Origin of the sequence: Amycolatopsis sp. NPDC049688, from assembly GCF_040674975.1 — a bacterium.
In the GTDB taxonomy this organism is placed as follows: domain Bacteria; phylum Actinomycetota; class Actinomycetes; order Mycobacteriales; family Pseudonocardiaceae; genus Amycolatopsis.
Genome location: NZ_JBFANY010000012.1, coordinates 55764 through 112303 on the forward strand (window position 1 = coordinate 55764; position 56540 = coordinate 112303).

The 56540-nt window shown below is 70.8% G+C and carries 54 protein-coding genes and 1 tRNA gene (2 of these 55 cut by a window edge); 21 read left to right on the forward strand and 34 right to left on the reverse strand.

All coding sequences use genetic code 11. The features are described 5' to 3' along the window. Together AB0J55_RS31345 and AB0J55_RS31350 are read left to right on the forward strand one after the other, a co-directional pair. On the forward strand, positions 1-84 hold the 3' portion of the coding sequence (locus tag AB0J55_RS31345) for a response regulator transcription factor (protein WP_364257054.1). The gene continues 564 nt to the left of window position 1, outside the view; 84 of the gene's 648 nt are visible here — the last part of the coding sequence; its start codon lies off the left edge, out of view; its stop codon occupies positions 82-84. Next, the gene (locus AB0J55_RS31350; RefSeq protein WP_364256485.1) at positions 81-1274 is read left to right on the forward strand and encodes a HAMP domain-containing sensor histidine kinase; all 1194 of its coding nucleotides are present in this window, start codon (positions 81-83) and stop codon (positions 1272-1274) included. Before AB0J55_RS31345 ends, AB0J55_RS31350 begins: the two co-directional genes overlap by 4 nt. A gap of 122 nt (positions 1275-1396) precedes the next feature. On the opposite strand, the gene AB0J55_RS31355 is transcribed toward AB0J55_RS31350, so the two are convergent. From AB0J55_RS31355 to AB0J55_RS31395, 9 genes are all read right to left on the reverse strand, one after another. Continuing rightward, positions 1397-2653, reverse strand: coding sequence for a hypothetical protein (locus tag AB0J55_RS31355; protein WP_364256488.1), 1257 nt, complete (start codon positions 2651-2653; stop codon positions 1397-1399). A 56-nt stretch (positions 2654-2709) separates the two neighbouring features. Then, the gene (gene hisS / locus AB0J55_RS31360) at positions 2710-3999 is read right to left on the reverse strand and encodes a histidine--tRNA ligase (protein WP_364256491.1); all 1290 of its coding nucleotides are present in this window, start codon (positions 3997-3999) and stop codon (positions 2710-2712) included. 23 nt (positions 4000-4022) lie between these two features. Further along, complete coding sequence (locus AB0J55_RS31365; RefSeq protein WP_364256494.1) at positions 4023-4412, reverse strand: hypothetical protein; 390 nt, start codon at positions 4410-4412, stop codon at positions 4023-4025. 85 nt (positions 4413-4497) lie between these two features. Then, positions 4498-5664 (reverse strand): amidohydrolase family protein, encoded by a 1167-nt coding sequence (locus AB0J55_RS31370; protein ID WP_364256496.1) that lies wholly within the window; start codon positions 5662-5664, stop codon positions 4498-4500. 1 nt (position 5665) lies between these two features. Next, entirely contained in the window at positions 5666-6790 is a 1125-nt protein-coding gene (locus AB0J55_RS31375) for an MAB_1171c family putative transporter (RefSeq protein ID WP_364256499.1), read from the reverse strand. Next, on the reverse strand, positions 6787-7308 hold the full coding sequence (locus tag AB0J55_RS31380; protein WP_364256502.1) for a hypothetical protein: 522 nt from the start codon (positions 7306-7308) through the stop codon (positions 6787-6789). The genes AB0J55_RS31375 and AB0J55_RS31380 overlap by 4 nt, the downstream gene beginning before the upstream one ends. Then, entirely contained in the window at positions 7305-7709 is a 405-nt protein-coding gene (locus tag AB0J55_RS31385; RefSeq protein ID WP_364256504.1) for an XRE family transcriptional regulator, read from the reverse strand. The genes AB0J55_RS31380 and AB0J55_RS31385 overlap by 4 nt, the downstream gene beginning before the upstream one ends. Positions 7710-7998: 289 nt before the next feature. Continuing rightward, entirely contained in the window at positions 7999-8457 is a 459-nt protein-coding gene (locus tag AB0J55_RS31390) for a flavodoxin family protein (RefSeq protein WP_364256507.1), read from the reverse strand. Next, a complete protein-coding gene (locus AB0J55_RS31395) occupies positions 8457-10070 on the reverse strand; it encodes a phospho-sugar mutase (RefSeq protein ID WP_364256510.1) in 1614 nt (537 codons plus the stop codon). The genes AB0J55_RS31390 and AB0J55_RS31395 overlap by 1 nt, the downstream gene beginning before the upstream one ends. Before the next feature lie 30 nt (positions 10071-10100). Here AB0J55_RS31395 and AB0J55_RS31400 point away from each other — a divergent pair, with 30 nt between their 5' ends. Then, positions 10101-11261: a glycosyltransferase gene (locus AB0J55_RS31400; RefSeq protein WP_364256513.1), complete on the forward strand. Its 1161-nt coding sequence runs from the start codon at positions 10101-10103 to the stop codon at positions 11259-11261. Between the two features lie 138 nt (positions 11262-11399). Here AB0J55_RS31400 and AB0J55_RS31405 read toward each other — a convergent pair whose 3' ends face one another. From AB0J55_RS31405 to AB0J55_RS31415, 3 genes are read right to left on the reverse strand one after another with little or no spacing between them, the layout of a single operon-like run. Then, positions 11400-12179 carry a purine-nucleoside phosphorylase gene (locus tag AB0J55_RS31405; RefSeq protein ID WP_364256516.1) on the reverse strand — a complete coding sequence of 260 codons (780 nt, stop codon included), beginning with the start codon at positions 12177-12179 and terminating at the stop codon, positions 11400-11402. After that, on the reverse strand, positions 12176-12595 hold the full coding sequence (locus AB0J55_RS31410) for an ABA4-like family protein (protein WP_364256519.1): 420 nt from the start codon (positions 12593-12595) through the stop codon (positions 12176-12178). Before AB0J55_RS31410 ends, AB0J55_RS31405 begins: the two co-directional genes overlap by 4 nt. Then, positions 12592-13551 (reverse strand): hypothetical protein, encoded by a 960-nt coding sequence (locus AB0J55_RS31415; protein WP_364256522.1) that lies wholly within the window; start codon positions 13549-13551, stop codon positions 12592-12594. The genes AB0J55_RS31410 and AB0J55_RS31415 overlap by 4 nt, the downstream gene beginning before the upstream one ends. Positions 13552-13666: 115 nt before the next feature. Here AB0J55_RS31415 and AB0J55_RS31420 point away from each other — a divergent pair, with 115 nt between their 5' ends. Continuing rightward, the gene (locus tag AB0J55_RS31420) at positions 13667-14308 is read left to right on the forward strand and encodes a MerR family transcriptional regulator (RefSeq protein ID WP_364256525.1); all 642 of its coding nucleotides are present in this window, start codon (positions 13667-13669) and stop codon (positions 14306-14308) included. Here the strand turns inward: AB0J55_RS31420 and AB0J55_RS31425 are convergent. Further along, positions 14292-16025 carry a serine/threonine-protein kinase gene (locus tag AB0J55_RS31425; protein ID WP_364257057.1) on the reverse strand — a complete coding sequence of 578 codons (1734 nt, stop codon included), beginning with the start codon at positions 16023-16025 and terminating at the stop codon, positions 14292-14294. The two genes, AB0J55_RS31420 and AB0J55_RS31425, sit on opposite strands and share 17 nt — an antisense overlap. A gap of 152 nt (positions 16026-16177) precedes the next feature. Between AB0J55_RS31425 and AB0J55_RS31430 the strand changes: the two genes are divergently transcribed. From AB0J55_RS31430 to AB0J55_RS31455, 6 genes are all read left to right on the forward strand, one after another. Continuing rightward, complete coding sequence (locus tag AB0J55_RS31430; RefSeq protein ID WP_364256528.1) at positions 16178-18013, forward strand: methylmalonyl-CoA mutase family protein; 1836 nt, start codon at positions 16178-16180, stop codon at positions 18011-18013. Beyond that, on the forward strand, positions 18010-20172 hold the full coding sequence (gene scpA, locus AB0J55_RS31435) for a methylmalonyl-CoA mutase (RefSeq protein ID WP_364256531.1): 2163 nt from the start codon (positions 18010-18012) through the stop codon (positions 20170-20172). The genes AB0J55_RS31430 and scpA overlap by 4 nt, the downstream gene beginning before the upstream one ends. A gap of 3 nt (positions 20173-20175) precedes the next feature. After that, positions 20176-21159 (forward strand): methylmalonyl Co-A mutase-associated GTPase MeaB, encoded by a 984-nt coding sequence (meaB, locus tag AB0J55_RS31440; protein ID WP_364256534.1) that lies wholly within the window; start codon positions 20176-20178, stop codon positions 21157-21159. Positions 21160-21208: 49 nt separating this feature from the next. Next, the gene (locus AB0J55_RS31445; RefSeq protein WP_364256537.1) at positions 21209-21511 is read left to right on the forward strand and encodes a hypothetical protein; all 303 of its coding nucleotides are present in this window, start codon (positions 21209-21211) and stop codon (positions 21509-21511) included. Between the two features lie 197 nt (positions 21512-21708). Beyond that, positions 21709-23010 carry an amidohydrolase gene (locus AB0J55_RS31450; RefSeq protein WP_364256540.1) on the forward strand — a complete coding sequence of 434 codons (1302 nt, stop codon included), beginning with the start codon at positions 21709-21711 and terminating at the stop codon, positions 23008-23010. A 201-nt stretch (positions 23011-23211) separates the two neighbouring features. Next, on the forward strand, positions 23212-24045 hold the full coding sequence (locus tag AB0J55_RS31455; protein ID WP_364257060.1) for a DUF559 domain-containing protein: 834 nt from the start codon (positions 23212-23214) through the stop codon (positions 24043-24045). Positions 24046-24108: 63 nt separating this feature from the next. Here AB0J55_RS31455 and AB0J55_RS31460 read toward each other — a convergent pair whose 3' ends face one another. After that, entirely contained in the window at positions 24109-24561 is a 453-nt protein-coding gene (locus tag AB0J55_RS31460) for a gamma-glutamylcyclotransferase (RefSeq protein WP_217709632.1), read from the reverse strand. 127 nt (positions 24562-24688) lie between these two features. On the opposite strand from AB0J55_RS31460, the gene AB0J55_RS31465 reads away from it, so the two are divergent. From AB0J55_RS31465 to AB0J55_RS31485, 5 genes are all read left to right on the forward strand, one after another. Continuing rightward, positions 24689-26089 carry an NAD(P)H-quinone dehydrogenase gene (locus AB0J55_RS31465; RefSeq protein ID WP_364256543.1) on the forward strand — a complete coding sequence of 467 codons (1401 nt, stop codon included), beginning with the start codon at positions 24689-24691 and terminating at the stop codon, positions 26087-26089. 70 nt (positions 26090-26159) lie between these two features. Then, entirely contained in the window at positions 26160-26621 is a 462-nt protein-coding gene (locus tag AB0J55_RS31470; RefSeq protein WP_364257062.1) for a hypothetical protein, read from the forward strand. 120 nt (positions 26622-26741) lie between these two features. Beyond that, complete coding sequence (locus AB0J55_RS31475; protein ID WP_364256546.1) at positions 26742-27266, forward strand: hypothetical protein; 525 nt, start codon at positions 26742-26744, stop codon at positions 27264-27266. Between the two features lie 52 nt (positions 27267-27318). Then, positions 27319-27966 (forward strand): class F sortase, encoded by a 648-nt coding sequence (locus AB0J55_RS31480; RefSeq protein WP_364256549.1) that lies wholly within the window; start codon positions 27319-27321, stop codon positions 27964-27966. An 81-nt stretch (positions 27967-28047) separates the two neighbouring features. Beyond that, positions 28048-28851: a VOC family protein gene (locus AB0J55_RS31485; protein WP_364256552.1), complete on the forward strand. Its 804-nt coding sequence runs from the start codon at positions 28048-28050 to the stop codon at positions 28849-28851. Positions 28852-28897: 46 nt separating this feature from the next. Here the strand turns inward: AB0J55_RS31485 and glpK are convergent, their stop codons facing one another. Beyond that, entirely contained in the window at positions 28898-30412 is a 1515-nt protein-coding gene (gene glpK / locus AB0J55_RS31490; RefSeq protein WP_364256555.1) for a glycerol kinase GlpK, read from the reverse strand. A gap of 34 nt (positions 30413-30446) precedes the next feature. Further along, positions 30447-31196, reverse strand: coding sequence for an MIP/aquaporin family protein (locus AB0J55_RS31495; protein WP_364256558.1), 750 nt, complete (start codon positions 31194-31196; stop codon positions 30447-30449). 199 nt (positions 31197-31395) lie between these two features. Here AB0J55_RS31495 and AB0J55_RS31500 point away from each other — a divergent pair, with 199 nt between their 5' ends. Next, complete coding sequence (locus tag AB0J55_RS31500) at positions 31396-33165, forward strand: glycerol-3-phosphate dehydrogenase/oxidase (protein ID WP_364256561.1); 1770 nt, start codon at positions 31396-31398, stop codon at positions 33163-33165. Between the two features lie 139 nt (positions 33166-33304). Here AB0J55_RS31500 and AB0J55_RS31505 read toward each other — a convergent pair whose 3' ends face one another. The 6 genes from AB0J55_RS31505 to AB0J55_RS31530 all read right to left on the reverse strand — a co-directional run bounded on the left by AB0J55_RS31505 (position 33305) and on the right by AB0J55_RS31530 (position 38165). Beyond that, positions 33305-33835 carry a GNAT family N-acetyltransferase gene (locus AB0J55_RS31505; protein ID WP_364256564.1) on the reverse strand — a complete coding sequence of 177 codons (531 nt, stop codon included), beginning with the start codon at positions 33833-33835 and terminating at the stop codon, positions 33305-33307. 59 nt (positions 33836-33894) lie between these two features. After that, entirely contained in the window at positions 33895-34911 is a 1017-nt protein-coding gene (locus AB0J55_RS31510) for a hypothetical protein (protein ID WP_364256567.1), read from the reverse strand. A gap of 77 nt (positions 34912-34988) precedes the next feature. After that, positions 34989-35381, reverse strand: coding sequence for a DUF1707 domain-containing protein (locus AB0J55_RS31515; RefSeq protein WP_364256569.1), 393 nt, complete (start codon positions 35379-35381; stop codon positions 34989-34991). A gap of 7 nt (positions 35382-35388) precedes the next feature. After that, complete coding sequence (locus tag AB0J55_RS31520) at positions 35389-35928, reverse strand: DUF1707 domain-containing protein (protein WP_364256572.1); 540 nt, start codon at positions 35926-35928, stop codon at positions 35389-35391. A 58-nt stretch (positions 35929-35986) separates the two neighbouring features. Continuing rightward, complete coding sequence (locus tag AB0J55_RS31525) at positions 35987-37783, reverse strand: acetyl/propionyl/methylcrotonyl-CoA carboxylase subunit alpha (RefSeq protein ID WP_364256575.1); 1797 nt, start codon at positions 37781-37783, stop codon at positions 35987-35989. 106 nt (positions 37784-37889) lie between these two features. Next, positions 37890-38165: an SAV_915 family protein gene (locus AB0J55_RS31530; protein ID WP_354821848.1), complete on the reverse strand. Its 276-nt coding sequence runs from the start codon at positions 38163-38165 to the stop codon at positions 37890-37892. A gap of 114 nt (positions 38166-38279) precedes the next feature. On the opposite strand from AB0J55_RS31530, the gene AB0J55_RS31535 reads away from it, so the two are divergent. After that, positions 38280-39002: a hypothetical protein gene (locus tag AB0J55_RS31535; protein ID WP_364256578.1), complete on the forward strand. Its 723-nt coding sequence runs from the start codon at positions 38280-38282 to the stop codon at positions 39000-39002. A 54-nt stretch (positions 39003-39056) separates the two neighbouring features. On the opposite strand, the gene AB0J55_RS31540 is transcribed toward AB0J55_RS31535, so the two are convergent. Both AB0J55_RS31540 and AB0J55_RS31545 read right to left on the reverse strand, forming a co-directional pair. Then, positions 39057-40409, reverse strand: coding sequence for a dicarboxylate/amino acid:cation symporter (locus tag AB0J55_RS31540; protein WP_364256581.1), 1353 nt, complete (start codon positions 40407-40409; stop codon positions 39057-39059). A gap of 100 nt (positions 40410-40509) precedes the next feature. Further along, positions 40510-41139 carry a Maf family protein gene (locus AB0J55_RS31545; RefSeq protein WP_364256584.1) on the reverse strand — a complete coding sequence of 210 codons (630 nt, stop codon included), beginning with the start codon at positions 41137-41139 and terminating at the stop codon, positions 40510-40512. A 118-nt stretch (positions 41140-41257) separates the two neighbouring features. Here AB0J55_RS31545 and AB0J55_RS31550 point away from each other — a divergent pair, with 118 nt between their 5' ends. Next, positions 41258-43102, forward strand: a complete 1845-nt coding sequence (locus AB0J55_RS31550) for a glycoside hydrolase family 3 N-terminal domain-containing protein (RefSeq protein WP_364256586.1) — start codon at positions 41258-41260, stop codon at positions 43100-43102. A 71-nt stretch (positions 43103-43173) separates the two neighbouring features. On the opposite strand, the gene AB0J55_RS31555 is transcribed toward AB0J55_RS31550, so the two are convergent. The 4 genes from AB0J55_RS31555 to AB0J55_RS31570 all read right to left on the reverse strand — a co-directional run bounded on the left by AB0J55_RS31555 (position 43174) and on the right by AB0J55_RS31570 (position 47288). Continuing rightward, positions 43174-44787 carry a DHA2 family efflux MFS transporter permease subunit gene (locus tag AB0J55_RS31555; protein WP_364256589.1) on the reverse strand — a complete coding sequence of 538 codons (1614 nt, stop codon included), beginning with the start codon at positions 44785-44787 and terminating at the stop codon, positions 43174-43176. Further along, a complete protein-coding gene (locus tag AB0J55_RS31560) occupies positions 44768-45394 on the reverse strand; it encodes a PadR family transcriptional regulator (RefSeq protein WP_364256592.1) in 627 nt (208 codons plus the stop codon). Before AB0J55_RS31560 ends, AB0J55_RS31555 begins: the two co-directional genes overlap by 20 nt. Before the next feature lie 139 nt (positions 45395-45533). Continuing rightward, on the reverse strand, positions 45534-47108 hold the full coding sequence (locus AB0J55_RS31565; RefSeq protein ID WP_364256595.1) for a TROVE domain-containing protein: 1575 nt from the start codon (positions 47106-47108) through the stop codon (positions 45534-45536). Between the two features lie 106 nt (positions 47109-47214). Beyond that, positions 47215-47288 (reverse strand) — tRNA-OTHER (locus AB0J55_RS31570). 292 nt (positions 47289-47580) lie between these two features. On the opposite strand from AB0J55_RS31570, the gene AB0J55_RS31575 reads away from it, so the two are divergent. The 3 genes from AB0J55_RS31575 to AB0J55_RS31585 are packed head-to-tail and all read left to right on the forward strand — an operon-like array spanning position 47581 to position 51915. Beyond that, positions 47581-50505: an NACHT domain-containing protein gene (locus AB0J55_RS31575; protein WP_364256598.1), complete on the forward strand. Its 2925-nt coding sequence runs from the start codon at positions 47581-47583 to the stop codon at positions 50503-50505. A gap of 56 nt (positions 50506-50561) precedes the next feature. Further along, positions 50562-51452, forward strand: coding sequence for an LLM class flavin-dependent oxidoreductase (locus AB0J55_RS31580; RefSeq protein WP_364256601.1), 891 nt, complete (start codon positions 50562-50564; stop codon positions 51450-51452). 4 nt (positions 51453-51456) lie between these two features. After that, a complete protein-coding gene (locus tag AB0J55_RS31585; RefSeq protein WP_364256604.1) occupies positions 51457-51915 on the forward strand; it encodes a MarR family transcriptional regulator in 459 nt (152 codons plus the stop codon). Here AB0J55_RS31585 and AB0J55_RS31590 read toward each other — a convergent pair. The 6 genes from AB0J55_RS31590 to AB0J55_RS31615 form a co-directional block, all read right to left on the reverse strand. Continuing rightward, a complete protein-coding gene (locus AB0J55_RS31590) occupies positions 51906-52124 on the reverse strand; it encodes an acyl-CoA carboxylase subunit epsilon (RefSeq protein WP_364256607.1) in 219 nt (72 codons plus the stop codon). The genes AB0J55_RS31585 and AB0J55_RS31590 overlap by 10 nt on opposite strands. Continuing rightward, positions 52121-53758, reverse strand: a complete 1638-nt coding sequence (locus AB0J55_RS31595) for an acyl-CoA carboxylase subunit beta (protein ID WP_364256610.1) — start codon at positions 53756-53758, stop codon at positions 52121-52123. Before AB0J55_RS31595 ends, AB0J55_RS31590 begins: the two co-directional genes overlap by 4 nt. Before the next feature lie 75 nt (positions 53759-53833). Beyond that, the gene (locus AB0J55_RS31600) at positions 53834-54484 is read right to left on the reverse strand and encodes a response regulator transcription factor (RefSeq protein ID WP_364256613.1); all 651 of its coding nucleotides are present in this window, start codon (positions 54482-54484) and stop codon (positions 53834-53836) included. Then, a complete protein-coding gene (locus tag AB0J55_RS31605; protein WP_364256616.1) occupies positions 54481-55584 on the reverse strand; it encodes a sensor histidine kinase in 1104 nt (367 codons plus the stop codon). The genes AB0J55_RS31600 and AB0J55_RS31605 overlap by 4 nt, the downstream gene beginning before the upstream one ends. A gap of 34 nt (positions 55585-55618) precedes the next feature. Continuing rightward, positions 55619-56407, reverse strand: a complete 789-nt coding sequence (locus tag AB0J55_RS31610) for an SRPBCC family protein (RefSeq protein ID WP_364256619.1) — start codon at positions 56405-56407, stop codon at positions 55619-55621. A gap of 56 nt (positions 56408-56463) precedes the next feature. Continuing rightward, on the reverse strand, positions 56464-56540 hold the 3' end of the coding sequence (locus AB0J55_RS31615) for a MarR family transcriptional regulator (RefSeq protein WP_364256622.1). 340 nt of this gene lie beyond the right edge of the window; 77 of the gene's 417 nt are visible here — the last part of the coding sequence; its start codon lies off the right edge, out of view; it ends in the stop codon at positions 56464-56466.

Sequence of the window (56540 nt, forward strand, 5' to 3'; positions counted from 1 at the left end):
TACGTGTACTACCTGCGGCGCAAGCTCGGCCGCGACGTCGTCCGGACCGTGCACGGCCTCGGGTACCAGATCGGCGCGGTATGAGCCCCGACCCCGAGGAGCGGGCCCTGCGGCGGGCGCGGTGGGCGATCACCGCGCAGATCGCCGTCGTGGTGTCGCTGCTGGTGGCGGTCGCGGGCGCGATCGCGTACGGGATGCTGCTGACCGGGCAGCACGCCGACGCCGACCGGACGCTCGCCAGGACGATCCAGCTCGGCCCGGGCACGACCCCGCCCGGCTGCGTCTGGCTGTTCACGCCGACGGCGCACGCGCCTTCGGGACCGCCGCCGGCGGGGATGCCGCTGCCCGAGCTGAACGCGCTGGTGCCCGCGCCCGGCGACGTCCACACCGAACGGCGGTCGATCGGCTGGATGACCTACACGATCCGGGTGGAGAACCACGGCGGCGTGGTCTCGCAGGCGTTGTTCGAGGAGCGCTACCAGATCCAGGACCGCGCGTCGCTGCTGGTCGGGCTCGGGGTCGCCGAGGTGCTGGCGCTGCTGGCGGCCCTGGTGAGCGGGCGGGTGCTGGCCCGCCGGGCGATCCGGCCCCTGGAAGACGCGCTGCGGCGGCAGCGGACGTTCGTCGCGGACGCGTCCCACGAACTGCGCGCCCCGCTGACCCGGCTGCACACCCGCGCGCAGCTGCTGGCCCGGCGGGCGTCGGGCCGCGACGCGGCCGACCTCGACCAGCTGGTGCGCGGCACGCGCGAACTCGGCGAAGTCGTCGAGGACCTGCTGTTGTCGGCGCAGGCGTGCGGCGAACGGCCATCGCTGGAACCGGTGGAGCTGGGGGTGCTCGCGGAGGAGGCGGTCGCGGCGGAGGCGGTGCGCGCGGGGGAGGGCCGGGTCCGGCTGGCGGTGACGCGCGAGCGGCGGCCGTACCTCGTCCAGGGCGTGCCGACGGCGTTGCGGCGCGTGCTGTCGGCGTTGCTGGACAACGCGCTCGGCCACACCCCGCCGGGCGGCTCGATCGAAGTCTGGCTCGGCGTCCCCGACGAGCGGCACGTGGAGTTGCGCGTCCGCGACACGGGAGTCGGCTTCCCCCAGGCCGACGCGGACCGCATCTTCGAGCGGTTCGCCCGCGGCTCCGACGGCGACGGCCGCCGCTTCGGCCTCGGCCTCGCCCTGGTCCGCGAGGTCGTGACGGGCCACGGCGGCACGATCGCCGCGGCGGCCCGCCCCGGAACAGGAGCAACATTCACCCTCCGCCTCCTCCGCGCCGACCCCACGTGACCCAAGAGCCGACACGCGTGATCGGAGAGTCGACACGCGTGATCGGAGGGTCGACACGTGTGATCGGAGGGTCGACACGGCAGTTTCGTCGTGTCGACCCTTCAATCACGTGTGTCGACTGCTCAATCACGCGAGTTGACCCTTCCCGCACGCCGGTTCGGCAGGGCGAAGCGGAGCTGGCGGGCTGTTTCGGGCGGGAGGCGGTCCAGGTGGGCCTCGATTTCCGCCGCCAGGGTGGGGGACGGGGTGGTGTAGGTCGCGGCCGTGTGCTGGAGCCAGGTGTGGATGTCGCTGTGGGCCGCGGGGGCGAGGTCCGGGTCGCGAAGGAGGGTGAGGTTCGTGTGGAGGCGGTGCCAGGGGTCGTGGTCGCGGAGGAGGGCTGCGGCCGCGCGGCGTGTGTGGGGCGGGTGGGCCGGGGACAGGAGGGGGCGGAGCGTGGCCGGGGCGGCGGACCGGCCGCGGAGGAACGCCACCACCTCGCGGGTCACCGCGGGCGACGGGTCCGTCAGCAGGGGCTGAACCGCCGCCGACTCCGGGGCGATCCGGCGCAGGCCGCGGACCGCCGCCCGGCGGATGCGGGGACGTTCGTCGGCGAGGTGACGTTCCAAGAGCGGGGCGTCGGCGGCCGTGCCGGTTTCGCCGAGCCCGGCGAGCGCGCCGAACGAGACCGGCAGCGTGCGGTAGTGCGCCGCCGGGTCCGGGACGAGCACCTGCGCCATCGCGCGCACCGCCGACGACCGGTCCGCCAAGTGGGCCACGGCGACGTCGGGGCCGAGCAGCGTCAACGCCCGCATCCGCACCTTCGGCGCCCCGGCCGCCAGGAGCTCCTCGACGCACTCGCCGCGGTCGAGCAGCGCGTCGCCGCAGATCATGCGCACCACGAAGTCGGGGTGCGTGGAAGCGATCTTCAGCAGCCGCTCGCGGGACAGCAGCCCGAGCGCCTCCCGGTGGGCCCAGCGACGGGTCTCCCGGTCGTCCAGGGCCAGGGCATCGTCGAGCACGCTCGGCAATGCGTCGCGCAGCAGCGTGGTCATCCAGTCGTCGAGCAGGCGCCGCCGCAGGATGCCGATCAACGGCAGCATCGCCCGGACCGTGGTTGCGTCCAGATTGGACAGCACGGCCGACCGGGCGCGTTCCCGGACCGGCCGGACCCAGTCGACGCACCGGATCAGCAGCAGCGGCAACGCTTCGGGATCGGTGCTGACCGCGAGCCGCTCGACGGCCGCCTCGCGCAGGTACCCGTCACCGTCGCACGCGGCTTCGGCCAGCTCTTCGCGCGAAGGCCGGCGGCTCAGCCGTCGCCCACGGCGGTACCCCGACTCCCGCCGCACGGCGAGGTCGTACTCGACCCACTGCCGCACGTCTTCGAACTCGATCATCGGCCTCCCCTTCCGGCGCCCAGGATGCCCGGCCGCCGGAAGGGAGTCGAACCGGTTTACGCCAGCAGCGCCTGCACTGCCGCGGGCGCGTCGGCGACCGCGACCGGGCTCTGTTCCCGCGTCGCCAGGCTGCGGACCGTCACGTTGCCCGCCGCCCAGTCCTCCTGGCCGACGATCACCACCGCGGCCGCGCCCGCCTTGTCCGCGCGGGTCAGTTCCTTGCCCAGCTTGCGGTGCTCGATCGGCGTCGACGTCCGCAGCCCCGCGGCGCGCAGGGACGCCGCCACCGAGCGAGCCGCGTCGAAGAGGTCCTCGGTCACCGGGATCACCATCACGTCGACCTCGTTGCGCGGGGCCGGGGTCAGGCCGTGCGTGTCGAGGAAGTCGATCAGCGTCACGTCGCCCATGCCGAACCCGATGCCCGGGATCTGCTGCGGCGTGAACATCGACGCCAGGTCGGCGTAGCGGCCGCCGCCGAACAGGGCGCGGCGGTTCTCCGGGGAGGTGTCGAAGACCTCGAACACGGTCGACGTGTAGTACGCCAGCCCGCGCACGATCATCGGCTCGTACTTCACCAGCGAGCCCGCGCTGCTGTTCAGGACGTGGACCAGGTTCGACCGCTCCCGCACGTCGGCCGGCAGCTCGTCGAGCAGCGCCTCGCCCGCGCCGAGCGTCTCCGCGAGCTTCTCGAACTGCTTGTCGGAAAGCCCGATCTCGGCCGCGCTCTCGGCCAGCTTCTCGCGCGGGTACTTCTCCCAGCGGTCGACCAGCGCGAACACCTGGCTCAGGTGGTCCTGCGACACCCCGGCGACGTCGGTGAGCGCCGACGTCAGCAGGTTCCGGTCGTTGACGCGCAGCACGAACATGTCCGGCGTCGCGCCCAGCGCGGCCATCAGGTCGTGCACCAGCTCGAAGATCTCGATCTCGCAGTTGGCGCTGTCCGAGCCGAAGATGTCCGCGTTGATCTGCCAGTGCTCGCGGACGCGGCCGCGCTGCGGCGCCTCGTACCGGTGGCAGTTCGGGTGGCTGTACCAGCGGACCGGGAACGACAGCGACTTCGCGCTCCCGGCGATCATCCGCGCCACCGACGGCGTCATCTCCGGCCGCAGCGCCAGCCGCCGCCCGCCTTTGTCGGTGAGCGTGTACAGCTGCTTGTCCGCGATCTCCTGACCGGACTTCCGCTCGTAGATCTCGGCCGACTCGAGGATCGGCCCGTCGTAGCGGAGGAAGCCGCGGCGTTCGAGGACGTCGTAGAGATGACCGAACACCTGGGTACGCACGGACATTTCGGCGGGCAGGAAGTCCCGGGTCCCCTTGTAGGGCGCGGTCGGCAGGTATTCAGGCACGTCACCAGCTTAACGACCACCACTCAGGCGAAAGCGACCCCGTACGCGGTGAGCAGCACGGCCGCGGCCAGCAGCAACGCGCCGACGGACGTCACGCGCCCGCCGAGCCTGCCCCGGTCCGGCAGCAGGTGGAGGAAGAATCCACCCGATTGGGCAAGGATTCCGAACAGCAGCAGGAAGCACGTGATCCACAACGTCGTGTCCGACAACGTCGAGCGGCTGAGGATCTGCAGTGCGACCAGGGCGAGCACCAGCAGGACGCCGGCGTGGGCGTGGCCGGCGCGGAACATCGCGCGCTGGTGCTCGGTGAGCTTGCGGTCGCGCAGGACACCCATCAGCGCGTAGCCGCCGTACATCACGGTCGGCAGCGAGACCAGGGCGATCACCGTGAACAGCTGGGTGGGTCCGTGCATCGGGGACTCCTTCGAGAGCGGGTGGCGTAACAGTAACACTGTTTTAAAACGCTGTCACCAAAGCGGGCATTCCCCGATCGGGGACCTAGGCGGGACGGCCCTGGGCGAGTACCAGCAGGGGGTTGCGCAGCGCGGCCAGAGACGCGAGGGGGTCGCCTTCGACGACCAGGACGTCCGCCGCGAGCCCGGCTTCGAGCCGCCCGGTGACGGCACCCAGCCCGAGCCCGGCCGCGCTGTCCTCGGTCGCGATCTCCAGGATCCGGCGCCGCGGGAAGCCGAGCCATTCGTACAGCTCCAGCGCGCCCACGGGGTCGTCGAACACCGAACCGGGCAGGCCCGCGTCGGTCCCGGACAGCAGCCGGACGCCGTGCTCCTCCAGCCACGGAAGCCGCCCGTACATCGCCTGGGCGACGTCGTCGCCGAGCTTCTCGACGATCACCCGCCAGTTGCGGCTGCTCGTCGAGCACGCCGAAATCCCGTCGGCCGCCATCCGCTTGGCCACGTGCTCCCGGCGGTCGAACGACTTCGGTCCGGTCAGGAAGCTGCAGTGCTCGACCGTCGACACCCCGGCGTCGACCGCGGCTTCGATCGCGTCGGCGCCGTGCGCGTGCGCGGCGACCGGCAGCCCGTGCGACGCCGCGTGCGCAACGATCAGCGACAGCTGCCGGGTGTCGAACTGCGACTCCCACATGTCGGCGCCGCCCTCGGTGATCTGGCCGCCGCTGGCCATCACCTTGATCACGTCGGCGCCCGCGGCCGCGTTCGCGTCGATCAGGGCGCGGATTTCGCCGTCCGAAGCCGTTTCACCGCCGAAAAAGTGGCAATGCCCGCCCGGCAAGGTGATCGGCGGCCCGGACACGAGCAGCCGCGGTGCCGCGGAACCTTCGAACGAACGCCGGACGGCCGCGCCGAGGTGCCCGCGGTCGCCGAGGTCCCGGACGGTCGTGACGCCGCTGCGCAGCATGGCCGTGAGCCGCGCGCGGGCGCCGTCCAGCAGGTCTTCGCTTTCGGTGAAGTGGGCCAGCATCTCGCGCGAAGCGTCGAACGCCAGGTGCACGTGGACGTTGCACAGGCCGGCCAGCGCGGTCCCGGTGGGGAAGTCGTGCCGGGTCGCGTCCGGCGCGGCCTGCGCGACGACGTCCGCGCGCGGGCCGGCCGCGACGATCACGCCGTCGCGCACCAGCACGGCACCGTCCTCGACGGGGATCGAAGGCCGGGGCAGCACCCGGCCGGCGGTGATCAAGGTGTCCACGTCACGTCCCGTGTTCCATCGCGGCCGACAGCGCGAGCAGCGGCCGGACGTCGGATTCGAGGTCGTCCGCCCCGGCGGGGAGGACCTGTTTCGCGCGGCCGTCGCTGGCCTCGCCCGCCGCGTGCCGCGCGAGCGCCGCCTTCAACGCGGCCGCCGCGGCCGCGGGATCGGTGGCGACGACCTCGCCGAAGTCCGCGTCCAGGTACGGCGACAGCTGCACCAGCCCGTCCCGGATCTCGATCACCCGGCGGTAGTGCCCGCGGTGGACGCCGCGCGGGGACAGCCGGTCGCCGCGCCGCGGCGGCGTCCGCAGCACGATGCTGGGGAACGCCCGGACCAGGACCGTCCACAAGGGAGCGAGCGCCCGGTGTTCCCGCCGGTGCTGGCGGCGGCGCCGCAACGCCGAAACCCGCGCCCGCAGCCCGGGGTAGGTGACGCCGGCGAGGAACAGCATCCCGCCGACGATGACGAACGGCACCCCCAGCAGCAGCAGGATCTTGACGACCGGCCCGAACGCCCACGCGACCACGATGTACAGCGCGCGGAAGATGCTGCCGGCGGCCGCGCTGGCCATGCCGATCGCGCTCAGCCGCAGCCCGATCCGCAGATTCCGGTCGGCAACCCGCTGATACCGCACGATCCAGGCCGTGCAGGCGATGAGACCGTAGATCAGGTAGAGCCCGGCGCCGAGGTAGAACACCGCGACCCCGCTGTCGTGGATCGTCGACGGCCCCAGCGGCAGGCCGCGCAGCTCCGGCGGGGTCACGCTCATCGTGACGATCATCAGCGCGATCGCCGCGGCCAGCGGCACCAGCTCCAGGGTCACCCGGCGGATGCGCCGCGGGCCCAGCGCCGAGCCGAGGAAGAAGATCAGCAGCGCGCAGATGCCGCACGCCAGCAGGGCGTTGTTCGCCACCCGTGCCGCACCGCGGCCGAGCAGCGCGTCCACCTCGTCGGAGATCACGGTCTGCTGCAGCAGGAACGCCGCCGCGAAGCCGGCCACGCACGCGGTGACGGCCCAGTTCGGCACGGTCGGTGCGCGCGTCACCTGGTAGATCCGCCACGCCAAAGCAGCGGCGAACAGCACCAGTGCAACAAGGTTCACAGGGCTGAAAAGTGTGCTCACAACCACCCTTGGTGATCGCCGAGCGCCCCCTGGATCCGGCGGAGATCCCGGTCCGCAGCGCGCCGCGGGATCGTGTAGTTCAGGACCGACGCCCACTCGAGGATGATGGTCGCGACGGTCTCGGCTTCCCACTCGTGCGCGTCATCGTAGGACGAACGGCGCAGGGCGCGGTGTACGGCATCCGGGTCAAGATCCGTCGCCGGCCCGCGCAGGAAGTCCGCCGGCTCGGCGTCGCCGTGCGGGTGGTGGTCGGCCAGCATGTGGCCGAGCTCGTGCAGGATGATGTGGTCCTGGTGCGGTTTCGTCGTTTCGGCCTGGTAGAAGATGTAGTCCGCGGACGTCGTCGCGATCCAGCAGCCGAACGGGCCGGGCACCTCCAGCGGGTACGCCAGCAGCCGGATCGGCTTCCCGCGCCGCTCGCCGAGCCGCGCGCACAGCACCTCGACGTCCAGTGGCGGCCCGATGTCGAGGTCCTTGAGCAGTTTCCGGCAGCGGCGGCGCAGCTCGCGCTCCTTCATCGCGCCGGTTCTTCCGGGTTCCGGCCTTCGCGCTCGGCCCGCTCGTAGCGTTCGACGAGCTCCAGCAGGTCCATCACCTGCCGCCGGCCCTGCGGGGACAGTTCCTGCGCCCGCATCGCCATCAGCTGGGCCTCGCCCGCGGGAACCGCGGCCGCCTCTTCGTCGAAGAAGTACGTCACCGGCACGCCGAACAGCTTCGCCAGCGCTTCGACGTAGTGGATCTTCGGGTTGACCCGCTTGCCCGTGGCGAGCTGCTGCAGGTACGCGGGCGACATCGCCGGGCCGCCCGCGCGCTCGACGGCGGCGGAGATCTCCCGGTAGCTGTGCGGCGCACGGCCGTCCACGCGGGCGGCCTCGATCAGGGCGCTCAGGCGCTCCGCGAAGGTGCGTTCCCGTGCCATCTCCACCCCCTGGGAATTCAGCCGCGAAAATTCTAACCGCAAACCACTGTACGCACTTGTTGACAGCCATCGTATGCAGTGGTTTACAGTTGGCTCGCCTCTCGCCTTGCGGGTCCGTGCCCTGGGGGTGCACGGAACGGTCAAGGCGAGAGGTCGTCGCGCCTTCGACTCGTCATGATCGGCCGTCTGTAGTACGCTTTGGGGGCCAAGGTTGATCGCCCTCGTGCGAACCCTTGGCCACGGCCTGTCGCCGGAGGTCGACCCCCAGGGCTTCCGGTGACAGGCCCCTTTAATTTCCGGACATCAGGGAGGCGGCCAGCGTCGCCCCCAGGTCCGTGCACGCTTCCAGCGTCGCTTTGTCCGGTTCCCCTGTTGTGATGACAGGGGGCGCCGCTTTGGTCCAGGACAAGCCGGTGGTGATGGCGAGCAGCTGGCGTTCTGTGCCCGAAGTGTCACTGTTGCCGTGAATCCAGTACCCGAACGAGCGACCGCGCGTCGCGTCCAGACACGGGTAGTAGATCGTGTCGAAGAAGTGTTTCACCGCGCCGCTCATGCTGCCCAGGTTCGCCGGCGTGCCCAGCAGGTAACCGTCCGCCTCCAGGACGTCGGGGACGGTGGCCGCCAACGCCGCGCGACGGACCACCTCCACCCCTTCGATGTCCGGGTGCGTCGCGCCCGCCACCACCGCCTCGAACAACGCCTGCGTCGACGGCGACGGCGTGTGGTGCACGATCAACAACCTTGGCATCAGGCGAGCAGCTCCTCGACGTCCGCCCGCAACGCCGTGAGCCGCTCCTGCGCCGCGTCGCGCGCGCCGGCCACCACCTGCAGGTACGCCTTCAGCTTCGGCTCGGTCCCGGACGGCCGCACGACCACGCGCACGCCGTCGCCGGTCAGGCGCACGACATCGGCGTCCGGCAGCAGGTCTTCGAGGGTGACCTCGACGCCGCCGAGGCGTGCCGGCGGCGTCGCCCGCACCTTCGCCATCAGCTGCCCGCGGACGGCGAGATCGGTGACCCGCAGCGAAACCTGGTCGGTCAGGTGGACGCCGTGGCGCTCCGCCAGCTCGTCGAGCACGTCCAGCGGCGTGCGGCCCTGCGCCTTCAGCTGCGCGGCCAGCCCCGCGGCCAGCGTCGCGGCGGCGATGCCGTCCTTGTCACGCACGAAACCCGGGTTCACGCAGAGCCCGAGCGCTTCTTCGTAGGCGAACACGAGCCCCTCACCGGCGCGGACCAGCCACTTGAAGCCGGTCAGCGTCTCGGCGTAGCGGGCGCCTTCGGCCTTGGCGATTTCGCCGAGCATCGACGACGACACGATCGTGGTCGCCACCAGCGGGTCCGGCAGCACCGTGCGGTCCACTGTGGACAGGACGTACGAGCCGAGCAGCACGCCGGTCTCGTCGCCGCGCAGCATCCGCCATTCGCCGTTCCGCTCGCGGACGCCCAGCGCGCACCGGTCGGCGTCCGGGTCGAGGGCGATCGCCAGGTCGGCGTCCACTTCGGACGCCAGTTCGAGCAGCAGATCCGTCGCGCCCGGCTCTTCCGGGTTCGGGAACGACACCGTCGGGAAGTCGGGGTCCGGCGTTTCCTGCGCGTCCACCAGGTGCAGGTCGGTGAACCCGGCCCGCTCGAACGCCGCGCGCAGCGTGCCGGCGCCGACACCGTGCAACGCCGTCGCGGCCACCCGCACCGCGCGTTCGGGGCCCAGCGGCAGCGTCGCGACCTCGTCGAGGTAGCGGTCCAGCAGGTCGACGACCTCGGCGCCGGGCGCGCGCGGCACGCTCACCGCGTCGGGCGCGGCCTGGATGGCGCGCTCGATCTCGCCGTCGGACGGCGGCACGATCTGCCCGCCCGTGGCGTCGTAAAGCTTGTAACCGTTGTCCGCCGGCGGGTTGTGCGATGCGGTGATCTGGATGCCGGCGACCGCACCGAGCCGCCCGACGGCGAAGGCGAGCACCGGCGTCGGCAGCGGCCGGGGGAACACCTTGACGTCGAACCCGGCCGCCGTCAGGACCTCCGCGGCCGCGGTCGCGAAGGCTTCCGAACCGTGTCGCGCGTCACGCCCGACGACGACCAGCGCGCCCGCGTGCCCGTGCGTCGTCAGCCAGTCCGCCACCCCGGCGGTGGTGCGGGTGACGACGGCGACGTTCATCCCGTTCGGCCCGGCGCGCACCGGGCCGCGCAGCCCGGCGGTGCCGAACTCCAGTGGCCCGGCCATCCGGTCGGCGAGGTCTTCGGCGGCTCCGGGTTCGCCGCCCAGCGCCTTCGCCAGCACGGCCTGCAGTTCGGCGCGGGTGCGTTCGTCCGGGTCGTCGGCGATCCAGCGGAAAGCGGTGTCGCGCAGGGTGGAATCGGTCGTCACCGGGCCAGCCTACGGGCTATGGTCGGGTAGGTGCGCTTACTCTTCACCTCACTGGGGTCCTTCGGCCACACCTTCCCGCTCGTCCCGCTGGCGGTCGCCGCGCGCGAGGCGGGCCACGACGTCACCTTCGCCACCTCGGAAGACTTCCTGCCGCAGCTGACCAAAGCCGGGCTCGAGACGGCGGCCGCCGGGCTCGCCATCAAGGACGCGTTCGGCCAGGCGTTCGCCGAATCGGGGCCGCCCGGCCCGCGGCGTCCGCCCGGCGAAGTCCCGCGGGAGGTGTTGTTCCCGATCGTCGCGAAGGTGTTCGGCGAGCTGATGCCCAAGCGGTTCCTCGCCGACCTGCTGCCGCTGTTCGAGCACGTCCGGCCCGACCTGGTGGTCAGCGAGGCGGGTAACTCGGGCGGCGCGTTCGCCGCGATGAAGGCGGGCATCCCGGTGGTGGCGCACGGCTTCGGCCGCGTGTCGACCGGCGACCCGATGACCACGAAGATCCGGGACGCGATCCGCTCGCACGGCGCCGAGCTGGGCATCGAGATCGGCGAGGACCTGGCGTTCGGCGGCCCGTTCGTCGACATCTGCCCGGAATCGGTGCAGGACCCGGATTTCCTCGCGCGCACCCGCCGGGTGCCGCTGCGCCCGGTCGGCTGGAGCGAGCCGGGCGAGCTGCCGCCGGGCGTGCTGGACAAGCGGCGTCCGCTGGTCTACCTGACGCTGGGCACGGCGATGGGGCACGCGGGCGTGCTCACCGAGGCGATCACCGGTCTGTCCGGTTTGGACGTCGACGTCCTGGTCGCCACCGGCCCGTCGCTGCCGGAAGACGCGCTGGGCGAGGTCCCGGAGAACGTCCGGCTCGAGGCGTGGGTCCCGCAGGCGGCCCTGCTCCCGCACGTCGACCTGGTGGTCCACCACGGCGGCAGCGGCACGACGCTCGGCGCGTTCGGCGCGGGCCTGCCCCAGCTGCTGATGCCGCAGGGCGCGGACCAGTTCACCAACGCGGACGCGGTGGTGGCTGCCGGCGTCGGCGACCGCCTGCTCGGCACCGAGGTCACGGCCGAGTCCGTCGCCACCAAGGCGCGTCACCTGCTCACGGACACCTCGGTCCGCGACGCGGCCCACGCCCTGGCCGCAGAAGTCGCGGCCATGCCCTCCCCGGCCGAGGTGGCGGCCGAACTCCCCACCCTGGTCTGAGATCGTGTCGACCCTCTGATCACGCGTGTCGACCTCCTGATCACGCGTGTCGACGTTTTCCGCACCCCGCCCGGGGCGCGAAAGGTCGACACGCGTGATTGAAGGGTCGACACGCGTGATTGAGGGGACGACACGGGGTCAGGCGCGGGTGACGAGTTCGCGCAGCAGGGAACCCATCTGGGTGGCGGCCGCGCGGCCTGCTTCCAGGACTTCCTGGTGGTTCAGCGGTTCGCCGGTCATGCCGGCGGCCAGGTTCGTCACCAGGGACAGGCCGAAGACCTCGACGCCGGCCGCGCGGGCGGCGATCGCCTCCAGGACCGTCGACATGCCGACCAGGTCCGCGCCCAGCGTGCGCAGCATCCGGATCTCCGCCGGCGTCTCGAAGTGCGGCCCGGTCAGGCCCGCGTAGACGCCCTCTTCGAGCGACGGGTCGATTTCGCGGGCGATGTCCCGCAGCCGCTTCGAGTACAGGTCCGTCAGGTCGACGAAGTTCGCGCCGACGATCGGGGAGCGCGCGGTCAGGTTCAGGTGGTCCGCGATCAGCACCGGCTGGCCGACGCGGAAGCCCTCGCGCAGCCCGCCCGCCGCGTTCGTCAGCAGCACCGTCCGGACGCCGGCCGCCGCCGCGGTGCGCACGTTGTGCACCACCGGGTCGATGCCCTTGCCCTCGTAGAAGTGCGTCCGCCCGAGCATGACCAGGACGTTCTTGTCGCCGATCTTCAGCGAGCGGATGGTGCCGCCGTGGCCCACCGCGCCGGGCGTGGTGAAGCCGGGCAGTTCGGCGAACGGGATCTCCGTCTCGCACTCCCCGATGACGTCCGCCGCCGGGCGCCAGCCCGAGCCCAGGACCACCGCGATGTCGTGCGCGTCGACGCCGGTGCGCTTGGCGATGGCGCTCGCGGCTTCTTGTTCACTCATGCGAGCGAGCGTATCCGGACGGCTCTCACCACGAGGAACGCGACCAGCCCGAACGGCGAGAGGAAGATCGTCACCAGCAGGATCGGGCTGACGATCCACGGCGAGATCCCGCGCGCCCGGCCTTCGAAGTACATCCACCGCGCGATGAACAGGTCGAACGCGATCAGGTGCGCCCAGACGAGCCCGGCGCCCCACGGCGTGGCCAGCAGCGTCTGCAGGACGCCGAGGTCTGGCTGCAGCATCGCCCGTTCCCACTCGCCGAAGTGCGGCATCACCAGCGCGAAGTAGCACACCAGCGGCAACAGCGGCACCCACGGCGAGTTCATGATCCGCTCGGTCCACCGCCACTTCGGAGCCAGGATCATCAGCGCCCAGAATGGGGCGGCCAGCGGAAACGCCAGGGAGAACAGCGTCATCGGACCGCCGTCCGCTCCGGCGCGCGGACGACGGCCAGCGCGCCCAGCCCGACGGCCGCGACGAGCAGCGCGAACGCCCCCAGCGTCGCCGCGTCCGGGTGCACGATCGACTGCGCCCGCAGCGCCTGCCACGTCACCAGCGCGGTCAGGCCCGTGTACCCGGCCGCACCGACCAGGACGAGCCGCGCGCGGACGACGTCGTCCCGCAGCCGCGGGAAGCGCGAGGCCAGCGCCGCCAGCGCGATGGCGAGCAGCGGCAGGGCCTGCAGCGCGTGCATCCCGACGAAGTGCGGGATCCGCAGGTCGCCGGCCACCGTGCTCCAGCCGAGCAGGGGCAGGCCCGGGCCGCCGTCCTCGAGGCCGACGGTGTGCGCGCCGACCATGGCAGGCGCGTGGCCGGTCTTCCACTGCGCGAGCTGCCGGGCGGTCGGCGACGTCATCAGGATGCCCAGCGAGATCCCCGCCAGCGACAGCACGGCGCCGGCGCGCACGGCCCAGAAGCTCGCCCGGTCGGGCACCTTCGTGAACATCACCAGCACCGTCAGCACCAGCGTCGCCACCCACAAGGCCATGATCATCTTGCCCATGACGTCGTAGATCAGGGCGTCCTGCGGGGTCGCGTTGTTGAAGTGGCTGGCGTGGCCACGGGCGGCCTGGAACACCAGGAGAACGTACTCGGCGGCGAAGATCAGGACGAGGAAGTTCGTCAGCAGGCCCGCCGTGCGCCGGAACCGCGGCAGCAGCGAGACGAGCCAGCTCCAGGTGGCGAAGTAGAGCGCGCCGGACACGGCGAACTTGACCGGCTTGGCCCAGATCGGCGCGCCCGCCAGGGTCCGCTGGTCGACGAGCATGGCGGCGAGCCCCAGCAGGGCCACCACCCCCAGTGCGGCGGCCGCGACCGCGGACGGCCGGTGCCACCCGTGCGTTCTGCTCCGGAGATCGGCGAGGATGGTCATGGTTCCCTCCCAGAATGGATAGTCAAGCTCTCCGTTATGGGAAGTTAAGCTATCCATTCTGAGATGTCTTCAGGGTTGACCCGGAGACCGACCCCGGGATCAGGAGCGGATGCGCATGCGGATGGCCGAACTGAGCGCCGAGTCGGGGGTGCCGGTCGCGACCGTCAAGTACTACCTGCGCGAGGGCCTGCTCCCGCCCGGCGAGCGCACCAGCCCGAACCAGGCGCGGTACTCCCCGGCGCACGTCCAGCGCCTGCGGCTGATCAGGGCGCTCACCGACGTCGGCGGGCTGCCACTGGCCTCGGTCGGCGCCGTGCTGACCGCGATCGACGGCGACGAGACCCCGCACCGGACGATGGGGGTCGTCCAGGAGGAGCTGGCCGGACCGCCGCCGAAGGTGTCCGAGGAGGCCGCGGAATGGGCGTCCGCGCTGCTCCAGGACGTCGTCCGGGAGAACGGCTGGAAGTGGCACGAACCCCGGGGCGCCACGATCGACAACCTCGTCGCCGCGCTGGCCACGGCGAAGGAGCTCGGGCAGGACAAGCTGACCGAACGGCTCGGCGAGTACGCCCGGCTGGCGGTGCGCGTCGCCGAAGTCGACGTCGGGGTGGTGGCCGGCCTGACGTCGGTGGACAACATCATCGAGGCGGGCGTGGTCGCCACGGTGCTCGGCGACCGGATCTTCGCCGGGCTGCGCCACCTCGCCCAGGAGCAGGTGTCCCGCGAGGTCCTCGGCGGCGCTAGTCCGAAACGCTGAGCGTCTTGGCGACGCGGTCGAAGACCTCCTGGCCCGAGCTCTCCTGTTCGGCGGGCACGGTCACCGAGAGGAGCCACAGGCTCGTGCCCGCCTGGATCAGGTTCATGAACGTCACCCGGGTGCCGCCGCGTCCGTCACCGGCGGGCAGCGCGCCGCCCTCGGCGAGGCGGTAGGTCAGCGTCGAGCCCTTCCCGTCCGGCAGGGGCGACGGCCCGAAGAGGGCGAACGCGTTGGGCGGGTAGGACTGCTTCAGCCAGGTGATGTACTCGCCGTCGTCGGGGAACTGGGCGAAGTACTTCACCAGCCGTTCCACCCGCAGCGACCGGCGGCCGTCCGGCGAGACGTACTGGACGGCCGTGCTCGCCCCGAACTTCGTGGTCGTGTGCGGGGCGACGAACTTCTGCCACCCCTGCGGCACGCCGAGCCCGAACTGGCCGCCGTTGCCGGTCACGTAGCTCGCGTCGCCGGACTGCTGCACCAGCGACGGCGGCGGTACGTCGGTGGGGCCGTTCGGCGTGCTCCGCGGCACGGCGGCCGGCGGGAACAGTGACTGGCCGCCGACCGTCCTGGCCAGCGCGAACCCGCCGCCGGCGGCGAGCAGGAAGAGCAGGATCGCCACCGCGACGAGCACCGCGGTGGCCGTGGCGCTGCGGCGCCCCACCCGCGGCGGCGGGACGAACAGCGTCGGCGGGTCCGTGGCCGGGGGCGGCGCGGGAGCCGGCCCCGGCGGGCGGAGGAACGGCAGCGGGCCGGGGTCGGTGGCGAGCTCGCTGCTCGACGCCTCGGCCTGCTTCTCCGCCTTCGCCTTGTCGGGCAGGACGGTCTTGATCACCTGCGTGTCGGTCGCGTCCGGCTGCGCGGACGTCTTCTTCCCGTCCGGGGTGTGGAACAGCTCGGGGCCGAACAGGTCGAGCGGGGTCTTCGTCTGCAGCGGGTACAGCCGGTGCCGGACGTCGCGCAGCGTGATCCGGCGGCCCGGCTCCTTCGTCATCAGGGCGCTGATGACGTCGGCGAGCGGGCCGGCCTTCGGCTTGGGCACCTTCCCGTTGACGACCTTGCCGACCGTTTCCAGCGGGTCGCCGTCGGCGTCGTACGGCGGCGCGCCCTCGACCGCGGCGAACAGCGTCGCGCCGAGGCCCCACAGGTCCGCGGCCGGCGTGACCGGGCCGCCGGAGGCCACCTCCGGCGCGATGTAGGCGGGGGAGCCGAGCATGATCCCGGTGCGGGTCATGGTCGCCTCGGAGACGTTGCGGGCGATGCCGAAGTCGGTCAGCTTGATCCGGCCGTCGCTGGCCACCAGGACGTTGCCCGGCTTGACGTCACGGTGGGTGATGCCGGCGGCGTGCGCGGCCTCCAGCGCCGAGGCCACCGCGATGCCGACCGCGGCGGCCTGCCCGACGGTCAGCGGCCCGTGGTCGCGCAGGATGTGCGCCAGGCTGCGCGAGGGCAGCAGCTCCATCACCACGAACGGCTGGTCGTCCTCGCGGGCGACGTCGTGCAGGATGATCACGTTGGGGTGGGAGAGGACGGCGATCGCGCGGGCCTCGCGCAGCGTGCGCTCCCGCAGCTCGTCCGCCTGCGACGCCGGGATCCCCGGCGGCACCTTCATCTCCTTGACGGCCACCTGCCGGTGGAGGAACTCGTCGTAGGCCGACCAGACGGTGCCCATCGACCCGGAGCCGAGCACCGAACGCAGCCGGTAGCGACCGGCGACCACTCGTGTCTCTTCGCTGGAGGGGGGCACGCGCCAATTGTGGCGTACGGGACCGACAGTCTCGACGCAGCGTGCGCGTTCGCGCCCCTAACCCTGCCCCTAGCGCGACCAGACTCACAGGTCGGGCGCGGCGAGTGCCTCTACCATCACAGGTTATGACTGAAGTGGCCGGTCCGGAGTCAGTGCCGATCTCCGAACTCGACCTCGCGGCCGAGTTCCCCCAGGCGACGCGCGAGCAGTGGCAAGAGCTGGTCGCGGGCGTGCTGCGCAAGAGCGGGAAGCTGCCGGAGGACTTCGCGGGCGCCCCGGAGAGCAAGCTCGTCACGCGGACCTACGACGGGATCGAAATCCAGCCGCTGTACACGGCGGAGGACGTCCCCGGGGACATCGGCTTCCCCGGGCTGCCGCCGTACGTGCGCGGCGCCCGGCCGGACGGCCGGGTCGGCACCGGCTGGGACGTCCGGGCCCGGTTCGCCGGCCCGGATGCGCGAGAGGTCAACAAGGCGATCCTGGCCGACCTCGAGGGCGGCGTGACGTCCCTCTGGCTGTCGGTGCCGCCCGCGGCCCTGGCCGACGCGCTGAACGAGGTCTACCTCGACCTGGCGCCCGTCGTGCTGGACGCCGGCGCTCAGTACGAGGCTGCGGCCGACGCGTTGTTCGAGCTGTTCGGCGAGCGCGAGATCCCGGCGAGCGAAGCCACCGCCGTGCTGGGCGCCGACCCGATCGGGCTGGCGGCCCGGTCCGGCTCCGCCGTGGCGCTGGAACCGGCGGCCGCGCTTGCCGCGCGTGTCGCCGGGAAGTACCCGAAAGTGCGGACGATCGTCGCCGACGGCCTCCCGTTCCACGAAGCCGGCGGGTCGGACGCGCAGGAGCTGGGGGCGCTGGTCGCCGCCGGCGTCACCTACCTGCGTGCGCTGACGGACGCGGGGCTCGACGTCGAGGCCGCGGCCGGGCAGCTGGAGTTCCGGCTGGCCGCGACCGCCGACCAGTTCTCCACCATCGCGAAGCTGCGTGCGGCGCGTCGCCTCTGGGCCCGCGTCGCCGAAGTGTGCGGCTTCACCTCGCCGATGCGCCAGCACGCCGTGACGTCGCCGGCCATGCTGACCCGGCGCGATCCCTGGGTGAACATGCTGCGCACGACCGTGGCCTGCTTCGGCGCGGGGGTCGGCGGCGCGGACGCGGTCACCGTGCTGCCCTTTGACGCGGCCATCGGCAAGCCCGACGCCTTCTCCGCGCGGATCGCCCGCAACACCCACGCCGTGCTGCTGGAGGAGTCCAAGCTGGCCGGCGTGGCCGACCCGGCGGGCGGCTCCTGGTACGTCGAGAAGCTCACCGACGACCTCGCGCACGCGGCCTGGGCCGAGTTCACCGCCATCGAAGGCGAAGGTGGACTGGTGGCTTCGCTGGCCTCCGGTGAGCTGGCGGCCCGGCTGGCGGCGACGTGGGAGAAGCGGTCGTCGCGGATCGCAACCCGGCGTGACCCGCTCACCGGCGTCAGCGAGTTCCCGAACCTGGCCGAAAAGCCGGTGGTCCGGGAACCGGTTCCGTCCACTGTGGAAGGCGGACTGCCGCGGCACCGGTACGCCGAAGGCTTCGAAGCCCTTCGTGACGCTTCGGACGCGTACCTCGCTTCGCACGGTTCGCGGCCGAAGATCTTCCTCGCGACCCTCGGGCCGGTCGCCGCGCACACCGCGCGGGCCGGGTTCGCCGCCAACCTGTTCCAGGCGGGCGGGATCGAAGCCGTCAACCCGGGCGCGACCGACGACCTGCCCGGCGCGTTCCGCGCGTCCGGCGCCCGCATCGCCTGCCTCTGCGGCACCGACTCGGCGTACGAGGAACAGGCGGCCGACGTCGCCGCGTCCCTCGGGGCCGAACACGTCCTGCTGGCCGGCAAGGGCACCTACGACGGCGTCGACGCGAACGTCTTCGCCGGTTGCGACGCCCTGGACGTCCTCAACGGCCTGCACGCCAAGCTGGGAGTTGCGCGATGACCATCCCGAACTTCGCCGGTCTCGACCTCGGCACGCCGTCGCCGGGTGACCGCGACGCCTGGGCGCGCGCGGTGGAGGACGCCACCGGCAAGGGCCCGGACGCCCTGGCCTGGGAAACGCCCGAGGGCATCGGCGTCAAGCCCGTCTACACGGCCGACGACCTGTCCGATGTGGACTTCCTGCACACGTACCCCGGCATCGCGCCGTTCCTGCGCGGGCCGTACCCGACGATGTACGTCAACCAGCCGTGGACCATCCGCCAGTACGCCGGGTTCTCCACCGCCGAGGAGTCCAACGCCTTCTACCGGCGCAACCTCGCCGCCGGGCAGAAGGGCCTCTCGGTCGCCTTCGACCTGGCCACCCACCGCGGCTACGACTCCGACCACCCGCGCGTGTCGGGTGACGTCGGCATGGCGGGCGTGGCCATCGACTCGATCTACGACATGCGGCAGCTCTTCGACGGCATCCCGCTCGACAAGATGTCGGTGTCGATGACGATGAACGGCGCGGTGCTGCCGGTCCTGGCGCTGTATGTCGTCGCGGCCGAGGAGCAGGGGGTGAAGCCGGAGCAGCTCGCGGGGACCATCCAGAACGACATCCTCAAGGAGTTCATGGTCCGCAACACCTACATCTACCCGCCGCAGCCGTCGATGCGGATCATCTCCGACATCTTCGCGTTCACTTCGCAGCACATGCCGAAGTACAACTCGATCTCCATCTCCGGCTACCACATGCAGGAAGCCGGGGCGACCGCCGACCTGGAACTGGCGTACACGCTGGCGGACGGCGTCGAGTACATCCGATCGGGTGTCGCCGCGGGGCTGAGCGTCGACAAGTTCGCGCCGCGGCTGTCCTTCTTCTGGGCGATCGGGATGAACTTCTTCATGGAGGTCGCGAAGCTGCGCGCGGCGCGTCTCCTGTGGGCGAAGCTCGTGAAGGGCTTCAACCCTTCGTCGTCGAAGTCGCTTTCGCTGCGTACGCACTCTCAGACGTCGGGCTGGTCGCTGACCGCGCAGGACGTCTACAACAACGTGGTCCGCACGTGCGTCGAGGCGATGGCCGCGACCCAGGGGCACACGCAGTCGCTGCACACCAACGCGCTGGACGAGGCCCTGGCGCTGCCGACGGACTTCTCCGCGCGGATCGCCCGCAACACCCAGCTGCTGCTGCAGCAGGAGTCCGGCACCACGCGCGTGATCGACCCGTGGGGCGGGTCTGCGTTCGTCGAGAAGCTGACCTACGACCTCGCGCGCAAGGCGTGGGGGCACATCAGCGAGGTCGAGCAGGCCGGCGGCATGGCTCGCGCGATCGACGCCGGTATCCCCAAGCTGCGCATCGAGGAGGCCGCCGCGCGCACCCAGGCGCGCATCGACTCCGGGCGGCAGCCGGTGATCGGCGTCAACAAGTACCAGGTCACGGACGACATCGACATCGAAGTGCTGAAGGTCGACAACGCCGGCGTCCGCGCCCAACAGCTGGAGAAGCTTCGGCGGCTGCGGTCCGAACGCGACTCTTCGGCGACGGAAGACGCGCTGCGGCGGCTCACCGAGGGCGCTCAGCAGGGCGGCAACCTGCTGGAGCTGGCCATCGACGCGGCCCGCGCGAAGGCGACCGTCGGCGAGATCTCCGACGCGCTCGAGAAGATCTGGGGCCGGCACTCCGGCCAGATCCGGACCATCTCGGGTGTCTACCGCGAGGAGGTGGGGAAGACGCAGAACGTCGAGAAGGCCCGTCAGCTGGTCGAGGAGTTCGCCGCGGAGGAGGGCCGCCGTCCCCGGATCCTCGTCGCGAAGATGGGCCAGGACGGCCACGACCGCGGCCAGAAGGTGATCGCCACCGGCTTCGCCGACCTGGGCTTCGACGTCGACGTCGGCCCGCTGTTCTCCACCCCGGCCGAGGTGGCGCGGCAGGCGATCGAGGCGGACGTGCACGTCGTCGGCGTCTCGTCGCTGGCCGCCGGGCACCTGTCGCTGGTGCCCGCGCTGCGCCACGAGCTCGCCGAGCTGGGCCGCGAGGACATCATGGTGGTCGTCGGCGGGGTCATCCCGCCGCAGGACTACCCGGCGCTGCGGGAAGCCGGGGCGGCGGCGATCTTCGGGCCCGGCACGGTGCTCGCGGACGCGGCGATCGACCTGCTCGGCCAGCTCTCGGAGTCCTGAGCGTTGCGGCGCAAGATCGACGTCACCGCCTACGCCAAGGGCGTCCTGGCGGGGGACCGCGGGACGCTGTCGAAGGCGATCACGCTGGTCGAGTCGCAGCGGGAGGACCACCGGGCGCTGGCGCAGGAGCTGCTGGTGGAGCTGCTGCCCTCGGCGGGTGGCGCGCAGCGCGTCGGCATCACCGGCGTTCCGGGTGTCGGCAAGTCGACATTCATCGACCAGCTGGGCAGCGACCTGACCGCGGCCGGGCACCGCGTCGCCGTGCTGGCGGTCGACCCGTCGTCGACGCGGACCGGCGGGTCGATCCTCGGCGACAAGACCCGGATGGCGCGGCTGGCGGTCGACGAACGGGCGTTCATCCGGCCGTCGCCGACGTCCGGGACGCTGGGCGGGGTCGCGCGGGCCACCCGCGAGACGATCGTGCTGATGGAGGCGGCCGGCTACGACGTCGTGCTGGTCGAGACCGTCGGGGTGGGACAGTCCGAAGTGACCGTGGCGAACATGGTCGACTGCTTCCTGTTTCTGACCTTGGCCCGGACGGGTGACCAGCTCCAGGGCATCAAGAAGGGCGTGCTGGAGCTCGCCGACGTCATCGCCGTCAACAAGGCCGACGGCGACCACGAGCGGGATGCGCGGCGGGCGGCGCGGGAGCTGGCGGGCGCGCTGCGGATGATCTACGGGCCCGAAGCGTCGTGGACGCCGCCGGTGCTGACCTGCAGCGGCCTGCACAACCTGCGCCTCGACGAGGTCTGGGGCGCGATCGAGAAGCACCGCGAGACGCTCACGGCGTCCGGCGAACTCGACGCGCGGCGGCGGCAGCAGCAGGTCGACTGGACGTGGGCGATGGTGCGCGAGCAGCTGCTCGGTCGGCTGGCGGTGCATCCGGACGTGCGAACGGTCGTTCCCGACGTCGAACGGGCGGTGCGCGACGGTGAACTGACGGCTACCCTCGGTGCACAGCGGATCCTCGACGCGTTCGGTGGCTGACGGGCGGGGAGTCCGCGGGCAGAATGCCTGGTCGTGGCGAAAGGATGACATGGCGAAACTGCGGGGTCTGGTCCTGGTCGGGCTGCTGGGTGCGGTGCTGTTCACCGCGTCGCCCGCCTATGCCGCGCCGGTGCGCCCGGTGGCCGTGACGGTGGGCGTGGCGCACGCCTCCCCCGCGCTGGTCCCGGCGCAGACCCAGCCACCGGGCCCGGTCCTCGACCCGGCCCAGACGGACAAGGCGAACAGCGAAAAGACCAGGAACAAGCTGGTTGCGGGCCTGATCGCGGTCGTCCTGCTCGGCATCGTGATCTGGGGGCGCAAGATCCGTTCGAAGCGGGCCAAGGGGTCCTGAGGTTTTCGGCTTTGCCGAAGTGGTGCACGCCGTTCAACGCAGATCCGGTACCGGCCGTCTAGGACGGCCGTTTTCGAGGCGCGGCTTGCCGCCTGCATGGTGCACGATCGTCTGCAAATGCGTACGACAGATCGATCGGCACGACGCGTGACCCCAGCCGCTGCGCGGGTTACCCGTGTTGCGGGAGGAGGTGCGGCGTGACGGTGTTGGATTCACGACCGGACGTTCCAGGCGACCCCCAAGGGCGCATCATCAACCCCATGGAGGGGTCCGAAGCGCTGATTTCCGACGCCGGCGTAAGCATGGCTCCCGTGGAGGACCTTGGTGCGGGCCGCGGCCCGTTCTGGCTGGACGACTGGCTGCGTGCGAACGCGACCGACGTGCTCGCCTGGCGGCGGCACATCCATGCGCACCCGGAGCTGTCGCGGCACGAGTTCGCGACCACGGAACTGGTCGTCACGCTGCTGCGGACGGTCGGGCTCAAGCCGTGGGTGCTGCCGGGCGGCACCGGCGTGGTGTGCGACATCGGCAGCGGCGAGCGGTGCGTGGCGCTGCGCGCGGACATGGACGCGCTGCCGCTGACGGAGGCGACGGGCCTGCCGTACGCGTCGACGACCGAGGGCGCGGCCCACATGTGCGGCCACGACGCCCACACGGCGATCCTCCTGGGCGCGGCCCGCGCCCTGGCCGGCGCGCCGGAGCTGCCGGGCCGGGTCCGGCTGATCTTCCAGCCGGCCGAGGAGGTCATGCCCGGGGGAGCACTGGACATGATCGCGGCGGGCGCGCTGGACGGCGTCGAGCGCATCTACGGCCTGCACGTCGACCCGCGTCTCGAAGTCGGTTCGGTGGGGATGCGCGTCGGCGCGCTGACGTCGGCGGCGGACCTGATCGAGCTGCGCCTGACGTCCCCGGGCGGCCACACGTCCCGCCCGCACCTGACGGCGGACCTGGTCCACGCTTTGGGCACGGTGATCACCTCGCTGCCGGCGCTGCTCTCACGGCGCGTCGACCCGCGGTCCGGGACGGTGCTGGTCTGGGGAGCGGTCCACGCGGGTCAGGCGGCCAACGCCGTCCCGCAGGACGGCGTCCTGCGCGGTACCTTGCGGACCGCGGACCACGAGGTCTGGACGGCCCTGGAGCCCTTGGTCGCCTCCTCCGTCGAGTCCCTGCTGGCCCCCACCGGCGTCGGCTTCTCGCTGGACTACCGCCGCGGCGTCCCCCCGGTGGTCTCGGACCCGGAGTCGACGGCCCTGATGCGCGCCGGCGTCGAAGCCGCCCTCGGCGAGGGCGCGGTCGCGCCCACCGAGCAGTCCTCCGGCGGCGAGGACTTCGGCTGGTACCTGGAGCACGTCCAGGGAGCCTTCGCCCGCCTCGGCGTCTGGCCCGGCCCGCCGGCCCCCCAATCGGACATCCACCGCCCGACCTTCCTCCTCGACGAGCGTTCCCTCCTCTGCGGAGTCCGAACCCTCGTCCACACCGCCCTAACCACCCTCGCCTAACCGACCCTCCAGGTACGCAAGCCGACTCTCCAGGTACGCGAACTGACCCTCTGGGTACGGAGTTGTCCACAGGTAAGGCGAGTTGTCCACAGGTCGTGCATGAGGGTCTTCCGTCGGCGTCGGAAGACCCTCATGCTCGATCCTGTGATCAATTGGGGAGGACGACACGGCGCGGCTTTGCGAACCGAGGCCGTGCGGATTTTGGGGCAGAGAGCGGTCCGCCATGCGCTCGCTGGCGGGTTGCTCGCGCAGCCTTGGCGAGGCGTGGTGGTTCCGTCCTCGGATTCGCTCAAGATGACAACACGGGCCGAAGCCGCGCTGCTTCTGACCGGCCCGCCGGCCGTGCTTTCGGGCGCGACTTCTCTTGCGCTGCATGGGATTTCCGTAGTCGACGAGGCGGATATCCACCTGACCGTGCCCTATGCGCGGCGGGTCAGATCGAAGCCGGGTTTGGTCGTGCACCAGAGCGACTACGAGCCGCACGACGTGATCGAAATCGATGGGCTGCCGACGTTCAGCCTGGACCTTGCCCTGGCCGATTTCCTCTGCCGTGGTGACAAGCCGACCGCGTTCGCGGCGGTCGAAGAGGCCATGCGTGGGCTGCCGCCGGACCACCTCCGGAAGCTCCGTGAGAACGTCCGGGACCGCATTGTGGATCGCGCGAGCCGCCAAGGTATCCACAGGGCCCTGTCGTTGCTGGCTCTCGCCGACGGCAAGGCCGAATCGCCGCCCGAGAGCATGCTCCGGCTGATCGTGGTCGAGGCCGGCTTGCCGGCTCCGGAGGTGCAGTACCCGATCACCGACATCGAGGGCAAACTGCTGTACGTGCTCGACATGGCCTGGCCCGCCCGGCGCGTCGCGCTCGAGTACGACGGGTTCGCCGCCCACGAGGACCGGCAGGCTGCCGATGCCGAGCGGGATCGGCGGATGGCCGGTCGTGGGTGGATCACCGTCCGCGCTGCCGCGACGGATTTGCGTGATCCGGCTCGGGTGCTCCGCGCGTTGCGTGAGGCGCTCCGTGCCCGCTCTGCGTAGTTCGCGTGCCTGGAGGGTCGGTTCGCGTACCTGGGAGGTCGGCTTGCGTACCTGGAGGGTCGGTTAGCCGGTTATGCCGGAGCAGGGGCGGGTTCGGAGGTCGTCGACGTAGTCGGCGGGGGCGCCGGCCGCCTCGGCGGCGTCCGCCAGGACGCCGAGGTAGCGGGCCGACGGGAGGCCGCCTTCGTAGGCGTCCAGGACGTACAGCCAGGCCAGGACCGAGCCGTCCATCGTCTGGACGCGGAGGCGGATCTTCGAGTGGATGCCCAGCTCGCCGCCTTCCCAGCGGTCCAGGCCGTCCTCGTCCAGGGGGGTCACGTCGTAGAGGACGACGAACACCCGTGACCCGGGGTCCTCGACGATCGTGGCCAGGGCACCTTCCCAGCCGAGGTCCTCGCCGCCGAAGGTCAGGCGCCATCCCTCCAGCCAGCCGGTGCCGGCCATCGGCGAGTGCGGCGCGCGCTCCAGCATCTGGGCGGGCTCCATGTTCGATCCGTACGCGGCATACAACGGCACGCCGACAGCGTAGCGATACCTCCCTCACCCGAGTGGACGCACTCGCCGTGTTCGCCCACTTCAGTGTCCGGACAACTTCGCCGCGTACGGTGAGAGCACCGCACGGACAGCCATGAGGAGGACCCAGGTGACCAGGATCGTGATCATGGGCGGGGGCCCGGCCGGCTACGAGGCCGCGCTGGTCGCGGCTCAGCACGGAGCCGACGTCACGATCGTCGAGCGGGACGGCCTGGGTGGCGCCTGCGTCCTCTACGACTGCGTCCCCTCGAAGACGTTCATCGCCAGCTCGGGCGCCCTGGCCAAGATGCACGACCTCGGCGAGCTCGGCATCAACACCGACATGGCCGACACCAGCATCGACCTGCCGACCGTCCACGGCCGGGTGAAGGGCCTCGCGCTCGCCCAGTCCGCCGACATCCGCGCCCGTGTCCAGCGCGAAGGCGTCCGCGTCATCGCCGGCGAGGCCCGCTTCTGCGACGAAGAGCCCGGCCTGGCGACGCACAAGGTCGCCGTCACGACGAAGGACGGCACCGAGAAGCTGCCCGCCGACGTCGTCCTCATCGCCACCGGCGCCACCCCGCGCGTGCTGCCCGGCGCGGTGCCGGACGGCGAGCGCATCCTCGACTGGCGCCAGCTCTACGAGCTCCAGGAGCTCCCCGAACACCTCGCCGTGATCGGCTCGGGCGTCACCGGCGCCGAGTTCGCCTCCGCCTACACCGAGATGGGCGTCAAGGTCACCGTCGTCTCCAGCCGCGACCGCGTCCTCCCGCACGAAGACGCCGACGCCGCCGCGGTGCTCGAAGAGGTCTTCTCGCAGCGCGGCACGACCGTCGCGAAGCAGGCGCGCGCCGACCGCGTCGAGCGCACCGAGAAGGGCGTCGAGATCCACCTCGCCGACGGCCGCGTGATCGAAGCCAGCCACGCCCTGATGACCGTCGGGTCGGTCCCCAACACCCAGGACATCGGCCTGGACAAGGTCGGCATCGAGCCCGGCCCCGGCGGGTTCATCACCGTCGACCGCGTTTCGCGCACCTCCGTTCCCGGGATCTACGCCGCCGGCGACTGCACCGGCGTGCTGATGCTGGCCTCGGTGGCGAGCATGCAGGGCCGCATCGCGATGTGGCACGCGCTGGGCGAGGGCGTCGCGCCGATCAAGCTCAAGACCGTCGCCGCCAACGTGTTCACCCACCCGGAGATCGCCACCGTCGGCATCAGCCAGCAGGCGATCGACTCCGGCGAGGTGCCCGCGCGCACCATCATGCTGCCCCTGGCCACCAACGCGCGCGCGAAGATGGAGGGCCTCCGCCGAGGCTTCGTGAAGCTGTTCTGCCGCCCCGCCACCGGCGTGGTCGTCGGTGGTGTCGTCGTGGCGCCGACGGCGAGCGAGCTCATCCTTCCCATCGCGCTCGCCGTCCAGAACCAGCTCACAGTGGACCACCTGGCACTGACATTTTCGGTGTACCCGTCGCTGTCGGGCTCGATCACCGAGGCCGGCCGCCAGCTGATGCGCCACGACGATCTCGACTGATTCCGTACGCAACCCGTCGCGCCCCGTCGCGTCTTGTCGGTTGTAAGGCTGAAGGACGAAGGGTGTGAAGGTGCGCAAGACGGTGTTTTTCGTTGCGGCAGCGGTGATCGGGGCGACGGCGCTGGCGGGACCGGCGATGGCGCAGAACACCGGCACCAGCACCGCCGCCGCGCCGGCCCCCGCCACCGGCATGGTCCAGCTCAACGTCAACACCGCGGTCAACCAGACGCTGGTGAACAAGTACGTCCGCGACGCGCCGAACGTCGCGCTGGCGAAGTGCGAAGGCGCGTCGCCGAAGTTCGCCTCGCCGGTGCTGACCTTCTCCAACTACACCCCTGGCCCGTTCATGGGGGCGGACGCGAACATCAGCGCCGACGTCGAGCTGAAGCCCGGCACCGCGGCGGGCACGTACCCGCTGACGGTGACCTGCGGCAGCCAGACCTACAGCGCGCAGTTCTCGGTGCCCGCCGCCCAGGTTTCGAAAGTGCCGTCGGGCGCCGCGAAAGCGGGCGACGGCAGCATGGCCGGCTGAAATTCCCGAAACGGCGAACCGCCCCGGAGTCACGCTCCGGGGCGGTTTTTCTTACCCTGACGCAACCTCCGCCGCAGGTAGAGCGTCTTCAGAAGCAAAACTCCCGGGGGAGGGAAAACGATGGAAACGAAAAAGCTCTTGGCCGTCGCCGCCGTTTCGGGTGGATTGCTGCTTTCGGCTCCGGCGGCTTTCGCCGCCACTCCGGCCGAGCACGCGGGTAACCCGAAGGCCTACCTCCGCGTCATGCCGACCGCGGCCCGGCCGGGCGCGAAGGTGGTGATCCGGCTCGGCTGCGAAGCCGCGAGCACCCGCGACCTCGCGTCCCCCGTCCTCAAGATCGGCGCGCTGCGGCGCGTCGGCCCGCAGAGCGACCCGGCCAAGGCACCGGCCGCCGCCGCATCGGCGATCGTGCAGCCCGCGAAACCCGGCGTCTACCGGGTGTCGTTCTCGTGCGGCGGCGTGGACCTGACCGCGAAGTTCACCGTCCTGGGTGAACGCCCGCAGGTGGCGAAGGTACCGTCGGGGGCGCCGCAGACCGGCGGTGGCCCGGCGGAGCACGGGCCGCTCGCCGCTGCGGGCGCCATGGGTGTGCTGGCGGTCGGCGGTGGCGGCCTCGTGCTGGCCCGGCGGTCCTGGCGGCGCTGACCACGGCCGTCCACCCGGACGTGTGAACTTCCCGGTGCCGGTGAGGGGGAACATGACGACGAGGTTCACGAGCCGCCGGGGTGTGCTGATCACCCTCGTCATCGCGTTGCTGGCGGCCCTGGCCGCGCTGGCGCTGACGCTCGGCGGCGGGCCGGAGCCGTCCTCCGCGCAGCCGCCGCCCGCCCGGCCGGTCGCTGTGGTCCCGCAGCCGCGGAGCGAGACCCGGGACGCCGTCGCGGCGCTGCCCAGGTCCGAGCCCGTTTCGATCGACATCCCGAAGATCGGCGCCCGCTCGTCGCTGGTCCCGCTCGGGCTCAATCCGGACAACACCATCCAGGTGCCGCCGGTGACCACGCCGCTGCAGGCCGGCTGGTACACCTACGCGCCGACGCCGGGCGAGGTCGGGCCGGCCGTCGTCCTCGGGCACGTCGACGGCAACCACCAGAAGGGGATTTTCTTCCGGCTCAAGGAGCTCGCCGCCGGCGACCGCGTCTCGATCGCCCGCCAGGACGGCACGACGGCGGTGTTCGAGGTGACGAAGGTGCACCAGGTCCCGAAGAAGGACTTCGAGGCCGAAGGCGTGTACGACGACACGGCCGGTCCCGAGCTCCGGCTGATCACCTGCGGCGGGGTCTTCGACCGCAGCGCGCGCAACTACGTCGACAACATCGTCGTCTACGCCCGCCTGGTCCAGGCCTGATTTTCGGTTTTTGTCGGTGCCCGGTGCCAGACTGTGGCGGTCGTCACCGATGGCGGCACGGACGAGGGTAGGGGAGTCGAGATGGTGTTCCGGGAAGAAAGATGGCCCGACGGCACACCCAGCTGGGTGGACCTGATGGTGCCCGACCAGGCGAAGGCGATCGCCTTCTACAGCGGCCTGTTCGGCTGGGACGTGCAGCGCGGCGGTGAGGAGACCGGCTTCTACGGCATGGCGGAGCTGCGGGGACGCCCGGTCGCCGGGATCGGCCAGACCCCACCGGGCCAGGACATCCCGCCGGTCTGGACGACCTACCTCGCGGTATCCGATGTGGACCGGACGGTCACCGCGATCACCGAGGCCGGCGGGCAGGTCGTGATGCCGGTGATGGAGGTGACGAAGGAGGGCCGGATGGCCGTCGTGGCCGATCCGGCGGGCGCGGTCTTCGGCCTCTGGGAGGCCGGCCACCACCTCGGCACGCAGGTCACCGCGGCGCCGGGCACGCCGGCCTGGAACGAGTGCATGAGCCGGGACTTCCCGGCGGCGAAGGCGTTCTACGAGGAGGTCTTCGGGTACGGCTTCCAGGACATTTCCAGCGACCAGTTCACGTACACGGTGCTGCTCATCGACGGGCGGCCGGTCGGCGGCCTCGGTGGGCTGCCCGACTCGGTGCCGGCGGACGTGCCGTCGCACTGGCTGGCCTACTTCTGGGTACCGGACGCCGACGCGGCCGCGGCCAAGGTCACCGAGCTGGGCGGCACGGTGCAGGGGAAGGCGTTCGACTCGCCGTACGGGCGGCAGGTGCGGGTCACGGACGACCAGGGCGTGCCGTTCCTGGTCATCGCGCCCAACGAGCAGTCCGGCGAGCCGGAGGGCTGGGAAGTGTGAGCGGGCGGGCCGGAGGCGCCGTGGCGGCACCCCCGGCCCTCGCCGGTCAGTCCTCTTCGGAGACCCAGTCGAAGGTCTTCGTGACGGCCTTCTTCCAGTTGCGGTACTCGCGCTCGCGGCGGGCGTCGTCCATCGACGGGTCCCACTGCTTGTCCTGAGCCCAGTTGGTGCGGATGTCGTCCTCGGACTTCCAGAACCCGACGGCGAGGCCGGCGGCGTACGCGGCACCCAGCGCGGTGGTCTCGTTGACCACCGGGCGGATCACCGGCACGCCGAGGATGTCGGCCTGGAACTGCATCAGCAGCTCGTTGACGACCATGCCGCCGTCGACCTTGAGCGACTTCAGCGGGACCCCGGAGTCGGCGTTCATCGCGTCGATGACCTCGCGGGACTGGAAGGCGGTCGCCTCCAGCACCGCGCGGGCGAGGTGTCCCTTGTTGACGAACCGGGTGAGCCCGACGATCGCGCCGCGAGCGTCGGATCGCCAGTAAGGAGCGAACAGACCCGAGAACGCCGGGACGAAGTACGCGCCGCCGTTGTCCTCGACGCTGCGCGCGTGCTCCTCGATCTCGGCCGCGGTCGTGATCATGCCGAGGTTGTCGCGCAGCCACTGCACCAGCGAACCGGTGACGGCGATGGAGCCTTCCAGCGCGTAGACCGTGTCGTTCGAGGCGATCTTGTAGCACACCGTGGTGAGCAGCCCGTTCTGCGACATCACCTTCTCGGTGCCGGTGTTGAGCAGCATGAAGTTGCCGGTGCCGTAGGTGTTCTTGGCCTCGCCGGGCGAAAGGCAGGCCTGGCCGAACGTCGCGGCCTGCTGGTCGCCCAGGATGCCGGCGATCGGGACGCCGGCCAGCGCGCCCTTTTCGCGGACCTTGCCGTACTCCTCGGAGGAGGAGCGGATCTCCGGCAGCATCGAAAGGGGGATGCCCATCTCGCCGGCGATCTCGGCGTCCCACTGCAGGGTGTCGAGGTCCATCAGCATGGTGCGGGAGGCGTTGGTCGGGTCGGTGACGTGCACGCCGCCGTCGGCCCCGCCGGTCATGTTCCACAGCACCCAGGTGTCCATGTTGCCGAAGATCAGGTCACCGGCTTCGGCCTTCTCGCGCGCGCCTTCGACGTTGTCCAGGATCCACTTGATCTTGGGCCCGGAGAAGTAGGTCGCGAGCGGGAGGCCGACCTTGTCGCGGTAGCGCTCCTGGCCGCCGCCGAGGTTGCCGAGCTCGGTGACGATCTTGTCGGTGCGGGTGTCCTGCCAGACGATGGCGTTGTACACCGGCTTGCCGGTCGTCTTGTCCCAGACGAGCGCGGTTTCGCGCTGGTTGGTGATGCCGACCGCGGCGATGTCCTTCGCGGTCAGGTCGGCCTTGGCGAGCGCACCGGCGGCGACCCGGCGCGTGTTCTCCCAGATCTCTTCGGCGTTGTGCTCGACCCAGCCGGCGCGGGGAAAGATCTGCTCGTGCTCGCGCTGGTCGACCGAGACGACGCGGCCTTCGTGGTTGAAGATCATGCACCGGGTGGAGGTGGTGCCCTGGTCGATCGCTGCTACGTACGAAGTCATTTGTGCTCCCGGAAATCGGCGTCGGAGGAGGCGATCAGGTCAGGTTGTGGACGACGAGGTAGAGCAGGGCGGCGATGGCGCCACCGACCAGCGGGCCGACGACGGGGATCCACGAGTAGCCCCAGTTGGCGTTCGCCTTGTTGCGGATCGGCAGCAGGAAGGCGTACGCGATGCGCGGCCCGAGGTCGCGGGCCGGGTTGATGGCGTAGCCCGTCGGCCCGCCGAGCGAGGCACCGATCACGAGCACCACGAACGACACGCCCGCGTAGCCCAGTGCGGAGTTGCCGAAGTTCGGGGTACCGCCGTCGCCCGCGGCGTAGACCGGGCTGAGCAGGATCCACGCGACCAGGACGAAGGTGCCGATGATCTCGGTGACGAGGTTCCACGCGGTGTTCGGGATCTGCGGTCCGGTGGAGAAGATGCCGAGGGTGTTCTCGGGCTCGGGGTGGTCGTCGAACTGCAGCTTGTAGGTGGCCCAGCAGAGCACCGCGCCGATGATGGCGCCGGCCATCTGCCCGATGAAGTAGAAGGGCACGTCGGCCCACGGCGTCTTGTCGGCGATGGCGAGCCCGAGGGTCACCGCCGGGTTGAGGTGCGCGCCGCTGGGCGCGGCGATGCTGGCCCCGGTGAAGACCGCGAAGGCCCAGCCGAGGTTGATGAAGAGGAATCCTGCGTTGTGACCGTTGTTCTTGCGCAGCACGTGGTTGGCCACCACGCCGTTGCCGAGCAGGATCAGTGTCGCCGTTCCCAGTAGTTCCCAGACGATTATTGCCCCAGCACTCACCGCTGCACCTCCACACTGGACACTCTGCGCAGGGTCGATCACGGCGTGCCACGGCGCCGTTGCCGACCCACGTCCGGGCGACGTTACCGGGGCGTAGAAGCTACTTCCAAGCACCGGGCAGTCGAATCTTTTTCAAGATCGCGGAGGGTTACGCCACAAGTGTCATCCGTGGGCGGGCGGAGGATCACCGGGTCGTGCGATGCTGGAAGCCTCGCCAGCACGAGGAGGATGTCACGTGGCGCAGCACGCAGCGGAGACGAACCCGGCTCGACTGGGCCCGGCCAAGCGGGAGGAGACCTGGCAGCGGCTCGGCAACGAGACCTTCGACCTCGTCGTGATCGGCGGTGGTGTGGTCGGCGCCGGCACGGCTCTGGACGCGGCGACGCGCGGGCTGCGGGTCGCGCTCGTCGAAGCCCGCGACCTCGCTTCGGGGACGTCGAGCCGGTCGAGCAAGCTTTTCCACGGCGGCCTGCGGTACCTGGAACAGCTCGAGTTCGGCTTGGTGCGGGAAGCCCTGCGCGAACGCGAGCTGATGCTGACGACCATCGCGCCGCACCTGGTGAAGCCGGTCAGCTTCCTCTACCCGCTGACGCACCGCGTGTGGGAGCGGCCGTACACCGCGGCGGGCCTGCTGATGTACGACACGATGGGCGGCGCCCGCAGCGTCCCCGGCCAGAAGCACCTGACCCGCGCGGGCGCGCTGCGGATGGTGCCGGCGCTCAAGCGGTCCGCGCTGATCGGCGGTATCCGCTACTACGACGCGCAGTCCGACGACGCCCGCCACACGATGACGGTGGCGCGGACGGCCGCGCACTACGGCGCGGTGGTGCGGACGTCGACCCAGGTCGTCGGATTCCTCCGCGAGGCTGACCGGGTGTCGGGCGTGCGCGTGCGAGACGTCGAGGACGGCCGCGAGACGGAGATCTCGGCGGCTGCGGTGATCAACTGCACCGGCGTGTGGACCGACGAGCTGCAGCGGCTGTCGGGCGGCCGCGGCCGGTTCCGGGTCCGGGCGAGCAAGGGCGTGCACATCGTCGTCCCGCGCGACCGGATCGTCTCGGAGTCGGGGATGATCCTGCGCACCGAGAAGTCGGTGCTGTTCGTGATCCCCTGGCGCAACCACTGGATCGTCGGCACGACGGACACGGACTGGAACCTCGACCTGGCCCACCCGGCGGCGACTAAGCACGACATCGACTACATCCTCGAGCACGTCAACACGGTCCTCGCGACGCCGCTGACGCACGCCGACATCGAAGGCGTGTACGCGGGCCTTCGCCCGTTGCTGGCGGGGGAGAGCGAAGAGACGTCGAAGCTCTCGCGCGAGCACGCGGTGGCTCGCGTAGCGCCGGGTTTGGTGGCGATCGCGGGCGGAAAGTACACGACCTATCGGGTGATGGCGGCGGACGCGGTCAACGCGGCGGCGGTGGACCTGCCGGGCCGGTCCCAGCCGTCGATCACGGACAAGGTCCCCCTGCTCGGCGCGGACGGCTACCACGCACTGGTCAACCAGGCCGACCACCTGGCGGCGGAGCACGGGCTGCACCCCTATCGGGTGAGGCACCTCCTGGACCGCTACGGCTCACTGGTCCACGAAGTCCTGGCCTCGGCGGAGGGCCGTCCGGAGCTCCTCAAGCCGATCGAGCACGCCCCGGATTACCTGGGCGTCGAAGTGGTTTACGCGGCTTCGCACGAGGGGGCGCTGCACTTGGAGGACGTGCTGGCCCGCCGGACGCGCATCTCGATCGAGTACGCCCACCGCGGAGTCGACTGCGCCACCCAGGTCGCCACGCTGGTCGGCGAGGTCCTCGGCTGGTCACCCGAAACGGTGAAGCGGGAGATCGAGGTGTACCGGGCGAGGGTGGAGGCGGAGCGCGAATCCCAGTCCCAGCCGAGCGACGAAGCAGCGGATGCCCTGAGGTCGGCGGCCCCGGAGGCCCGGGCGGGCATCGTGGAGCCGGTCAGCTGAGGCGGTTGTCCACAGCCCTGCCGGGTTGTGGGTAACTGGTGCGGTTGGGCGCCTTCGGACCGGGTTTTGTCCGGGGGCGCCGATAGACTGGCCTCGGGGCCGCCCCCCCTGGGAGTGGCGGGGGATGCTCAGCGGCGGGTCAGGACGTCCGGTGCCAGCGGATCAGCCGTTCCCCCGTCGCGGCCCGCTCCGGCTCCGGTCCGATCAATGTGAACCCGCACCGCTCGGCCACCACCGCCGACGCCGTGTTGCTCTCCTCGTACCGGTAGCTCACCTCAGTCAGCCCGAGCCCTCCGAAACCGAACCGCAGCGCCGCGTTCAACGCCGTTGTCGCGATGCCCTTGCCCCGCTCTGCCGGGTGGACCCAGATCGTCGCCTCCGCGTACGCCGCGTCCAGGTTCAGCTCGCGCAGGCCCACCTCGCCCAGCAACCTGCCCGAAGTCGGCTCTGCGATCGCCCAGGAACAGCGCTCGTCGCCCGCCCACTGGGCCGCTCGGAGGGCCACGTACTCCGTTGCCTCGTCCAGCGTTCGCAGCCGGTAGTTCAGCACGTACTTGCGGTGCGTCGGGTCCGCGAACGCCTCCATCAGCAGTCTGCGGTCGTCGATGTGCCGGTCGGCGCGCAGCTGGCGCAGGTAGTACGTGCCCGCGTTGATCTCCACCGGTTCCACTCCGCCCAGCCTAGCCAGGCCGGGAGCGCGCCGCCCCCGGCCCGGCGATCAAGGCAGGCTCACGGGGTGAAACGCCAGATCACCGGCACTCCGCCCTCGTCGAGCGGGCCGTTCGAGGCCCAGCCCGCGAACACGCCGTCGTCGCTGACGTGGCCCGAGGCGTAGCCCTTGTACGTCCCCGGCTGCTTCAGCTCGCCGCCCGGAGTTGTTCCGCGCCACACGATCGGCTGGTATCCGGGTCCGCTCGTCTGGCCGACCGTCAGGCCGCCCACGTTCAGGTCGCCCGCGTAGCCGCCGCCCGCCAGCGCGACCGGTGTCTCCGGCGTCGTCCAGCGGATCGCCTGCTCCGCGTTGGCGTTCGACGCGAAGCCGACCACGACGCCGTTGCGGATCGCCGAACCGTGCGGGTTCGAGAAGCCCGGGATGTCGGCCAGCGGGCGGCTCACCCCGTTCTTCCAGACGATGTCACGCGCGAACCCGCTGAACAGGATCGAGCCGTCGTCGTCGATGTCGACCACGTTGTCCGCGCCGGACGGCAGGGGGAACACCGTGGCCGCGGCCGCGCCCGCGGGCCAGACGGCCGCCGCGTTGTCCGCCGGGTTGTCGGTGAAGACCATGCCGACCGCGTCACCCCGCCGGTTGACCGCGCGCATCTGGAACGCCCGGTAGCCGGGCGGGTTGTCGCGGAGGTGGAAGCCCGTGGCGTCGGCCACGAACGTGCGGTCGGCTCCCGTGTCGTAGTCGAGCGCCTCGCCGTAGATCCGCCCCGCGCTGTCCTCCCCTTCGGCCATCGCCCACTCGAAACCGGCCGGCACGCCGCGCAGCGTCGGCTGGCCCCCACGCCAGCTGATCACCTGCAGTTTGTCCCCGACGATGAACGACCCGCTGTACTCGCCGTGGCCGTCCGAACCCGTCAGGTACCCGTGCCCCGCCGGGTCGGCTCCGGCCGGCAGCGGCAGCAGCGTCGGCTGCCAGCCCAGCCGGCCGGTCGCGGCCTGTGCCGGTGCAGCCGCCAGCGCCGTGGCCGCGATCGCCACCACCGCCAGCACCCCCGGCCGCAGAAACATTCTGTTCATGGCTTTCTCCCTTTTCCCCCGACCTGCGTGATCACCACGCCGGAACGCGGCGGCAGGTTGTCCGGCAAAGGGAGCAATCAGGAACGGCGGCGGCGCGCCCCCGCGATCATCGCGACGACCAGCGGCAGCGCCACCGAGATGATCAGCAGCCGGCCGCGGGACAGGATCAGCACCGCGATCGCGAGGACGATCGCGATCGGGACCGCGCCCGCGGTCAGGAAGCGCACCAGCGCGTTGTCGCCCGCAGCCACGGGCACCTGAGGCGCCGAAACGCCGTTGAGCAACGCGCTCGGGCGGGGCGAGGGGAGGTCGTCGAACAGCGGGACGAGCTCGCTGACCCGCTTGGCCGCGGTGACCTTCGCGGACCGGGCGCCGTACTCGTCGATGTCGAGCCGCCCGGTGCGGACGTGCTCTTCGAGGACGTCCAGGGCGTCCTGGCGTTCGGCGTCGCTCAACCGCATGTCGCCCACGGCGGGATCAGCGGCCCATCTCGCGCCGGTAGGAGTCACGCAGCTCGCGACGGCGCTCCCGGTCGCGCAGGTGCCGGTCCCGGCGGTCGCGGTGGCGCTGGTCGTGGTTCCAGTCGTGGCCCCACATCGACTTGCCGAACACGGTCAGCCCGATCGGGACGAAGATGATCGGCCAGGCCAGCGTGTGCGTGGCGATCAGCACGATCGCGGCGATGAAGGCCAGCGGCACGATCGCGGCGAGGAACCGCTGCGGCGGCGACCAGTTCTCGGGTGTCCCCGACGGCCGGGGCGCGGGCGCGGCCGCCGGCTCGGGTGGCGGTGCGACGGCGGCCTGCGGCACGTCCTCGTACCGCGGGTGCGGCGCCGGCAGGTCCGCGAAGATCTCGCCCAGCTCGCCGCGGGTCTTCGCCGCGGTGATCCGGGCCGAGCGCTCGCCGTACTCTTCGATGTCGATCCGCCCCGCGGTCATGTGCTCACCGAGCGCGGACAGTGCGGTCTCGCGGTTCTGGTCGCTGATCCGCAGCTGCGGAGACGGGACTTCGGTCACGTGGTCGATGGTAGGCCGCCCCGGGGGCGGCCCACCACGACATCGGTCACGAACCTCGCTACTTGATCTCCAGCAGCTGTGTGCCCTGCGTCACGGCGGCGCCGACCTCGACCGAAAGACCGGTGACGGTGCCCGCTTTGTGTGCGGTGACCGGGTTCTCCATCTTCATCGCCTCGAGGACGACGATCAGCTCACCGGCTTCGACCGTCTGGCCCTCTTCGACGGCCACCTTGACGATCGTGCCCTGCATCGGCGCCGTGACGGCGTCACCGCTCACGGCCGCCTTGGTGCCGCCGGCCCGCTTGCGCGGCTTCGCCTTGACGGCGGTGCCGCCGCCCCCGCCGCCGCCTTCGAACGCGAACCCGCCCGGCAGCGACACTTCCAGCCGGCGGCCGCCCACCTCGACCACGACGTTCTGCCGCGGTTCCTCTTCGGGCGTCTCGACGTCCGGCGCCACGAACGGCTCGATCTTGTTGTCGAACTCCGTCTCGATCCAGCGCGTGTGCACGCTGAAGCCGTTCTCGTCACCGATGAACGCCGGGTCGTCGACGATCACGCGGTCGAACGGCAGCACCGTCGCCATGCCCTCGACGACCATCTCGTCGAGCGCGCGGCGGCTGCGCTCCAGGGCGTTGTTCCGGTCCGAGCCGGTGACGATCAGCTTGGCCAGCATCGAGTCGAACTGCCCGCCGATCACGCTGCCGGACTCGACGCCGGAGTCGACGCGCACGCCGGGACCGCTCGGCGCGACGAACTTCGTCACCGTGCCCGGCGCGGGCAGGAAGCCGCGGCCGGCGTCCTCGCCGTTGATGCGGAACTCGATCGAGTGGCCGCGCGGCTCGGGGTCGGAGGTGATCCGCAGCTTCTCGCCCCGCGCGATGCGGAACATCTCGCGCACCAGGTCGAGCCCGGTGGTTTCCTCCGACACCGGGTGCTCGACCTGCAGCCGCGTGTTGACCTCGAGGAACGAGATCGTGCCGTCGGTCGCGACGAGGTATTCGACCGTGCCGGCGCCGTAGTAGCCGGCTTCCTTGCAGATCGCCTTCGCCGAGGAGTGGATGCGCTGGCGCTGCTCGTCGCTCAGGAACGGCGCCGGCGCCTCCTCGACGAGCTTCTGGTGGCGGCGCTGCAGCGAGCAGTCGCGGGTGCCGACGACGATCGCGTTGCCGTGCATGTCGGCCAGCACCTGCGCCTCGACGTGCCGCGGCTTGTCCAGGTACCGCTCGACGAAGCACTCGCCGCGGCCGAACGCGGCCACCGCTTCGCGCGTGGCCGACTCGAACAGCTCCGGGATCTCTTCGCGGGTGCGCGCGACCTTCAGGCCACGGCCACCGCCGCCGAACGCGGCCTTGATGGCCACCGGCAGGCCGTGCTCGTCGGCGAACGCGACGATCTCGGCGGCGTCCTTGACCGGCTCCTTCGTGCCCGGCACCAGCGGCGCGCCCGCGCGCATCGCGATGTGGCGGGCGGTGACCTTGTCACCGAGGTCGCGGATGGCCTGCGGGCTCGGCCCGATCCAGGTCAGCCCGGCGTCGAGGACGGCCTGGGCGAAGTCCGCGTTTTCGGAGAGGAAGCCGTAACCGGGGTGCACCGAGTCGGCGCCCGAGCGCTTGGCGGCGTCCAGGATCTTTTCGATGTTCAGGTAGCTCTCGGCCGCCGTGGTGCCGCCCAGCGCGAAGGCTTCGTCGGCCAGGCGGACGTGGGGCGCGTCGCGATCCGGATCCGCGTACACCGCGACGCTGGCCAGCCCGGCGTCCTTGGCGGCTCTGATCACGCGTACCGCGATTTCGCCACGGTTGGCGACCAGGATCCTGGTCACCGGACCACCCGTGGATTCGCCGACCTGCTCGGCCACCCCGCACCTCCTGCGTCCGACAGCTGCATTGCTGACCGCCCACGCGGCATCAGGGAAGTCTACGGATATGACGTCGGGAGTCTCTTGAGTGAGAGGTGAACCACGCTCAGACGTGGTGCCGCAGCTCCTCGGGCAGGGGCGAGTCGAGGACGATCACGTCGTACGGGTTCGCGGCGTGGACCTTCGCCAGGTGCTCGGTGTTCACCAGCGCCCACGGCTGGTGCTCGCCGCAGCAGTCGATCAGCCGGTCCAGCGCGGTGAACGCGACCAGCGCGGTGCGGCCGTCCGGCGTGCGGCGCAGTTCGATCGACGCGCCTTCGGCCTCGGGGTCGACCGGGCCGGTCGGCAGGTACAGGGCGGGCGGCAGGTTCGGGTTCGTCACCCGGACAACATAGACGGACACGGTCCGCTACGCCCGACCCCGTCAGGTTGAACCCGCCACATCGCAACGGGGCGCTGCCGACACGCACGCGCGAAGCGGCTTACGCTCTGTCTTATGCGGACTACGGCAGCGCGGACGCCCCGGTCGGCGCTGCTCACCGCGGTGCTGGCCGCGGTGGTGACCGTCGGTGCGATCGGCGCGGTGTTCCTGCTGCGGCCGCGGCCCGAAGCGGCGTCGGACATGGCCGAACCCGCCGCCGCGCCGGTGACACCCGCGGTGACCTGCGGCGGCGGCCCCTGCCGGCAGCTCGCGGCGGTGACGGTCGGGGGGACGCCGGTGGTACTGCTGACCGGCACTTCGGGCGACTCGGCCCGCCTGCGCGTCGGGCCCGAGCCGGGCACCGTGTTCGAGCTGTCGATCGCCCAGCTGGGCGTGCGGCTGGACCAGAACTCCCTGCGCTGCATCGACGGCCCGGCCCCGGCGTGCCTGGTCCGCGGCGACGTCGGCGACGACGGCACGGCCGCGTACGGCGAACTGCTCGTCGCCAGCGGGGGCGTGTGGCGCGACCCGGGCAAGCCGTTCTACGCGGACGCCGGGACGCTGTCGCTCTACGACGTCACGGCCGACGCCAGCCCCGACGTGATCGTGGTCCGCCACGACTGCCCGGACTCCGCGTCCGGCACCCCCAAGTGCGCCGCGGCGCCGGTGCTCGGCGAGGTGTACGACCTGTCGGGCCGGTCGGTGGGCTGCACCCGCCGCGTCACCGCGCCGTCGGACCTGCGCGGCTGGCCGGACATCCGCCTGACCCGCGCCGACCTCCGCACCTGCCCGTCCTGACATGCGTGAAGGCCGCCTCGATCACTCGAGACGGCCTTCACGCCGGTTGCGGGGTCAGGCGGGGGCGGGTTCGGTGTGGCGGGCCGAGGTGCCGTCGTCGCTGTGCTCGGGGCGGTCGGTCGGGGCGTCGAGGACCTCGTCGTCGAGGAGGCCTTCGCTGCGCGCCACGATCGTCGGGACCACGATCTGGCCGGCCACGTTCGTCGCCGTGCGCATCATGTCCATGATCGGGTTGACCGAGTAGATCAGCGCCAGGCCCAGCGCGACCTGCTTGGCGTCGAGGCCGATGAACGACGTCGTCAGCGTGAACGCCGTCAGCCAGCCGGTGGTCCCGGCCGTCGCCAGTGCGCCGACCACGGCCACCACGACGATGCCGGCGTACTGCCAGAAGTTCAGCGACACCCCGGCCAGGTTGGCGACGAAGATCGCCGCGATCGCCGGGAAGACCGCCGCGCAGCCGTCCATCTTGGTCGCGCTGCCGAGCGGGGTCGCGAAGGCCGCGTACGCCGGCTGGACGCCGAGGTTGACCGCGGACTGGCGGGTCAGCGGCAGCGTCGCGGCCGAGGACTGCGAGGCGAACGCGAACTGGATCGCCGTGCCCGCCTTCGCGAAGAACTTCAGCGGGCTGACCTTCGCCACGAACTGCAGCAGGATCGGGTAGACGACGAACAGCACCAGCAGGCAGCCCACGTACACCGCGAGCGTCGTCGAGAACAGCGGGCGGAACAGCGCGTCGCCGTAGTTGGACACCGCCGCGCCGATCAGGCCGATGATGCCGATCGGGGCCAGCCGGACGATCCAGCCGAGGTAGCGCTGGATGATTTCGAACACGCTCGTCGTGAAGTCCACGAACGGCTTCGCCTTCTCGCCCAGGCTGTAGGCGGCCGCGCCGATGACCAGGGCGAGGAACAGCACCTGCAGCGTCTCGCCGTCGGAGAACGCTTTCACGAAGTTCTCCGGCAGCAGCCCGTTGACGAAGGCGTCCCACGAGCCCCAGTGGTCGACGCTCTTCGCTGCCTTGTCGGCGTTCTTGGCGGTCGCCTCGACGCCGCCGAGCCCGCCGGAGCCCGGGTTGAAGATCCGGCCGACCGCGATGCCGATCAGCGACGCGATGAACGACGTGATGGCGAACCACAGCACCGTCTTGCCGCCGAGGCGCGCGGCGGTGCGGCCGCCGCCGAGCTTCCGGAGGCTGTTGATGCCGACCACGATCGCCGTGAAGACCAGCGGGATCACCGCGATCTGCAGCAGCGTGGTGAAGATGGTGCCGATCTGGTCGAGGAGATCGGTCAGCCAGCCGGCCTCGGTCTGCCGCGCGACGACGCCCAGGAGGGCGCCGACGACGAGCGAGCCGAGAACCGCGGCCGCGAACACCCGCGGTTTGGTGTATGTCCGGACGAAAGACACGGGGCGACTCCGGTGCTCGAAAGTTTCCACTCTTGCCTGGTTAGGCGAACGCCAGGCCGGGGAGGACTCTTCCGGAACACCCGATGGTGTGGTGTCTTTCTCAGGATGCGGGAGGCTGCCAGAGATCCACGACACTCACGCCGACCTCGCCCAGCAGCCGGCGCGTGAGCGGCAGGCTGATGCCGATGACGCTGGTGTGGCCGCCGTCGAGCCCGTCGACGAACCAGCCGCCCCGGCCGTCGATCGTGAAGCCGCCGGCGACGTTGAGCGGCTCGCCGCTGGCGACGTAGGCGTCGATCTCGTGGGCGCTCGGCGTGCCGAACCGGACGGTGGTCGCTTCCCAGCCGGACGCCTCCTTCGCACGCGTCCCGCCGTCGAGCCGGACGACGGCGTGGCCGGTGAGGAGTTCACCGGATGCCCCCGCCATCGCGGCCCAGCGGGACCGGGCGACCTCCGGCGAACCGGGCTTTCCGACCATCCGGCCGTGGATCGAAAGCATCGAATCGCAGGCGACGACGACGGCGTCCGGGTGCGCCGCGGCGACCTGGTCGATGACCGCCTCGGCCTTGGCCGTGGCGAGCGCGGTGACCAGCTCGGACGGCGAGGGGTCGGTCAGCGCGGCGGCGACGGCGTCCTCGTCGACGCCGGAGACGAACACGGCCGGATCGAGGCCCGCGGAGCGCAGGAGGGCGAGGCGGGCGGGGGACTGGGAGGCGAGGACGAACTGCACGCCTGAAACTTACTTGACCAGGCGGTCGTGACCGAATTGTGACCGGCGTCACCTCACGGGCGAGTTAATTTGTTTTGGCTCGCAACTTATGGATCGACGGACTGTCACGGAGAGACCGATGCCGCTCCTCCGCACCAAGAGATCATTGCGAACCGCTGTTTTGGCCGGTCTGCTCCTCTCGGGCACGACCCTCGTGCCGATGGCGTCGGCGTCCGCCACTCCGCTCTACAAAGACTCCCGCGCCTCGGTGGCCGACCGCGTCACGGACCTGATGGCGCGGATGACGCTCGACGACAAGGTCGGGCAGATGACCGAAGGCGAGCGCGGGGCCGCGACGCCCGCGCAGTCCGCCGCCGCCCGGCTCGGGTCCATCCTCTCCGGCGGCGGTTCGACGCCCTCGCCGAACACCCCCGCGGCCTGGGCGGACATGATCGACGCCTACCAGCGGGCGGCGACGTCGACCGGCCTCGGCATCCCGATCGTCTACGGCTCCGACACCGTGCACGGCCACAACAACGCCTACGGCGCCACGATCTTCCCGCACAACATCGGCCTCGGCGCCGCGAACGACCCGGCGCTGGTCCGGCAGATCGGCGTGATCACCGCCCGGGAATCCGCCGCCACCGGCGTCAAGTGGGGCTTCGCGCCCTGCCTGTGCGTCGCCCGCGACGACCGCTGGGGCCGCACGTACGAGTCCTTCGGCGAGGTCCCCGCCAACGCCGTCGCGAACTCCGTCGTCATCGAGGGCCTGCAGGGCTCTTCGCTCGGCAACACGACGTCGATCATGGCCACGGCCAAGCACTTCATCGGCGACGGCGGCACCACCGGCGGCGTCGACCAGGGCAACACCCAGATCGGCCTGGACGAGCTGCGCCGGATCCACCTGCCGCCGTTCCAGGCCGCGGTGGCCCACGGCGTCGGCTCGGTGATGATCAGCTTCAACAGCTGGAACGGCGTCAAGGACCACGGCAACAAGTTCCTGATCACCGACCTGCTCAAGGGCGAGCTGGGTTTCTCCGGCTACGTGATTTCCGACTGGAACGGCATCGACCAGATCGACGGCCAGTCCGGCTTCACCGCGGCCGAGGTCAGCCAGGCCGTCAACGCCGGCATCGACATGGTCATGGTCCCGAACGACTACCTGAAGTTCATCAGCACGCTGAAGGCCGAAGTCGGCAACGGGCACGTCCCGATGTCCCGCATCGACGACGCCAACCGGCGGATCCTCACGAAGAAGTTCGAACTCGGCCTGTTCGACCACCCGTACACCGACCGCTCGCTGCAGCAGGACTTCGGCAGCGCGGCGCACCACGCGCTGGCGCGGCAGGCGGTGCGCGAGTCGCAGGTGCTGCTCAAGAACGACGGCGTGCTACCGCTGGCGAAGGACAACAACAAGATCTTCGTGGCCGGGAAGAACGCGAACGACATGGGCAACCAGGCGGGCGGCTGGACGCTCACCTGGCAGGGCCAGAGCGGTGCCCGGGTCATTCCCGGCACCACGATCCTCGACGGCATCAAGGCCGGTGCCGGGAAAGGCACGGTGGTGACCTATGACCGTGCGGGTAACGGAATCGGCGCCGGCTACCAGGTCGCCGTCGCCGTGGTGGGCGAAACGCCGTACGCCGAAGGGCAGGGAGACCGGCCGAACGGACTCGGCCTCGACGCCGAAGACCTCGCCCTCATCGGCAAGCTGAAGGCCTCGGGCGTACCCCTGGTCGTCGTGACCGTCTCCGGACGGCCGCTGGACATCGCGGCGCAGCTGCCGTCGATGCGGGGTCTGGTGGCGGCCTGGCTGCCGGGCTCGGAAGGCGCCGGCGTCGCCGACGTCCTCTACGGCGACTACAACCCGACCGGGAAGCTGAGCTTCACCTGGCCGAACAGCTCTTCGCAGGAACCGATCAACGACGGCGACGGCAAGCAGGGCCTGTTCCCGTACGGGGCCGGCCTGTCGTACCGCCGCTAGCCACCGCTCCCGCGGTCCGTGCAGGCCCCCGCTCCGGTACCCGACACCCGGAGCGGGGGCCTGCGCGGTTTTCAGGCCGCGGCGGCTTCGGCGGCGGGCGCGGGCGTCTCCCAGCGCGGCTTGACCCGCTGCAGCACGGCCGCCGAGAGCACCCCGAGCAGCAGCACGCCCATCGGCAGCAGCATCGTCACCCGGGCCGCGTCGGTCAGTCCACTGTGGACCGCCTCGGTGGCCAGCTTCCCGGCCTGCGCGGCGATGTCCGCGGGCAGGCCCGGCATCGGCGACGGGCCGCCGGCCGAGCCGAACTCGCCGGTGCTCGCCGCCGCGTGGGCGATCCCTTCGGCGAACGGCGCCCGGTACTGCTCGGGCAGCTGCGAAGCCGCCTTCGTCGCTTCGTCCGCGATGGACGCGCTGATCCGGGCCTGCAGCAGCACGCCGATCGCCGCGCTGCCGAGCACGCCGCCGACCTGGCGCGCGGTGTTGAAGATGCCGGACGCGGTCCCGGCCAGCCGCGGCTCGACCGAACCCATCGTCAGGTTGCTCATCGGCGAGAAGATGCAGCCGATGCCGAGCCCGCACACCAGCAGCGCCGGGACGAACGTCCACGCGTTGCTGTCCGGCGTCGCCTGCAGCGCGATGATCCCCAGCCCGGCCGCGAGCGCCGCCAGGCCGAACATCACCAGGTACTTGCCGTTCACCTTGTCCGACGCGCGCCCGACGAACGGCGCGATGATCCCGGACAGCAGCGACATCGGCGCGGTGAGCAGGCCGCCCATGGTCGGGCTCAGCCCGAGCACCGACTGGATGTAGATGACCAGCGGCAGGAACATGCCGGTCATCGCGAAGCCGACGGTGGCCGCGGTGAGCGTCCCGGCCGAGAAGTTCCGGTTCGAGAACACCTGCAGCGGCAGCAGCGGCTCACGCTTGTTGAAGCGCTGCCAGACCAGGAAGGCGATCATCAGCACCACGCCGGCGCCGATGATCTCGAACACCGTGATGCCGCCGAAGACCGTGCCCCAGTCGTACTGCTGGCCGTTCTGGACGCCGAACACGATGCACAGCAGCGCCGCGCTGGAGAGCAGGATCCCCAGCAGGTCGAACGCGTGCGCGTGCTTCGGCTGCCAGTCCGGGACCAGCATCACGGTCAGCACGATGGCGATCACGCCGATCGGGACGTTGACGAAGAAGATCCACTCCCAGCCGAGGTGGTCGACCAGCACGCCGCCGAGCAGCGGGCCGGCGATCGTCGCCAGCCCGGCGACCCCGCCCCACATGCCCATCGCCGGGCCGCGTTTGGCCGGCGGGAACAGGTGCGTGATGAACGCCAGCGTCTGCGGCGTCATCAGCGCGGCGCCGAGCCCCTGCACGGCCCGCGCGGCGATCAGCATTTCGACGTTGCCGGACAGGCCGCACCACAGCGACGCGCCGGTGAAGACGACGAGCCCGGCGAGGAACACCCGCTTCGGGCCGAAGCGGTCGCCGAGCCGGCTGGTGAACAGCATCGGCACGGCGTAGGTGAGCAGGTAGACGCTGATCACCCAGACGACCGAGTTCAGCCCGGCGTTCAGCTTGTTCAGCATGGTCGGGATCGCGATCGACACGATGGTCGTGTCGAGCAGGATCATGAAGAAGCCCAGGCACAGCGCGCCCAGCGCGGCCCACGGGTTAGCTTGTCTTGCGTTCATCGTCGTCTTCCCTGGTGATGAGCGTGAGCTTGGGTTGTTCCTTGTCCTGGAACGGGATCCGCCCGGACCGCAGGTCCTCGTGGAGCCGCTCGGTCCACTGGAGCTCGAACTTCCGGTGGTCGCACTGGTAACGCCAGTCCAGCCAGTAGATCGCCGGGGTCTCGTCCTCGGCCAGGCGCTGCAGCACCGCCTCGTCGGCGGCCACCGCGGCGCGCAGCCGGGTGATCCGGTGCTCGAGTTCGACCAACGCGGTTTCGCGCCCCAGTTCGTCGATCACCCCGAGCCCGGACAGGAAGGCGGGGAACTCGGTGGCGAGGTCCCCGAGCAGTTCGCGACCGCGCTGGGTGAACTCGTCCAGCCCGGTCTGGGTCATGCCGTAGACGGTCCGTTCGGGCCGCCGTCCGTCACGTTGCGTGTCGACGACCTCGATCAATCCGTCACGGCACAGGCGCTCGACCGTGTGGTAGAGCGAGCCCGCTTTGACGTTGACCCGCATGTGGACGTACCGCTCGCGCATGAGCTGGGCCATCTCGTACGGGTGCATCGGCCCCTCGTGGAGCAGCTCCAGCACGGCGATGCCGAGTGGCGTCAGCTTGGGCGAGGCCATGAAGTGATCCCTCCAGGTCGGTTATTCCACGTGGACTATACGGCCCGGGCTAGTGGTGGGTCCACGGTCATTCCTGTGACGGTCCGTACACAGCGTGCAGGCCCCCATGATCTCGTCACGGGGGCCTGCACGGCGTCTCTCAGAACGGCCAGTCGGCGCTGCGGCCTCGCTCGAGCAGCGGGATCATCCGGAAGGCCTGGTCGCTCAGGCCGCCGAACGTGTGCCGCTGCGGCCCGCCGGACGGCGCGTGCCCGGCCTGGTACCCGGCCAGGTTCCAGGTGTACAGCGGCACGTGCGCGGGCAGCGCCTGCCCGACGTCGCCGAACGCGGCCTGCTCGTCGGTGAGGATCACGACGCGGTCGTGCTTCGCGAAGTGCTTCTTCACCGCGCCGGCCGTGTCGGTGCCGCCGCCGATGAAGAACCCGCCGGACTTCCAGCGCTCGACGTCGCTCAGCAGCGAGCCGCCCCGGCGCAGCTTGAACACCTTGGTGCCCTTGCCGCCACCCCAGTAGCCGTCCGAGAACGACACGACGTCGGCCTTCGCGCAGCGCCGGCCGAGCGCCAGGCCGAACACCGCGGCCGCGTCCCAGCGCATCAGGCTGCCGTCCCGGCTGAAGCGGTCGTTCATCGACGCCGACGTGTCGACGAGGACCAGCGTCCGCCCGGCCAGCGACGGCACGTTGTCCAGCGCGTGCGCGATCGCCTGCTCCAGCGCCCACGCCCACCGCAGCGACGGCGCGGCGCGGTACGCCGAAAGGAACCGCATCGGCAGCTGCCGCGACTTCGCGACCTGCGCCGGATCGGCGAGCCGCTCGGCGACCCGCTGCGCGACCGCGTCCGAGACGCCGGCCTCGTCGAAGTTGCGGACGTTCCGCAACTGGGCCATGTACCCCATCGACGGGATCAGCGCCTCCCAGACGCGCGCGTCCAGCGGGCCCTGCAGCCAGCCGGCGACCGACTCCCACGTCATGCCCGCGGCGCGGAGCACGTTCGCCGCGTCCGGCCGCTCGAACAGCTTGCGGCGGTCGTCGACGTCCCAGCTCATCAGCTCCGCGCGGGCGCGGAGGGTCTTGAGAGAGGCCGGGATCGCGTTGCCGCGGTCGTGCCGCTCGTCGAGGATGTGCCGGAACAGCTCGCCCCCGCCTGCCGGGTGGGTCAGCTCGAGAACGTCGGCGAAGCGGAACGCGCGCGCGGCGGAGTCCCACTTGACGAAGGACCGCTCGTCGTAGAGCTTCGCCGCGGCGTCGGCGACACCGCGCTTGACCGGCTTCGGCACGGCCCGGCTGTGCACGGAAGTCCAGTACGCGAGCAGCTCGCCGGGCTCGTCGGCCCGCTGCAGCACGTCCGCGACGACCTGGCGGCTCAGCCCGTCGAGACCGGCGTCCCGCCGGGCCTTGGCGAACTCGGCCGCGCCGACGAGCGACGCCGTGCGCAGGTTCGCGTCCGTGCGCAGCCAGCGCAGGAACCGGGCGGTCCACTCCGGATCGTCCAGTGTGGCCTGGCGAACGAGCTCGGCGTAGCGCGTGTCGCGCGTACCGGCGGACTCGTAGAAGGTGTGCTCGCCCACCATGTTCGTGACGGCGAGCAGGAAGAGCGCGGACTTCGTGTCGCGCGCGTAGCCGGCGCCGCCCTCGTGGGTGACGGTGGACGGCATGGCCTCGCTGCGGACCGGAGAGGTCGCGGCGGGTGCTCGTGCGGTGTTGAACTTGCTCATTTCTCCCCCTTTTTTTCAGGTGGGAGCCACGGCCACAGCGATGCCCGAGATCGAAGTCGGTGAAGGTACATAGCTGCTCTAGGCCACTGAGCTACCGGACCGGGTGTGGTCCGGGAGGGATTCGAACCCCCGACCTGCCCGTTGGAAGCGGAAGTAACCCTCGCCTGCGCACCGGGCACCGGTGTGGCCGTGGCTCCCGAGATCTTCGTTGCCCGCGGGGTCTCGTTTACAGCAAGAAGTAACCGCGGGCTTCGCACCGGGAGTGCGTGTGAAGTTGGGTGCCCGAGGTCTCGGCTGGAGAAGGTGTCGACCCGGCCGCGGTGAGGCGGCCGGTTTTGGATTCGAACCAATGGGATACCGGAAGTAACCTTCCCCGTCGCACCGGGCGGAACCCAAGGTAGCAAGTGATCACCGGCGGCTCGAACGAATTAACGGTGTAACACCGCGTCGCGTCCGGTCGACTCTGTGTTCTGTGACGATCGGTGGTGTCGATCTTTCTCCGTACCTGCTGCCCTTCGGCCTCGTCGTGCTCGTCGTCGCGGTCGTGGTGGTGTGGGCGTCGAAGCAGTTCTTCGGCGAGTACTTCAAGAAGTCGGGCGCGAAGGCGTTCGACTGGTCGGCGGCGGCCTTTTCCCGGAAGACGAAGCTGCGGAAGCGGCTGATCCGCCGGTACGCCGAAGTCGTGTCGCGGGACTACTCGCGCCACGCGCTCGGGTTCGTGACCGACCGGGTGATCGACATCGACAGCGTTTACGTCCCCCTGCAGTACGAGCGGGAGGGGTGCCGGGAGGACATCTACGAAAAGATCCGCGAGCAGCCCCGGTCGGTCATCATCGGCCCGGCCGGCGCGGGCAAGTCGCTGCTGCTGAAGAACTCGATGCTGATGTGGGTGCGCCGGGTCCGGGCGGGCGCGGCGGAGCGGATGCCCGTCCTGATCGAGCTGCACCGCTGCAACGACGGGTCCGCCTCGCTGGTCGACCTCGTGGTGTCCGAGCTGGCGCGGGCCTACCCGGCCCGGTCCCGGCACCGTGACGCGGTGAAGGAGCTGGCGGAGCAGGCGTTGCGGGACGGCCGGCTGACGTTGCTCTTCGACGGTCTCGACGAAGTCGGCCGCGCCCAGCAGAACCGTGTGTTCGGGACGCTGCGCGACTTCGCGCGGGACTACCCGGAGTGCCAGGTGATCGTGACCTGCCGGGACGTCGTCTACCAAGGCCAGCCGCTGGGCGATCAGTTCACCCATGTCGTCCGGGTGGCGGAGTTCGACGACGCGGCCGTCATCCGGTTCCTGGGCAAGTGGGAGGGCCTGGCCGGGACTTCGGCCGCGGAGGTGTTCGCCGGCCTGCAGAAGAACCCCGCGCTGATGCGTCTCGCGCGCAGCCCGCTGCTGCTGACGATGATCGCGTACCTGCAGACCGAGGTCTTCGCCAAGACCGGCCGCCGGCTCCCGACGTCGCGTCCGGCGTTCTACCAGGAGGCGATCACGCACCTGCTGGGCCGTGACACCGACCTCGGCCGCGCCGACTCGCTCACGGTGTACGAGGTGGGCGAGAAGCTGGCGGTGCTGCAGCGCGTCGCCCTGGTGACGATGCAGACCACGACCGAGGTCGACGACCGCCTGACGATCACGAAGAAACTCCTCGAGAACACGACCCGCCAGCTGCTGCCCGACCTCAACCTCGACCAGACGCACATCAAGCCGCTGCTCGACGAGATCATCGACCGCAGCCAGCTCCTGGTGTCGATCACGAAGAACCGGACGGACTTCGTCTTCCGCCACTTGACGCTGCAGGAGTACCTGGCGGCAACCGAGCTGGCCGACGACCCGGAGGGGTTGCTGCTGCGGTATCGCGCGGACCCGCTGGCGTGGCGGGAGACGGTGAAGCTGTGGTGCGGGGCGAGCAACCGGGACAGCACGAGGGTGATCTCCCGGATTTTCGAGTCGGCGGAGATGCACCACAAGATCCTGGCTTTGGAGTGCCTGGCCGAGGCGAAACGGGTGGACAGCGCGTTTGCCCGGACGGTCGTCGAATACTTCTTGAATCGGCTCGGCAAGCCGGGGCCGGATCGGCCGGCGATCGTCGCCGCGGTCGGGACGGTGGCTGCCGACGGCCGGCCGCGAGGGCAGGAAGTGCTGCAGCGGTTGATCGCCATCGTCGAAGCCGGCGGAGATGCCAAGGTGGATGCGATGCAGGCGCTCTCGGCATCCGGGCGGGTGGAGGCGGCGGAAGCCCTGGCGCCGCGGAGTGCTGCCGACGAAGATCGCCGGGCGGCCTTGCGTGGCATGGGCGAGCTGGCGTTGCCGGTCCTCATCGCGCGCTCGGCTGAGGGATATCTATGGGCGGTGGACGATCTGGCCGTCGTGGGGACTCCTGCCGCAGCGGCCGCACTCACCCAGCTCATCTGGGTCGAGACCGCGGTGGCACGCCGGGCCGCGTGGTGGCTCGCGTCTCTGCTGGCTGATCCGAACGTCGAGGAGGACCTGAAGCGGCAACCGATCCCGGATGACCGCCCCGAATCGGATCGGTGGTTCTGGCAGCCCTTCAGCGAGGGGCCGGACGATTCCCTTGCACTCCTGGTCGGTCGCATCGGAAAGCTGCTCGACGATTCGGGCCTCCCCGACATTCCCGGAAATCTCGATGTCATCGATTCCCGGCTGGGGATCCCGTTGGCCTTGAGGAGAATCGATCGGTTGCAGCCTCGCCCCTTTCTGGGTGAAGTCTGGGGAGATACGGCGCTGGAGCACGAATATTCCCTTCGAGAGGCGGCCAAGCGGCCGGGGCCGACCAAGGCTGACGAAGAAAGGATCGACTCGATCTCGAACCAGGTGGCGATGGACGGGTTCGATCGTCGGCTGGCAGGCCTCATGAGGTGGCCGGTGCGCGCGGTGATCTTCGCCAGCGCCCTTCGAGGGCAGATCCGTGTCGGAGACTGGCCGACGGTGCTGCAGCCGCGGCGGAGCACGGACGCGCTGTGGGCCACGTTCGGGGTGGTCGTGGTGCTGGCCGGTGGGGGTTCCCTGCTGGCGGGAATGGTCCGATCGATCCTGGTGCTGACCGGGTCCTGGCCGTTGGGGCCGACCTGGCTGAGCTGGGTACTTCAACTCTGGATCCCGCTGGTATTCCTCTTACTTCGCTTCGGCGATCTCGACTTCGTGCTCGTGGCTCTGGGGCTGGTGCTGGCCGCGATCGCGGTGACTCTGCTGGTCTTCGGCGTCATCACCATCGGCTTGTGGCTGACGTGGTACACCGTGACCGGGTTGGCGGCCGCCCTGTTGGTGGCCGGAGCCTGCTTCCTCATCGCGGACCGGCTTGACCGGATCAACGACAACCCCTTCCGCCGCTGCCTCGAAGCCGACGCCGTCCGGCTCGATGACCGGACCTCCGTGATCGCCAGTTAGTTCGTACTAAGAACTACCTGTGCTATGTTCGTACTACGAACTAACTGGGAGGAATCATGGTGCACTTCGGCATCGGCGTGTCCACAGCAGTCACCGCCGTCCCCGACACCCTCGAACTCGCCGTCCAAGCCGACCAGAGCGGCCTCGACCTCATCACCGTCTCCGATCACCCGTACCACGCCGACCGGCTCGACGCGTACGCCGAGCTCGGGGTCCTTCTCGGCAAGACCGAACGGATCTCCGGCCTGGTCAGCGTCACCAATCTGCCCACGCGGCCCGCGTCGATGCTGGCGCGCACGGTCACGAGCCTGTCCGCGCTCACCGGCGGCCGGATCGTGCTCGGCATGGGGGTCGGCGGGCTCTGGGACGACATCGCGCGGCTCGGCTTCGCCAAGCTCACCCCGGCGCAGGCCGTCCGGGCCTTCGAAGAAGGCATCCGGCTCGTGAAGATGCTCGGCGGGGGCGGCGACCCGGTCACCTTCGACGGCGAGTTCTACCAGGTCACCGACCTGGAACCCGCGAAAGAGAAGATGCCTCCCGTGTGGACCGGGTCCGTCGGGCCGAAGTCCCTCGCCGTCACCGGGCGGGTGGCCGACGGGTGGATGCCCGGGCACGCCGCCGACTGGCTCAGCGAGCGGTACCGCTCCTCGCGCCCGGTGATCGACAAGGCCGCCGTCGATGCCGGGCGGGATCCCGGCGACATCGTCACCGTCTACAACTTCCCCGGGCGGATCACCGCCGAGCCGCTGGCCAGGACCCGCGCCGACGACGGGCGCTGGATGGGCGGGTCGCCCGCGCAGTGGGTCGAGGAACTCACCGGTGCCGTGCTGGAGCACGACGCCGCCGGGTTCGTGCTCTTCGGGCCCGGTGGCAGCACGCCCGACCGGACGGCGGCCGCGCGGTGGGCCGGGGAAATCGTGCCCGCCGTGCGGGAAGCCGTAGGCTGACCGGATGGGGAAGAGCGGGGCGGACCTCGGGGTGGTGGCCGGGCTCGTGCGGGCGTCGTTCCTGGTGAACGCCGTCTACGCCGAGTCGGCCCGCGAGTACGGGCTCACCGTGCAGCAGGGACAGCTGCTGTGCGTGCTGATGGGCCGGCCGTACGGCATGGGCGACCTCGGCGCGACGCTCGGCCTCGAGAAATCGAGCCTCACCGGCCTGGTCGACCGCGCGGTCCGGCGCGGGCTCGTCCGCCGCGCGCCGGACCCGGACGACCGGCGGGCCGTGCACGTCCTGCTCACCCCGGAAGGCCGCGAACTCGCGGAGGACTTCTACGCGGCGACCTGCCGCCGGGTCGACGACCTGGCCGCCCGGCTGAGCCCGCCCGAGCGCGACCGGCTCGGGGCGCTGCTCGGCACGATCGTGCACGAGAACGAAGCCCCGACGGTCTTCCTCGACACCCTTCAGCCCTGAGGCAAACCCGAAGCGCGCCAAGCGTCTTCGCCGGGGTGAAGCGGCTTGTGCAGCGCAGTGGCGTGATCGCCCCACCACGACGTACGCGGCTTCGGCTTCTCCGGCGCCTTCGCGGCCGAAGCCGCGGCGACGACCGCCGTCAGCGCCGCCAGCTCGGCGTCGCTCGGGTTTCCTCGGACCACCCTCAGCAGGGGACGCTGCTCGCTCACAGCGGGATGTTCCCGTGCTTCTTGGGCGGAAGCGATTCCCGCTTGTTGCGCAGCAGCGACAGCGCCCGCGCGACGTGCCCGCGGGTGTGCGCCGGCACGATCACCGAGTCGACGTACCCGCGCTCGGCCGCCGCGTACGGGTTCAGGAGCGTGTCCTCGTACTCCTGGATCAGCTCGGCCCGCAAACTGTCGACGTCCTGGCCCTCGGCCGCCGCCTTCGCCAGCGTCTTGCGGTGGACGATGTTCGCCGCGCCCTGCGCGCCCATCACCGCGACCTGCGCGGTCGGCCAAGCGAGGTTGAGGTCGGCGCCGAGGTGCTTCGAGCCCATGACGTCGTACGCGCCGCCGTACGCCTTGCGCGTGATCACCGTCACCAGCGGGACGGTCGCCTCGGCGTAGGCGTAGATCAGCTTCGCGCCGCGGCGGATGATGCCGTTCCACTCCTGGTCGGTGCCCGGGAGGAAGCCCGGGACGTCGACGAAGGTGAGCACCGGGATGTTGAACGCGTCGCAGGTGCGGACGAACCGCGCGGCCTTCTCGGACGCGTCGATGTCGAGGCAGCCGGCGAACTGCGTCGGCTGGTTGGCGACCACGCCGACGCTGTGGCCGTCGACGCGGCCGAAGCCGACGATGATGTTCGGCGCGAACAGCTCGTGGACCTCGAGGAAGTCGCCGTCGTCGAGGACCCGGGTGATCACCTCGTGCATGTCGTACGGGGTGTTCGGCGAGTCCGGGATGATCGTGTCGAGCTCGCGGTCGGCGTCGGTGACGTCTTCGAAGAACCCGGGCGGGTTGTCCGACGCCTCGAACACCGGCGCGTCCGACAGGTTGTTCTGCGGCAGGTAGGAGAGCAGTTCCTTGACGTAGGCGATGGCGTCCTCGTCGTCGGAGCCCAGGTAGTGCGCGACACCCGACTTCGTGTTGTGGGTGCGGCCGCCGCCGAGCTCTTCGAAGGTGACGTCCTCGCCGGTGACCGTCTTCACGACGTCCGGGCCGGTGATGAACATCTGCGAGGTCTCGTCGACCATCACGACGAAGTCGGTCAGCGCGGGGGAGTAGACGTGCCCGCCCGCGTTCGCGCCCATGATCAGCGAGATCTGCGGGATGACACCGGACGCCTTGACGTTCCGGTTGAAGATCTCGCCGTAGAGGCCGAGTGAGACGACACCCTCCTGGATGCGCGCGCCGCCGCCCTCGTTGATGCCGATGATCGGCCGGCCGGTCTTGATCGCCAGGTCCATCACCTTGACGATCTTCTCGCCGTAGACCTCGCCGAGGCTGCCGCCGAAGACCGTCACGTCCTGGCTGAACACGCACACGGGACGGCCGTCGACGGTGCCGTAGCCGGTGACGACGCCGTCGCCGTACGGGCGGTTCTTCTCCTGGCCGAAGTTGGTCGAGCGGTGTCTCGCCAGCTCGTCGAGTTCGACGAAGGAGTTCTCGTCGAGCAGGAGCTCGATGCGTTCGCGGGCGGTTTTCTTGCCCTTGGCGTGCTGCTTCTCCACCGCCCGGGCCGAGCCCGCGTGGACCGCCTCGTCGTAACGGCGATACAGGTCGGCCAGCTTGCCGGCCGTGGTGTGAATGTCCGGTTCGTCCTCGGGCGGCGTCCCGAGCGGCTCCGTCGCACTGCTCATTCCCGGGAGCTTAACTACTTGTCGGTCACTTCGCGTGTGGCGTAGGCAACGTCGCGGGCCGGCCGAACCCCCGCTTCAGTCTGCTGCCGTGGCTCGTACCAGGCCTGACTCGTATGCGGCTATCACCAGTTGGGCTCGGTCTCTGGCCGCCAGTTTGTGCAGGAGCCTGCCGATGTGGGTTTTCACCGTTGCTATGCCCACGTGGAGCCTGGCCGCTATCTCGTCGTTCGACAGGCCTCGGGCGATCAGGGTCAGGACCTCCTGCTCTCTGGCCGTCACTCCGTCCAATCTGGTCACCGGGCCTGATGGGAGTCTGGCGAACTCCGCCACCAGGCGTCTGGTCACCGAGGGGGCCAGTAGTGCGTCGCCCGAGGCCACGATCTCGATCGCTGCCAGGAGGTCTGCCGGTCTGGTGTCCTTCAGGAGGAAGCCGCTCGCTCCTGCCCTCAGGGCCGAATACACGTACTCGTCCAGGTCGAACGTGGTCAGCATCAAGACCCGGACCGTCGTCTCCGCGCAGATTCTCCGGGTTGCTTCGATGCCGTCCATCTCCGGCATGCGGACGTCCATCAGCACCACGTCCGGGTGCTCGCGGCGGGTCAGGGCCACCGCCTCCACCCCGTCGGATGCCTCGGCCACCACCTCCAGGCCCGGTGCGCTGTCCACCAGGACCCGGAAGCTTCCGCGCAACAAGGCCTGGTCGTCGGCTATCAGGACGCGGGTCATCGGCGTACCACCGTTTCGTACGGCAGGCGCGCGTACACGCGGAAGCCGGTCTCCGCCGGGGCTGCCGAGAACTCGCCGTCGTAGACCGCTACTCGCTCGCGCATTCCGATCAGGCCGTGGCCCGGTACCGCCTCGCCTCCTCGGCCGTCGTCGCGCACTTCGATGGTCACTTCGCCGTCGCCACCCTTGACGTGTATCCGGCATGTTGTGGCGTTTGCGTGCTTCACCACGTTGGTCAGGGCCTCCTGTGCTATCCGGTACACCGACTGGCCGACGCCGCCCGGGAGCTCTTTGAGGTCGTCGATGATCAGGTCGACCGTCGGGCCCGCCTGTTGCGCGCGCTCGGCCAGTGCCCGCAGGTCGTCGAGCGTCGGCGCGGGGGCCAGTGCCGGGACGCCCGTTCCGTCGCGGAGCACCCCCAGCATGCGTCGCAGCTCCGCCAGCGTTTCGCGGCTCGTGTCTTCGATGACGCGCAGGGCGTCGCGGGCCTGGTCCGGTTGTTCCAGGGCCACGTGGTTGCCGACCGCTGCCTTCACCGCGATCAAGCTCATGCTGTGCGCGACGACGTCGTGCATCTCGCGGGCTATGCGCAGGCGCTCGGCCGAAACCGCTTGCTGGGCGTGGTTTTCGCGCTCGATCGCCGCGTGTTCGCGGCGGCCGTGGACGGCGATGCCCAGTGCGAACCCGACGATCAGGGCCGAGGCCCCGAAGTTCACCGTTGTCGCCGTGCTCGGGTTCGGGACCGCTATTCCGATCAGGCCGATGCCGAGCAGGCCCGCCACGAAGCCGACCCGGGAGGCACGGCTGCCGCGCTGCACTACGAACGTGTACAGCGCGCAGCCCGCCGACACGACGGCGACCGCCAGCACCGGGCCGCCGATCGGGACCGCCGCTGCGGTCGTCACCAGGGACAGGATGTACGCCGGGCGTGGTGACCAGCGGCGCAGCACGATCGGGACGACGCTCACCGCGAGGATCGTCCAGCCGAGCCAGCCCGGTAACCACGGCGGCAGGGTCCACGCGCCGGCGGCGAGGTTGCCGCCCGCGCCGAAAGTCAGCACCAGGACGGCCAGCACGTCCAAGACCACGCGAAAGCGCATGAACCGAACGTAATGCCGACCCTGGCCGCGCGCGTCAACCTTGGGTCGGATGCTCCGCGTAATGCTTCTTCACGGCTTCGACGCGCTCGGGCGGCCAGGCCGGCAGGTCGACGCCGTGGGTGGCGGCGAACAGGCGGTCGGCCTGCTCGTGCCGCCGGGCCAGCTGTGCCGGGACGTCGTCGCCCGCCGGTTCGGTGAACTCGACGCGGGTGCCTTCGCCCGGGTCGTGGACCAGGTGCCAGCCTGGTTCGTCCGGGAGCAGCGGGCGAAGCTCTTCCACCGGCTTCCAGCCCAGGTCGCGGCGGAAGCGGATCGTTCCGTCGGCGAGGACCTCGCCGTGGTCGAGGCCGAATTCCGCCACGTAGGACGCCATCCGGTCGTGCCACTGCTCCGGCTGCTCGGCGGCGCGGCCGGCGAGCCTCGCGTCGAGGGCGTCGAGGCAGACGTCCCAGCCCGCGGCGGTGCGGCCCGCGGCCAGCTTCGCGATCGCCGGGTCGCCGCGGCCGAAGGTGTGGGTGAACTCCAGCAGGCTGCCGTCGCCGTCGGGGGAGATCAGCCAGCGCAGGGTGTCGTCGTTCCAGATGAACGTGAACTCGCGTGGCGGGTCGGCGGTGATGACCCGCCCGGTCGTCGTGGTGTCCTCGCCGGGGAAGGTGAAGCGGATGGCGCCGCCGTCGCGCAGCTCGACGTCGACCTTTGCCGGGAACCAGTGCGCGAGCTCGGCCGGGTCGGTGATCGCCCGCCACACCTTCTCGGGGGCGTGCTTCAGCCTGCGCTCCACCCGGAGCGCGGGGCGTTCGTCGGCGGTCACCAGCTCTGCCACGGCGTCCTCCCTTGCGGTTGCCTGTGCCGGTATATAACCACCGGGGAATATTCAGGTCAAGCGCCGCGGACGGCGATGACCGCGGTGGCGAGCTCGGGGTCGCTCGCGGCCTTGTCGAGGGCCGTCTGCAGGA

Coding starts and splice junctions, on each gene's coding strand:
- AB0J55_RS31350 (WP_364256485.1), top strand. CDS start 81: ATGAGCCCCGACCCCGAGGAGCGGGCCCTGCGGCGGGCGCGGTGGGCG.
- AB0J55_RS31355 (WP_364256488.1), bottom strand. CDS start 2,653: ATGATCGAGTTCGAAGACGTGCGGCAGTGGGTCGAGTACGACCTCGCC.
- AB0J55_RS31365 (WP_364256494.1), bottom strand. CDS start 4,412: ATGCACGGACCCACCCAGCTGTTCACGGTGATCGCCCTGGTCTCGCTG.
- AB0J55_RS31380 (WP_364256502.1), bottom strand. CDS start 7,308: ATGAAGGAGCGCGAGCTGCGCCGCCGCTGCCGGAAACTGCTCAAGGAC.
- AB0J55_RS31385 (WP_364256504.1), bottom strand. CDS start 7,709: ATGGCACGGGAACGCACCTTCGCGGAGCGCCTGAGCGCCCTGATCGAG.
- AB0J55_RS31390 (WP_364256507.1), bottom strand. CDS start 8,457: ATGCCAAGGTTGTTGATCGTGCACCACACGCCGTCGCCGTCGACGCAG.
- AB0J55_RS31405 (WP_364256516.1), bottom strand. CDS start 12,179: ATGAGTGAACAAGAAGCCGCGAGCGCCATCGCCAAGCGCACCGGCGTC.
- AB0J55_RS31410 (WP_364256519.1), bottom strand. CDS start 12,595: ATGACGCTGTTCTCCCTGGCGTTTCCGCTGGCCGCCCCATTCTGGGCG.
- AB0J55_RS31415 (WP_364256522.1), bottom strand. CDS start 13,551: ATGACCATCCTCGCCGATCTCCGGAGCAGAACGCACGGGTGGCACCGG.
- AB0J55_RS31420 (WP_364256525.1), top strand. CDS start 13,667: ATGCGGATGGCCGAACTGAGCGCCGAGTCGGGGGTGCCGGTCGCGACC.
- AB0J55_RS31430 (WP_364256528.1), top strand. CDS start 16,178: ATGACTGAAGTGGCCGGTCCGGAGTCAGTGCCGATCTCCGAACTCGAC.
- scpA (WP_364256531.1), top strand. CDS start 18,010: ATGACCATCCCGAACTTCGCCGGTCTCGACCTCGGCACGCCGTCGCCG.
- AB0J55_RS31445 (WP_364256537.1), top strand. CDS start 21,209: ATGGCGAAACTGCGGGGTCTGGTCCTGGTCGGGCTGCTGGGTGCGGTG.
- AB0J55_RS31475 (WP_364256546.1), top strand. CDS start 26,742: ATGGAAACGAAAAAGCTCTTGGCCGTCGCCGCCGTTTCGGGTGGATTG.
- AB0J55_RS31480 (WP_364256549.1), top strand. CDS start 27,319: ATGACGACGAGGTTCACGAGCCGCCGGGGTGTGCTGATCACCCTCGTC.
- AB0J55_RS31485 (WP_364256552.1), top strand. CDS start 28,048: ATGGTGTTCCGGGAAGAAAGATGGCCCGACGGCACACCCAGCTGGGTG.
- glpK (WP_364256555.1), bottom strand. CDS start 30,412: ATGACTTCGTACGTAGCAGCGATCGACCAGGGCACCACCTCCACCCGG.
- AB0J55_RS31500 (WP_364256561.1), top strand. CDS start 31,396: ATGCTGGAAGCCTCGCCAGCACGAGGAGGATGTCACGTGGCGCAGCAC.
- AB0J55_RS31510 (WP_364256567.1), bottom strand. CDS start 34,911: ATGAACAGAATGTTTCTGCGGCCGGGGGTGCTGGCGGTGGTGGCGATC.
- AB0J55_RS31535 (WP_364256578.1), top strand. CDS start 38,280: ATGCGGACTACGGCAGCGCGGACGCCCCGGTCGGCGCTGCTCACCGCG.
- AB0J55_RS31550 (WP_364256586.1), top strand. CDS start 41,258: ATGCCGCTCCTCCGCACCAAGAGATCATTGCGAACCGCTGTTTTGGCC.
- AB0J55_RS31555 (WP_364256589.1), bottom strand. CDS start 44,787: ATGAACGCAAGACAAGCTAACCCGTGGGCCGCGCTGGGCGCGCTGTGC.
- AB0J55_RS31560 (WP_364256592.1), bottom strand. CDS start 45,394: ATGGCCTCGCCCAAGCTGACGCCACTCGGCATCGCCGTGCTGGAGCTG.
- AB0J55_RS31565 (WP_364256595.1), bottom strand. CDS start 47,108: ATGAGCAAGTTCAACACCGCACGAGCACCCGCCGCGACCTCTCCGGTC.
- AB0J55_RS31580 (WP_364256601.1), top strand. CDS start 50,562: ATGGTGCACTTCGGCATCGGCGTGTCCACAGCAGTCACCGCCGTCCCC.
- AB0J55_RS31585 (WP_364256604.1), top strand. CDS start 51,457: ATGGGGAAGAGCGGGGCGGACCTCGGGGTGGTGGCCGGGCTCGTGCGG.
- AB0J55_RS31595 (WP_364256610.1), bottom strand. CDS start 53,758: ATGAGCAGTGCGACGGAGCCGCTCGGGACGCCGCCCGAGGACGAACCG.
- AB0J55_RS31600 (WP_364256613.1), bottom strand. CDS start 54,484: ATGACCCGCGTCCTGATAGCCGACGACCAGGCCTTGTTGCGCGGAAGC.
- AB0J55_RS31605 (WP_364256616.1), bottom strand. CDS start 55,584: ATGCGCTTTCGCGTGGTCTTGGACGTGCTGGCCGTCCTGGTGCTGACT.